This window comes from Pseudogemmobacter sp. W21_MBD1_M6, from assembly GCF_052119585.1.
Lineage (GTDB): Bacteria > Pseudomonadota > Alphaproteobacteria > Rhodobacterales > Rhodobacteraceae > JBGQOJ01.
On sequence record NZ_JBGQOJ010000015.1, the window covers coordinates 1 to 55,189 of the forward strand.

The 55,189-nt window shown below is 60.0% G+C and carries 60 protein-coding genes, 1 tRNA gene, 1 pseudogene and 1 riboswitch (1 of these 63 cut by a window edge); of the genes and pseudogenes, 29 read left to right on the plus strand and 33 right to left on the minus strand.

The window, feature by feature from the left end:
- The coding region (locus ACEN2R_RS14310; protein WP_442043354.1) for a c-type cytochrome at positions 1–227 on the plus strand (227 nt) is incomplete at its 5' end.
- Positions 228–381: 154 nt separating this feature from the next.
- On the opposite strand, the gene ACEN2R_RS14315 is transcribed toward ACEN2R_RS14310, so the two are convergent.
- Positions 382–567, minus strand: coding sequence for a hypothetical protein (locus ACEN2R_RS14315; RefSeq protein WP_442043356.1), 186 nt, complete (start codon positions 565–567; stop codon positions 382–384).
- Positions 564–968, minus strand: a complete 405-nt coding sequence (locus ACEN2R_RS14320) for a helix-turn-helix domain-containing protein (protein WP_442043358.1) — start codon at positions 966–968, stop codon at positions 564–566. The genes ACEN2R_RS14315 and ACEN2R_RS14320 overlap by 4 nt, the downstream gene beginning before the upstream one ends.
- Positions 969–1,716: 748 nt before the next feature.
- Here ACEN2R_RS14320 and ACEN2R_RS14325 point away from each other — a divergent pair.
- The 4 genes from ACEN2R_RS14325 (at position 1,717) to ACEN2R_RS14340 (ending at position 6,743) form a co-directional block, all read left to right on the plus strand.
- Positions 1,717–3,852 carry a hypothetical protein gene (locus ACEN2R_RS14325; RefSeq protein ID WP_442043359.1) on the plus strand — a complete coding sequence of 712 codons (2,136 nt, stop codon included), beginning with the start codon at positions 1,717–1,719 and terminating at the stop codon, positions 3,850–3,852.
- A 1-nt stretch (position 3,853) separates the two neighbouring features.
- On the plus strand, positions 3,854–4,681 hold the full coding sequence (locus tag ACEN2R_RS14330; protein ID WP_442043360.1) for a CsgG/HfaB family protein: 828 nt from the start codon (positions 3,854–3,856) through the stop codon (positions 4,679–4,681).
- Complete coding sequence (locus ACEN2R_RS14335) at positions 4,678–5,082, plus strand: curli assembly protein CsgF (RefSeq protein ID WP_442043361.1); 405 nt, start codon at positions 4,678–4,680, stop codon at positions 5,080–5,082. The genes ACEN2R_RS14330 and ACEN2R_RS14335 overlap by 4 nt, the downstream gene beginning before the upstream one ends.
- Positions 5,083–5,957: 875 nt before the next feature.
- Positions 5,958–6,743, plus strand: coding sequence for a hypothetical protein (locus tag ACEN2R_RS14340; protein WP_442043362.1), 786 nt, complete (start codon positions 5,958–5,960; stop codon positions 6,741–6,743).
- A 175-nt stretch (positions 6,744–6,918) separates the two neighbouring features.
- Here the strand turns inward: ACEN2R_RS14340 and ACEN2R_RS14345 are convergent, their stop codons facing one another.
- Positions 6,919–7,221 (minus strand): SH3 domain-containing protein, encoded by a 303-nt coding sequence (locus ACEN2R_RS14345; RefSeq protein WP_442043363.1) that lies wholly within the window; start codon positions 7,219–7,221, stop codon positions 6,919–6,921.
- A gap of 165 nt (positions 7,222–7,386) precedes the next feature.
- On the opposite strand from ACEN2R_RS14345, the gene ACEN2R_RS14350 reads away from it, so the two are divergent.
- Positions 7,387–7,572: a hypothetical protein gene (locus ACEN2R_RS14350; RefSeq protein WP_442043364.1), complete on the plus strand. Its 186-nt coding sequence runs from the start codon at positions 7,387–7,389 to the stop codon at positions 7,570–7,572.
- On the opposite strand, the gene ACEN2R_RS14355 is transcribed toward ACEN2R_RS14350, so the two are convergent.
- From ACEN2R_RS14355 to ychF, 3 genes are all read right to left on the minus strand, one after another.
- Positions 7,554–8,825: an integrase gene (locus ACEN2R_RS14355; RefSeq protein WP_442043365.1), complete on the minus strand. Its 1,272-nt coding sequence runs from the start codon at positions 8,823–8,825 to the stop codon at positions 7,554–7,556. The two genes, ACEN2R_RS14350 and ACEN2R_RS14355, sit on opposite strands and share 19 nt — an antisense overlap.
- Before the next feature lie 194 nt (positions 8,826–9,019).
- Positions 9,020–9,109 (minus strand) — tRNA-Ser (locus ACEN2R_RS14360).
- 202 nt (positions 9,110–9,311) lie between these two features.
- Positions 9,312–10,409: a redox-regulated ATPase YchF gene (gene ychF, locus ACEN2R_RS14365; RefSeq protein WP_442043366.1), complete on the minus strand. Its 1,098-nt coding sequence runs from the start codon at positions 10,407–10,409 to the stop codon at positions 9,312–9,314.
- A gap of 193 nt (positions 10,410–10,602) precedes the next feature.
- On the opposite strand from ychF, the gene trpA reads away from it, so the two are divergent.
- Both trpA and ACEN2R_RS14375 read left to right on the plus strand, forming a co-directional pair.
- A complete protein-coding gene (trpA, locus tag ACEN2R_RS14370) occupies positions 10,603–11,394 on the plus strand; it encodes a tryptophan synthase subunit alpha (protein WP_442043367.1) in 792 nt (263 codons plus the stop codon).
- 123 nt (positions 11,395–11,517) lie between these two features.
- Entirely contained in the window at positions 11,518–12,681 is a 1,164-nt protein-coding gene (locus ACEN2R_RS14375) for an alpha-hydroxy acid oxidase (protein WP_442043368.1), read from the plus strand.
- Here ACEN2R_RS14375 and ACEN2R_RS14380 read toward each other — a convergent pair.
- Complete coding sequence (locus tag ACEN2R_RS14380) at positions 12,678–13,823, minus strand: MFS transporter (protein ID WP_442043369.1); 1,146 nt, start codon at positions 13,821–13,823, stop codon at positions 12,678–12,680. The genes ACEN2R_RS14375 and ACEN2R_RS14380 overlap by 4 nt on opposite strands.
- A gap of 145 nt (positions 13,824–13,968) precedes the next feature.
- Between ACEN2R_RS14380 and ACEN2R_RS14385 the strand changes: the two genes are divergently transcribed.
- The 3 genes from ACEN2R_RS14385 to ACEN2R_RS14395 all read left to right on the plus strand — a co-directional run bounded on the left by ACEN2R_RS14385 (position 13,969) and on the right by ACEN2R_RS14395 (position 15,867).
- On the plus strand, positions 13,969–14,595 hold the full coding sequence (locus ACEN2R_RS14385) for a 50S ribosomal protein L25/general stress protein Ctc (protein WP_442043370.1): 627 nt from the start codon (positions 13,969–13,971) through the stop codon (positions 14,593–14,595).
- A 139-nt stretch (positions 14,596–14,734) separates the two neighbouring features.
- Complete coding sequence (gene pth, locus ACEN2R_RS14390) at positions 14,735–15,412, plus strand: aminoacyl-tRNA hydrolase (RefSeq protein ID WP_442043371.1); 678 nt, start codon at positions 14,735–14,737, stop codon at positions 15,410–15,412.
- Between the two features lie 62 nt (positions 15,413–15,474).
- Entirely contained in the window at positions 15,475–15,867 is a 393-nt protein-coding gene (locus ACEN2R_RS14395) for a DUF2237 family protein (protein ID WP_442043372.1), read from the plus strand.
- A 7-nt stretch (positions 15,868–15,874) separates the two neighbouring features.
- On the opposite strand, the gene ACEN2R_RS14400 is transcribed toward ACEN2R_RS14395, so the two are convergent.
- The 19 genes and pseudogenes from ACEN2R_RS14400 to miaB all read right to left on the minus strand — a co-directional run bounded on the left by ACEN2R_RS14400 (position 15,875) and on the right by miaB (position 33,215).
- Positions 15,875–16,303 (minus strand): helix-turn-helix transcriptional regulator, encoded by a 429-nt coding sequence (locus tag ACEN2R_RS14400; RefSeq protein ID WP_442043373.1) that lies wholly within the window; start codon positions 16,301–16,303, stop codon positions 15,875–15,877.
- 130 nt (positions 16,304–16,433) lie between these two features.
- Positions 16,434–16,847 carry a hypothetical protein gene (locus tag ACEN2R_RS14405; RefSeq protein WP_442043374.1) on the minus strand — a complete coding sequence of 138 codons (414 nt, stop codon included), beginning with the start codon at positions 16,845–16,847 and terminating at the stop codon, positions 16,434–16,436.
- 113 nt (positions 16,848–16,960) lie between these two features.
- Entirely contained in the window at positions 16,961–17,407 is a 447-nt protein-coding gene (locus ACEN2R_RS14410; protein WP_442043375.1) for a hypothetical protein, read from the minus strand.
- 280 nt (positions 17,408–17,687) lie between these two features.
- A complete protein-coding gene (gene trpB / locus ACEN2R_RS14415) occupies positions 17,688–18,917 on the minus strand; it encodes a tryptophan synthase subunit beta (protein WP_442043376.1) in 1,230 nt (409 codons plus the stop codon).
- A gap of 90 nt (positions 18,918–19,007) precedes the next feature.
- On the minus strand, positions 19,008–19,655 hold the full coding sequence (locus ACEN2R_RS14420) for a phosphoribosylanthranilate isomerase (protein ID WP_442043377.1): 648 nt from the start codon (positions 19,653–19,655) through the stop codon (positions 19,008–19,010).
- Between the two features lie 9 nt (positions 19,656–19,664).
- Positions 19,665–20,024: a LapA family protein gene (locus ACEN2R_RS14425; RefSeq protein ID WP_442043378.1), complete on the minus strand. Its 360-nt coding sequence runs from the start codon at positions 20,022–20,024 to the stop codon at positions 19,665–19,667.
- A 12-nt stretch (positions 20,025–20,036) separates the two neighbouring features.
- Positions 20,037–20,318 (minus strand): integration host factor subunit beta, encoded by a 282-nt coding sequence (gene ihfB / locus ACEN2R_RS14430; protein ID WP_442043379.1) that lies wholly within the window; start codon positions 20,316–20,318, stop codon positions 20,037–20,039.
- 297 nt (positions 20,319–20,615) lie between these two features.
- Positions 20,616–22,304 (minus strand): annotated as a pseudogene (gene rpsA / locus ACEN2R_RS14435) (30S ribosomal protein S1); the annotation flags it as partial.
- A gap of 200 nt (positions 22,305–22,504) precedes the next feature.
- A complete protein-coding gene (locus tag ACEN2R_RS14440; RefSeq protein ID WP_442043380.1) occupies positions 22,505–23,125 on the minus strand; it encodes a (d)CMP kinase in 621 nt (206 codons plus the stop codon).
- Positions 23,122–24,471, minus strand: a complete 1,350-nt coding sequence (gene aroA / locus ACEN2R_RS14445) for a 3-phosphoshikimate 1-carboxyvinyltransferase (RefSeq protein WP_442043381.1) — start codon at positions 24,469–24,471, stop codon at positions 23,122–23,124. Before aroA ends, ACEN2R_RS14440 begins: the two co-directional genes overlap by 4 nt.
- 105 nt (positions 24,472–24,576) lie before the next feature.
- Positions 24,577–25,305, minus strand: a complete 729-nt coding sequence (trmB, locus tag ACEN2R_RS14450; protein WP_442043382.1) for a tRNA (guanine(46)-N(7))-methyltransferase TrmB — start codon at positions 25,303–25,305, stop codon at positions 24,577–24,579.
- A 77-nt stretch (positions 25,306–25,382) separates the two neighbouring features.
- Positions 25,383–26,564, minus strand: coding sequence for a methionine adenosyltransferase (metK, locus tag ACEN2R_RS14455; RefSeq protein ID WP_442043383.1), 1,182 nt, complete (start codon positions 26,562–26,564; stop codon positions 25,383–25,385).
- 5 nt (positions 26,565–26,569) lie between these two features.
- Positions 26,570–26,617, minus strand: a riboswitch (SAM-SAH riboswitch).
- 33 nt (positions 26,618–26,650) lie between these two features.
- Complete coding sequence (lnt, locus tag ACEN2R_RS14460) at positions 26,651–28,171, minus strand: apolipoprotein N-acyltransferase (RefSeq protein WP_442043384.1); 1,521 nt, start codon at positions 28,169–28,171, stop codon at positions 26,651–26,653.
- The gene (locus ACEN2R_RS14465; protein ID WP_442043385.1) at positions 28,168–29,052 is read right to left on the minus strand and encodes a hemolysin family protein; all 885 of its coding nucleotides are present in this window, start codon (positions 29,050–29,052) and stop codon (positions 28,168–28,170) included. Before ACEN2R_RS14465 ends, lnt begins: the two co-directional genes overlap by 4 nt.
- Before the next feature lie 44 nt (positions 29,053–29,096).
- Positions 29,097–29,600 carry an rRNA maturation RNase YbeY gene (gene ybeY, locus ACEN2R_RS14470; RefSeq protein WP_442043386.1) on the minus strand — a complete coding sequence of 168 codons (504 nt, stop codon included), beginning with the start codon at positions 29,598–29,600 and terminating at the stop codon, positions 29,097–29,099.
- Positions 29,593–30,609 (minus strand): PhoH family protein, encoded by a 1,017-nt coding sequence (locus tag ACEN2R_RS14475; RefSeq protein WP_442043387.1) that lies wholly within the window; start codon positions 30,607–30,609, stop codon positions 29,593–29,595. Before ACEN2R_RS14475 ends, ybeY begins: the two co-directional genes overlap by 8 nt.
- A gap of 150 nt (positions 30,610–30,759) precedes the next feature.
- Entirely contained in the window at positions 30,760–31,077 is a 318-nt protein-coding gene (locus tag ACEN2R_RS14480; protein ID WP_442043388.1) for a hypothetical protein, read from the minus strand.
- Positions 31,078–31,089: 12 nt separating this feature from the next.
- Positions 31,090–31,626, minus strand: coding sequence for an OmpA family protein (locus tag ACEN2R_RS14485; protein WP_442043433.1), 537 nt, complete (start codon positions 31,624–31,626; stop codon positions 31,090–31,092).
- Between the two features lie 269 nt (positions 31,627–31,895).
- Complete coding sequence (miaB, locus tag ACEN2R_RS14490) at positions 31,896–33,215, minus strand: tRNA (N6-isopentenyl adenosine(37)-C2)-methylthiotransferase MiaB (RefSeq protein WP_442043389.1); 1,320 nt, start codon at positions 33,213–33,215, stop codon at positions 31,896–31,898.
- A 124-nt stretch (positions 33,216–33,339) separates the two neighbouring features.
- Between miaB and ACEN2R_RS14495 the strand changes: the two genes are divergently transcribed.
- Positions 33,340–34,203 carry a hypothetical protein gene (locus tag ACEN2R_RS14495; protein ID WP_442043390.1) on the plus strand — a complete coding sequence of 288 codons (864 nt, stop codon included), beginning with the start codon at positions 33,340–33,342 and terminating at the stop codon, positions 34,201–34,203.
- A gap of 145 nt (positions 34,204–34,348) precedes the next feature.
- Here ACEN2R_RS14495 and irrA read toward each other — a convergent pair whose 3' ends face one another.
- The gene (irrA, locus tag ACEN2R_RS14500; protein ID WP_442043434.1) at positions 34,349–34,765 is read right to left on the minus strand and encodes an iron response transcriptional regulator IrrA; all 417 of its coding nucleotides are present in this window, start codon (positions 34,763–34,765) and stop codon (positions 34,349–34,351) included.
- Positions 34,766–34,940: 175 nt separating this feature from the next.
- On the opposite strand from irrA, the gene fabA reads away from it, so the two are divergent.
- The 4 genes from fabA to ACEN2R_RS14520 all read left to right on the plus strand — a co-directional run bounded on the left by fabA (position 34,941) and on the right by ACEN2R_RS14520 (position 38,436).
- Positions 34,941–35,453: a bifunctional 3-hydroxydecanoyl-ACP dehydratase/trans-2-decenoyl-ACP isomerase gene (gene fabA, locus ACEN2R_RS14505; protein ID WP_442043391.1), complete on the plus strand. Its 513-nt coding sequence runs from the start codon at positions 34,941–34,943 to the stop codon at positions 35,451–35,453.
- A 34-nt stretch (positions 35,454–35,487) separates the two neighbouring features.
- Positions 35,488–36,714, plus strand: a complete 1,227-nt coding sequence (gene fabB, locus ACEN2R_RS14510) for a beta-ketoacyl-ACP synthase I (RefSeq protein WP_442043392.1) — start codon at positions 35,488–35,490, stop codon at positions 36,712–36,714.
- A complete protein-coding gene (locus tag ACEN2R_RS14515; RefSeq protein WP_442043393.1) occupies positions 36,707–37,498 on the plus strand; it encodes an enoyl-ACP reductase FabI in 792 nt (263 codons plus the stop codon). Before fabB ends, ACEN2R_RS14515 begins: the two co-directional genes overlap by 8 nt.
- Before the next feature lie 155 nt (positions 37,499–37,653).
- Positions 37,654–38,436 carry a metalloprotease gene (locus ACEN2R_RS14520; protein WP_442043394.1) on the plus strand — a complete coding sequence of 261 codons (783 nt, stop codon included), beginning with the start codon at positions 37,654–37,656 and terminating at the stop codon, positions 38,434–38,436.
- Here the strand turns inward: ACEN2R_RS14520 and ACEN2R_RS14525 are convergent.
- Both ACEN2R_RS14525 and ACEN2R_RS14530 read right to left on the minus strand, forming a co-directional pair.
- On the minus strand, positions 38,433–39,035 hold the full coding sequence (locus ACEN2R_RS14525) for a hypothetical protein (protein WP_442043395.1): 603 nt from the start codon (positions 39,033–39,035) through the stop codon (positions 38,433–38,435). The genes ACEN2R_RS14520 and ACEN2R_RS14525 overlap by 4 nt on opposite strands.
- Before the next feature lie 111 nt (positions 39,036–39,146).
- Complete coding sequence (locus ACEN2R_RS14530) at positions 39,147–39,575, minus strand: FKBP-type peptidyl-prolyl cis-trans isomerase (RefSeq protein WP_442043396.1); 429 nt, start codon at positions 39,573–39,575, stop codon at positions 39,147–39,149.
- A 206-nt stretch (positions 39,576–39,781) separates the two neighbouring features.
- Between ACEN2R_RS14530 and ACEN2R_RS14535 the strand changes: the two genes are divergently transcribed.
- From ACEN2R_RS14535 to ACEN2R_RS14595, 13 genes are all read left to right on the plus strand, one after another.
- Positions 39,782–40,468, plus strand: a complete 687-nt coding sequence (locus tag ACEN2R_RS14535; RefSeq protein WP_442043397.1) for a haloacid dehalogenase type II — start codon at positions 39,782–39,784, stop codon at positions 40,466–40,468.
- Positions 40,465–41,289 carry an alpha/beta fold hydrolase gene (locus tag ACEN2R_RS14540; RefSeq protein WP_442043398.1) on the plus strand — a complete coding sequence of 275 codons (825 nt, stop codon included), beginning with the start codon at positions 40,465–40,467 and terminating at the stop codon, positions 41,287–41,289. The genes ACEN2R_RS14535 and ACEN2R_RS14540 overlap by 4 nt, the downstream gene beginning before the upstream one ends.
- On the plus strand, positions 41,286–42,257 hold the full coding sequence (locus tag ACEN2R_RS14545; protein WP_442043399.1) for a threonine ammonia-lyase: 972 nt from the start codon (positions 41,286–41,288) through the stop codon (positions 42,255–42,257). The genes ACEN2R_RS14540 and ACEN2R_RS14545 overlap by 4 nt, the downstream gene beginning before the upstream one ends.
- 101 nt (positions 42,258–42,358) lie before the next feature.
- Positions 42,359–43,147 (plus strand): 3-oxoadipate enol-lactonase, encoded by a 789-nt coding sequence (pcaD, locus tag ACEN2R_RS14550; protein ID WP_442043435.1) that lies wholly within the window; start codon positions 42,359–42,361, stop codon positions 43,145–43,147.
- Positions 43,140–43,523: a 4-carboxymuconolactone decarboxylase gene (pcaC, locus tag ACEN2R_RS14555; RefSeq protein ID WP_442043400.1), complete on the plus strand. Its 384-nt coding sequence runs from the start codon at positions 43,140–43,142 to the stop codon at positions 43,521–43,523. The genes pcaD and pcaC overlap by 8 nt, the downstream gene beginning before the upstream one ends.
- Complete coding sequence (gene pcaH / locus ACEN2R_RS14560) at positions 43,516–44,244, plus strand: protocatechuate 3,4-dioxygenase subunit beta (RefSeq protein ID WP_442043401.1); 729 nt, start codon at positions 43,516–43,518, stop codon at positions 44,242–44,244. The genes pcaC and pcaH overlap by 8 nt, the downstream gene beginning before the upstream one ends.
- A 1-nt stretch (position 44,245) precedes the next feature.
- Positions 44,246–44,845: a protocatechuate 3,4-dioxygenase subunit alpha gene (gene pcaG / locus ACEN2R_RS14565; protein WP_442043402.1), complete on the plus strand. Its 600-nt coding sequence runs from the start codon at positions 44,246–44,248 to the stop codon at positions 44,843–44,845.
- A complete protein-coding gene (locus ACEN2R_RS14570) occupies positions 44,845–45,558 on the plus strand; it encodes an alpha/beta fold hydrolase (protein ID WP_442043403.1) in 714 nt (237 codons plus the stop codon). Before pcaG ends, ACEN2R_RS14570 begins: the two co-directional genes overlap by 1 nt.
- On the plus strand, positions 45,555–46,388 hold the full coding sequence (locus tag ACEN2R_RS14575) for a 3-keto-5-aminohexanoate cleavage protein (protein ID WP_442043404.1): 834 nt from the start codon (positions 45,555–45,557) through the stop codon (positions 46,386–46,388). Before ACEN2R_RS14570 ends, ACEN2R_RS14575 begins: the two co-directional genes overlap by 4 nt.
- A gap of 1 nt (position 46,389) precedes the next feature.
- Positions 46,390–47,718, plus strand: a complete 1,329-nt coding sequence (locus tag ACEN2R_RS14580; protein ID WP_442043405.1) for a class-II fumarase/aspartase family protein — start codon at positions 46,390–46,392, stop codon at positions 47,716–47,718.
- A 168-nt stretch (positions 47,719–47,886) separates the two neighbouring features.
- Entirely contained in the window at positions 47,887–48,972 is a 1,086-nt protein-coding gene (locus ACEN2R_RS14585; RefSeq protein WP_442043406.1) for a Zn-dependent alcohol dehydrogenase, read from the plus strand.
- Between the two features lie 18 nt (positions 48,973–48,990).
- Complete coding sequence (locus ACEN2R_RS14590; RefSeq protein WP_442043407.1) at positions 48,991–50,229, plus strand: mandelate racemase/muconate lactonizing enzyme family protein; 1,239 nt, start codon at positions 48,991–48,993, stop codon at positions 50,227–50,229.
- A gap of 104 nt (positions 50,230–50,333) precedes the next feature.
- Entirely contained in the window at positions 50,334–50,669 is a 336-nt protein-coding gene (locus tag ACEN2R_RS14595; protein ID WP_442043408.1) for an ArsR/SmtB family transcription factor, read from the plus strand.
- A 63-nt stretch (positions 50,670–50,732) separates the two neighbouring features.
- On the opposite strand, the gene ACEN2R_RS14600 is transcribed toward ACEN2R_RS14595, so the two are convergent.
- The 4 genes from ACEN2R_RS14600 to soxA all read right to left on the minus strand — a co-directional run.
- Positions 50,733–51,797 carry a c-type cytochrome gene (locus ACEN2R_RS14600; protein ID WP_442043409.1) on the minus strand — a complete coding sequence of 355 codons (1,065 nt, stop codon included), beginning with the start codon at positions 51,795–51,797 and terminating at the stop codon, positions 50,733–50,735.
- A complete protein-coding gene (gene soxC, locus ACEN2R_RS14605) occupies positions 51,781–53,046 on the minus strand; it encodes a sulfite dehydrogenase (RefSeq protein ID WP_442043410.1) in 1,266 nt (421 codons plus the stop codon). Before soxC ends, ACEN2R_RS14600 begins: the two co-directional genes overlap by 17 nt.
- Positions 53,047–53,115: 69 nt before the next feature.
- Positions 53,116–54,807 carry a thiosulfohydrolase SoxB gene (gene soxB / locus ACEN2R_RS14610; RefSeq protein WP_442043411.1) on the minus strand — a complete coding sequence of 564 codons (1,692 nt, stop codon included), beginning with the start codon at positions 54,805–54,807 and terminating at the stop codon, positions 53,116–53,118.
- A 129-nt stretch (positions 54,808–54,936) separates the two neighbouring features.
- Positions 54,937–55,189: the final stretch of a sulfur oxidation c-type cytochrome SoxA gene (gene soxA, locus ACEN2R_RS14615; protein WP_442043412.1), read on the minus strand. The gene runs 602 nt beyond the window's last position; the window shows 253 of its 855 coding nt (coding positions 603–855); its start codon lies off the right edge, out of view; it ends in the stop codon at positions 54,937–54,939.

Sequence of the window (55,189 nt, forward strand, 5' to 3'; positions counted from 1 at the left end):
GTTCGGTTTGTCATGGCAGGGACGGGATCAGCAAAGACCCCGAGGTCCCAAGCCTTGCCGGCCAGCCAGAACTTTACCTGCGAAAATCCATCGAGGATTTCCAAAAGGGAAACCGGGAGGATCGGCGTATGACCATGATGGCCAAGCCGCTCACCGCAGCCGAGATTGCCGATCTCGCCGCATGGTTTTCAGCCATCAAGATCACAGTTGAACTGCCAACTTTCTGAATCGCGACGGAACAAGTTGAGGCCAGCCGTCCCCAAGGTTTTCGCTACGGGGACGGCGTCAATCGCTGATCAGAACTAAGTGGAGGTGGGAGCCGTCGCGCCGGGGGATGTCGAGCCACCACACGTCTAGACGGCAAAGGTTGAGAAGAGTCGTTCACGCCGCTCGGCTTGAATCATCAAAGATACGTCGCAGCCCCTGAACGAGCGACAACGCAGGTCTGGGATCACTGTTGTTCGAGGCAAGCCGGATCAGGTCGATCCATGCCCGCTCGTTCTCAGTAAACGGCACCTCTGATGGCAGCCGAAATCCAACCGCTTTTTCTGTGTGATTGCCAGTCATTTCCCGAACACCCCGCGTAGCGCTGTCCGCCCTTTACTCGTCAGGCTAGGGTCAGAATGATTGGAGGCATCTCTCAGCTCCAACAGCCACGCGACCTCGTTCCGCGTGACAACCGTGCCGAATATTTCCTCCACAGACTGCGCCGTGGTATCGCCTCCCAGCTGCTCAAGGGCGAGCTTGAAGAGATAGGCTGCGTCACACTCCAACGCTTTCGCCAATCCTGCCACACGGTCAAGCGGCAGCTTGCTAGAGCCGTTCTTCAGCATGGCCAGCATGTTCGGATTGATGAACCCTGCATCCGTCGCAATTTCGATCTGCGATTTGCGAGGGCGCAGTTCGAGAATGCGTTTTTCAAGGAATTTTACCAGTCGCGTATCGGCATGTGGGCGGCTCTTAGACATCGGTTTGTTCGCTTTCAATTGAGAATGCAGCGTGTCGTTGCTGCTTGCTTCAATTATAGCGCTGCGCTGCTGGGGACCTGCGGGAGCAGCATGGGAAGATGTGTCGGCATAGGTTGCGGTTGATTTCACACGGAGAAGAGCTGACAGCGCTTTGGCGCAGTGTCGCCGACTTTGATGAACTGGGCGGAAAGTGTGAGTTCGCTGCACGTGCAAGGGCATCCTGCAAAAGACATGAAAGCGGCCATTCACGGCTCAGGTTCAATGCCCCCATGCTGCTCCAAGCACCAAGGTCAGCAACGTGCAGATAGCGCCATTTGCAAAGTTGCAAATTACGGTCTCCTTTCACGGCGCGACCGGCCCTGACCTGCCGTTCGCGGACAGTCTCCGCACTTCGGCGCAGCTTCCGTATTGCTGCCATTCGTGCGTCTCGCAGCATTTTCGCAGGATGAAGGACCGCAGTCCGGACTTTCCGGGTCTTAATCCCAAGGCCGCTTTCAGCTCAGGACAAAAACCGTCGTTTTTGTCCACGACTCCAACTCCCCGGGCCTACTGCGTTCGGTCCGCCAACATGGTCCATGCAAACCAGCAAACCAGGTAGATAGGCCGAGACTATAGCGCCATCGGGTTACAACTAGCGATCTGTGTATCTCATAAGATATTATATAAACACTAAATATAACAAGATTATAGATTGACTATGGGCCGCGCAGGACGCCTACAATTTAAAAGTATAAATGGAGCGCCGCGCATGTCCCCTAATTCTTTTTTCCTGACCTCCGGGTCCATGTTGGCCTTAGTGCTGGCTAGCAGCGTCCAGGCTGAGCCTGTCGTTGACCCCGCACAATGCGCCGTGGATGCCGTGGATTGCATCGTGATCACGCAAAGCGCAGATTCCGAGGCCGTAAGTGAGCCCGGCGTCGCGGCCAATACCGCCGATGTCACGCTGGATGGCACGCAGACAACCATTCTGGCCTATGAGGGTGTTGCCCAGTCGGGCAATGGCAATGCGGCCACATTCGACATTACTGGCGACCAGAACACTTTTCTTTTCGCGCAAACGGGTAATTCGCTGCTCGCGATCACCGTGAACGGCGGCGCAAACACTGTCGGGCTATTCGAACTGGGCGGCGTTGCCGACCGGCTGGCCAGCCTGACGCTGGATGTCGCAGGGGATGCGAACACAGTCGATATCTTGTCGCAGCGGGCCGCGATCGCGGCGGATTTGCTCGACATCGAAATTCTGGGCATGAACAACATTCTGGAAGTGAAATTCGAGGATTATGCCAAGATTCTGACCAGCATCATGGGCGATGGCAACACCGCCAAGATTGCCCAGAATACCCAGATTCTGGCCTCGGGCAGCAGTGCGGTCACGCTGATGATCCAAGGCGCGGAAAGCACCAATAACATTGTCAACATCTTGCAGAACGGCCTGCGCCAAACCGTTGATGCCAGCCTGAACGGGTCACAAAACACGCTTGATCTGGTCCAGGACGGGCCGGCAAGCATGGATAACAGGATCGATGTTTCGCTGTCCGGGATAGCCAATGCTGCCGTCATCGCCCAGACAGGGGCCGCACTCGAAACCTCGCTTGACCTGACGGGCGCCGAAAGCCGGAACAACATTGTCAACATCGGGCAAGGCGGCATGTCTTCCAGCGTCGCTGTCATCCTGAACGGGGCAGACAACAGGCTTGATCTGCTCCAAGCCTTCGACGTAGACTTCATCTTCGGCTTTGATAACAGGATGGATGTCAAGCTTTCGGGGATCGGCAACGATGCCTCGATCAGCCACATGGGGAGAGACAACGCCACCAGCCTCGACCTGGAAGGCGACGATAACACCCTGGACATCGCGCAGCGGCTTTTCACAAACGTCGGCGTGGTGCAGCGCGGCAGTTCCAACCTGATTACCCTTAATATCGATACTGAACAGAACGCGCTTTTCGATCTGCGCGGCGACAGGAACGACATTGATCTGCGGATCGGCAGGGGCAGGTTTGACTACTATTGGTCTGAACCCAGCCGGGTCATGACCATTGCTGGCAATGACAACCATGTCAGGCAGTTCGTTGACGGAATGGAAAGTGGCCGCAGCAAGGTTGTTATCGCCGGGGATGGAAACACCTATGATATGACGGAATTCGGCTTCGATCCGGGTTCAGACGATGGAAGCGGGGTGCTGCGGGAGACTGTTGACATTCTCGGGTCTGGAAACAACTTGTCGTTTCATAATTTCGATAGCTTTGGCGGCAACCTGGCGCTTGATGCGAGGGTGCGTGGCAATTTGAACAGCGTCGGCATGGATCAGTCGGTGGGGCTTTCTGTCGACGTCGAAGGGTTCGCGAACCAGATGCGTTTCGACCGGGTCCGGGCCGCTGATTATGGTTTCCGTGCCGTGGGCGACAATAACATCGTCGACATCAGGGATTCTGTCCTGAAAAATTCGGCGACATGGATCCTGGGCAATGACAACGTGCTGAATGCCTATGGCCTGGCCCCGCGCGAGTTTCACAACGAGATCGCCGGCGACAGCAATTGGATCACGTTCAACGATTTTGCCGGGATCAGCGAGATGTTCGCCTATCAGACGGTGATCGCAGGCTCGCAAAACGTTCTGACGGTTGGGTCGGCGCATGAGGGCACCTATGATCCTGCCGATTATGTCGGCACAGTCATGCTGCTGGGGGATCGCAACGCGGTGTCGGTGACCCATGGGCTGGCCTCGTTCGATGTGAACCTTGTCGGCAGCGACCACAAATTCGACGTATCCTATGACCCGGCGCTGAACGCCTATACCCATGCGGTTACGGCGGTGGGGTCGGGGTCGGCGGTGTTCACGTCCGAAAATGGCGTTGTCACGATCACACGCTCTGGTGCCTGACATGCAAAGACAAGGATACGGCCGGGCGCAGCGCCTGCGCCCGCTGCTGGCCGCACTCTGCCTTGTGGGGCTTGCAGGTTGTGCTGTGCCCCCCGATGCGGTCGTGCCGGTGCCACCGGCACTGGCCTTTGCGCCGATCGCGCCGCCGCTGGTGGTCGCGGTCATCGCAATCGAGGACAAGACCGGCAGCACCCGCCCCTCGGGCAGCCAGAATTATGCCGATCCGTCGCGCGCGGTCAGCCAGGGGGCTGTCGAAATTCTCAAGCATCTGCTGGGGCAGGCGCCGTTTGACCAAGCCTATGACCAGATGGACCGGCAGAACCTGGCCGAGTTGTTGACCGAACGGCGGATCGCCGAACAGTTTAACCTGAAACGCAAGGAAAGCGCGGGCCTGCCCCCCGCCGACACCGTGCTGGGCACACTGATGGCTCCCATGGTCGAGGGGTTGATCGCGATCAACGAATTGCGCCCGGTCGATTACCTGCTGTCGGGCGCGGTTGTGGGCTATGATCCCAATATCACCGATGACGGCTATGGACTGATGGTCAACGGCGTCGGCGTGACCGAACGTCGCCGCACCGACCGGATCAGCGTCGTGCTTTACATGACCGATGTGCAGTCGGGCCGTGTGGTGGCCAGCGCCCACAAGCAGACGACCGTCGGCGCCACGCTGCGCAAGCTTTCGGCCATGGGCTATCCGGTAACGGATCTGCTGATCGAGATCGAGGGCGGCCGCGCTGTCAATGATGCTGTCACAGACGAGCTGTTCGCGGCCTTCTATCTGGCGCTGGTCGATCTGACCGGGCAAATGCGCGAGATCCGGTCATGAGGGTCTGCGCCGCCGTCCTGATCGCCCTGCTGCCGGTTGCCGCTGGCGCCGGACAGCTGGAATTTTCCTTTGTAAATCCGTCTTTTGGTGGCAATCCCATGAACGGTGCGATGCTGATGTCGCGTGCCGATAAGTTCCGTCCCAGCAACCCGGTGGTAAAGGATATTAAGACCCAAGCCGATTATTTCATCGAGCAGTTGCAGCGGCGCACACTGTCGAGCCTTGCCACCGCGCTGTTGTCAGATCTGTCCGATCCCTCTGGGTCAGCCGAGGGGTCTTATGTCTTTGAGGATTTCACGCTCGATTATGTCCGCGAGAACGACATGATCCGCCTGCTGATCGACGACGGCCTGCAGATCCTTACGATCGAACTGCCCTCTTATGCCTTCGATGCCGAGTAGAATGCAGATTCATAATAGCTCATCCAGAGGCGTGATGAAGTGATGATCCGACCCTGTTAGCTTGGGTGCCAATACCGCATCGAAGGTCGCCTTTCCCGACGGAATCTGGGTCAGGCTACACCATCTTTCGCGGTTCGCGACAGTAAAACGAAATGCGAGCCAAGCGGCGTTGGCCGAGCTACTTTGGTGGCAGGATGTAGTCTGATCCTATCTGGGCCGATATCGGTCGTTTCTGTCCCTCGTTGGCCACTTCAGCGTCTTCGTCACGTTAGCACGGTCAGAACCCCCGAGCAAAACCCAACCCGTTTTGGAACGTTTGTGGCTGATCGCAGTAGCGCGCCGTTCACTGCGTCCCGGCAAATTTGCAAGGACGGCGTGCAGCCGACCTGCGACAACGCAGCGTAATGCCCGCGTTCGTCATGGGTTAAATGTCGGCTTTCTACCCCGATGCATATCCGATTCGCAGCTACGGCGAATGTCCGGAGTCCGCCCTTTCTTGCCGTTCCCTTCGGCTTTGTCTGGACCAAGTGTGATCTGCATGTTGGGCGGAAAAGAGACCTTCGCTGCGGCCGCAAGAGCAACCTTATCACCTGCTGCAAGCAGATATTCCTAATAGAACCCAGATTGGCACCCTTGGTAGGCACGACCGGCCTTCTTGCCAATTTGGTTAGGTGCAATAGCAGTGTGCAGATGCTCACCGCTTTGCTTCGTTGGTCCAAATGAACGGGTTTTCAGATACACGCGCACGGAGTAAAGATCCAAAGGCAACTTTAAGATCGATACGCTATGTCCTGAAGTTCAGAACCGTTGTTAGCAATCAGCGAAAAAAATAAGTTTTAGTGGAAATAACCTTTCTTGCAGTTGGAGTTTGAGCAGTGGGCGCGAAAGAAGACCTTGGCTACGGGGATGACATTATTTCCTCAATGGAGAATTGGGGTGAGAAGACGCTGGCGCCAGTATCAATTCTTATGGGGAAACACGCGGAGCAATGCGCTAAGAATCGGGAAAAATTCAAAGAAAATGATATTGTTCTGACCCAAGCGCACGCGTCGGCTTGCAGTGCATTTCTAAACTTTATCTCACGTTGTTGTGGAAAACAATTTGATGAGGTGACCGGTGATCCGGCGCAACAGCTTGATCTGATAACACACTTTATACACGGCATAAATCTTTGTGAAATAGCGATTGTTGAGGGACTCTACACCCAGGCTGCTACCCTTCTGAGACAGGAGCATGAGTTGATCTCAGCGGTGCAGGAACTTGGGATCTCGAAACGAAAAGACGGCAAGACGCCACATGCAACCGTCGGGCGGCTAAAAAACATGGGAAAGGTCTATGGTGAACTGAGCGGGGCAGCGCATGTTTCTCAATCCCACCTCATGCACGACATAATCGCGACGGAGATAGGCGACCGAAAAGGGCCGTCTGTAGTCCCACTATTTCATCGTGAACTTGCGCGGAACCTGTATGCTCTGCATGTGTCTTATATTTGCCAGATGACTTTAATCACAGACGATGTTCACGGCGCACTTGGAATTGGAAATCTTCTTGACGAGGAAAAATCCCTCCTCGTAGTCGCAACAAAGATTCTACACGACGAGGGCTTGATTGAAATTGAAGTGGATAAAGTTGGTGAGGCTTTTATGAAAGGAGTTTCCTAAAAGCTCCCGACGAATGTCCGCTTTGCGGGCTGCACGCGCAGCATTACGAATGGATGATGAACGGCAGCAAAGGGCCGCCTTGCCTACCCTGCGGCACAGAGTCGGACAGAAGAGGCCCTGTCCATCGACGTCTCAATCAAGCCTAGTCAAACTTGCGTTTTTCATGGTCGCTGCTTTACATTTTCCGAAGGTATGCCCAGGAGACATACCCCTTAAGCCCACGCGCCCGATCTAACGAAACGCTGCACCAGCGGGTGCCACCGGTCTGCTCGCAGCTCTGGACGCGCAACACCGTTCCGTTTGGAAGACCTACGATCACAATATAGCCGATTCCAGGCCCCGCGCGCATTTTCAGCATGTCATCGCCCTCGACGCCAAAGACCTCGTAGCGTCCGAGCGAGGCCGCCGTTGCAGGTTCAGCACCCAATACGGCTCCCAGCACAACGACCGCCAGCGCGACAAAGATGTCTCTGCGCATTGCTTTCTCCTGTTTTCTACGTCGGCTATACCACCTTAAAATCGGCATAGCACAATCAGGTTTTCCGGCTTCTGACAGATTTTTAAATTAATTTGCGTCAAAAACACGCATCCCTCGAAATTCTTGCTATAAGGAACTGTGTCAACAGAACAAGGCGGCACACCAATGGCGAAATCTGATCCGGAACGACTGCGAATTGCCATTGCCAAGGTCGCCAAGCTGGTGCTTGAAGATGAGCTCTACATGCCTGTTTTCATCAGGCTCGAGGCAGAAATAGCAGCAACAAAAACGATGGATGACGACTTGAGCCGTGCGCGCTCAATCGCGGCCCTTCACAACGCCAGGGCTTGAAACACCTCATGCAGATGCTGCAGGGACGCCCCCTTGCCATACCGCTCTCGCTGAAGGCTGTGGCCAAACACATCGCATCTGATCCGCTCATCAATCTTGGCCTCCAGCATCCGGTCCTCAAAACTGTGGCGTAACGAATAAAGGGTATGCGCTGGCGTCTCCATCAATCCGTTCTCGCGAAGGAATTTGTTCACCGTTGCCGACAGTCCTGCGGAATTGGTTGCATATCTAGAGAAGCCGTCAGGAAAGGCGACAAACGCCTCGAGACTAACCCCAACCAACGGAATTACCCGTCGAGCATTCGCGCTCTTGAGTTGGCGCCCAATTGGTTCGATTGAAATATGGGGCACGTTTGTGTCCAGCCGGATTTGCGCAGCTCGCAGCGCGGCCCCTTCACTCGGTCGATAACCGGTATTAATCATTCCGAGCAGGATACAGCGGGCCTCGGAATTGAGACCATCAAGCGCGCGGGGCGCCAGAAGCTTGTCCCTGATCCAATTCGTCGAAAACGGTGGTCTCTGCTTCGCTTCAGCTTCCTTAACCGAAAGTCCGGACAACGGAAGCATCAGGCCGAGGCGCTTCAAGTTGTTGACGGTTTTCAGAACAGTTCCGAGGTGGATCAGATCTTTGTTGGCCGAGTTGGGCGTGAGGCCTTCGACCTCCAGGCGCTCCAACCACCATTGTCTGAAATCAAGCATGTCGTCACCGCTGATCTCACCGATTGGTTTGTCGCCGATAACATTAACGAAATTATTGACTGCCTTGACGAACGGGTTCGTCCAACGGCGCACCTGGTCCGGAGATTTTCCGAGCGTCTTGTCGCCAGTCAGCGTCCAGAACAGATCAAGCGCCCGCGAAACCGTAATCACAGGCCGAGCAGCCCCTCCGAGAAGCGCTTTGGCTTCTTTCAGGTCGATGCTGCCATTGTTCATCGGAACCGCATCAGTGCGTTGCAGCAACTCCTCTAGAGGGAGCTTCGCAACGGCCGCAGCATCCAGATACCGAAAGCCGCGGATTTTCGCCAAATTGCGTGCCGCCTCAAAGCGAGTTTCCGCATCACTCGTATCGCCTGCAAGCTTGGCTTCCCAGCCCTCGATCATCTGCTCCCAAACCGCGTGTCCCTTGCTTTCGGCAAGCGCCGGGGAGTCCGTCTTCATGCTGACCCATACAAATTTTCGGTCTTCCACAGCCTCATAGCGTTTCGGAACACGCTTATAAAGGTAAAGGGTTTTGCCCCGTGGCTTTATCATCAAACTTTCTCGCTTCGCGCAATCGCTTCTCTAACGCCAAGACTTGCACGTATTCTCGTATCCACACAAGCGGCATGTAATGCAATTTGTATAGCAAAATGTAAAACAAAAAAGGAAAGCACCAAGGATCTCACTCCGCATGAAGTGGGAATATTGTTTATTATTAATGTATTAGATGATTCTTGATGCAGGGGTAGTGGCGGAGACGAAGGGATTCGAACCCTCGAGACCCTTTCGGGCCTGCGCCCTTAGCAGGGGCGTGCCTTCGACCACTCGGCCACATCTCCGCCGACGGGTTTATCCAGCACTTGGGGCGGGGACAAGAGCGGAAATTCACGAAATGCGATAAGGTGCAGAAATATCTGCGATCTTACCCCGGCCCGTGGCAGCAAAGCGCAGTGTTCGCGCGGCATTTCTTTTCCCCCGTGCGCAGTGGCGCGGGGGAAACATGCGGTCCGCAGGCGGCGTAATGCGCCACCGCGCGGCTGGTCAGGTGTTGAACAGGAAGTGCAGCACGTCGCCGTCTTTGACGATGTAGGTCTTCCCCTCGATCCGCATCTTGCCTGCGTCTTTTGCGCCCTGCTCGCCGCCCAGAGTGACAAAATCGTCAAAGGCGATGGTTTCGGACCGGATAAAACCGCGCTCGAAATCGCCATGGATCACACCAGCGGCCTGAGGGGCTGCCGTGCCGTGCCGGATCGTCCAGGCGCGGGCCTCTTTCGGGCCGACCGTGAAATAGGTCTCGAGGTGCAGCAGCGCATAACCTGCGCGGATCAGCCGGTCCAGACCGGCCTCTTCCAGGCCCATTTCCGACAGGAACATCTCTGCCTCGTCGGCCTCGAGCTGGCTGATCTCTTCCTCGATCTGGGCAGAGATCACGACATGGGCATTGCCCTCTGCCGCAGCCATCGCGGCGACCTTCGCGCTAAGCGCATTGCCGGTGGCGGCTGCGGATTCTTCGACGTTACACACATAAAGCACGGGCTTTGTCGTCAAAAGCTGCAGCATTTTCCATGCCTTGACGTCATCAGCATCAATCTGGACCGTGCGCGCGGGTTTGCCTGCCTCAAGCGCGCCCAACGCCGCCTTCAACAGGCGCTCCTGCTGGGCCGCCTCTTTGTCGCCGCTGCGCACCTTGCGCGAAAGGTTCTGCAATCGACGCTCGATCGACTCCATATCGGACAGCATCAGTTCGGTCTCGATGGTGCTTGCGTCTTCGACCGGATCAATGCGCCCTTCGACATGGGTCACATCGCCGTCCTCGAAACAGCGCAGCACATGGGCAATCGCATCGCACTCGCGGATGTTGGCCAGAAACTGGTTCCCCAGTCCCTCGCCCTTGCTGGCGCCTTTCACAAGGCCAGCAATATCGACAAAGGTCATGCGGGTCGGGATGATCTGCTTGGAACCGGCGATTTCGGCAAGTTTGTCCAGACGCGCGTCGGGCACGGCAACCTCGCCCACGTTGGGTTCGATCGTGCAGAACGGAAAGTTCGCCGCCTGCGCTGCGGCTGTCTTTGTCAGCGCGTTGAAAAGAGTGGATTTGCCAACGTTCGGCATCCCCACGATCCCCATTTTAAAGCCCATTTTCCGTCTCCTGCCGAGTGTCGAGCGCTTTTAGGCCGCACGGCCGCCGTTAGCAAGACGAAGGCTGTGCCGGGCGGGCAATCTGTGGCAGCCCAACCTTACGTGGATGATTGCGGCAGCGCCCGTGCTTGACGGCCATTGATTTTCCCTCGTGTTTCAAGCAAACCGCTTGGACGCCAGCAGAGGAACCGCAATGACCCGCATCGACGCAAAATTCGCCGCCCTGAAATCCGAAGGCAAGAAGGCCTTTGTTGCCTATGTGATGGCGGGTGACCCCAATTATGCGACCTCGCTTGAGATCATCAAGGGCTTGCCGGGCGCGGGCGTGGACATCATCGAGATGGGTTTGCCCTTTACCGATCCGATGGCCGATGGCCCGACGATCCAGCTGGCCGGTCAGCGCGCGCTGGAGGCAGGCCAAACCCTGCAAAAGACGCTGGATATGGCGGCAGAGTTCCGCAAGACAGACGACACCACCCCGATCGTGATGATGGGCTACTACAACCCGATCTATTCCCGCGGCGTCGAGAGATTTCTGGTGGATGCCAAGGCTGCCGGCATCGACGGGTTGATCGTCGTGGATCTGCCCCCCGAGGAAGACGACGAACTCTGCATCCCCGCGCAAAAGGCGGGCCTTAACTTTATCCGGCTGGCGACGCCCACGACCGATGACAAACGCCTGCCCAAGGTGCTGCAAAACACATCGGGCTTTGTCTATTATGTCTCGATCACCGGGATCACCGGCGCCGCAGCCCCGCAGGCCAGTGATGTCGCCCCCGAAGTGGCGCGCATCAAGTCGCAGACAGCCCTGCCCGTCATCGTGGGCTTTGGCGTGCGCACCCCCGAGGCCGCGCAGTCGATTGCGGCCATTGCCGACGGCACGGTTGTCGGATCTGCCATCGTCAGCCTGATCGAGCAGAAAAAGCCGGTGGCAGAGGTTCTGGCCTTTGTCAAAGGTCTGGCCGATGGTGCGCATCGCGCCTGAGGCGCGTTTAAAGGGATCAAGCCTGAGGCGCGCTTAATGGCTGCGCCTGAGGCGCGTAAATGATTGCCAGTCTTTCGCGCTATTGGTAAACGGAAATAACCAATAGCGCCGAAAGGACTGCCCATGCCCGTCATAACCACAATCGAGGACCTGCGCCGCATCTACAAACGCCGCGCCCCCAAGATGTTCTATGACTATGCCGAAAGCGGCAGTTGGACAGAGCAGACCTTCCGCGAGAACTCTTCGGATTTCGACCAGATCCGCCTGCGCCAGCGGATCGCGGTGGACATGACCAACCGCACCACGAAATCGCAGATGATCGGGCAGGACGTGGCAATGCCCGTGGCCCTTGCGCCTGTCGGGCTGACCGGCATGCAATGCGCCGACGGCGAGATCAAGGCGGCACGGGCGGCGGCCAAATTCGGTGTGCCCTTCACCCTGTCCACCATGTCGATCTGTTCAATCGAGGACGTGGCCGAGAATACCGATAAGCCCTTCTGGTTTCAGGTCTACACCCTGAAGGACGACGATTTCATGCGCCGCCTGATCGACCGCGCAAAGGCGGCCAATTGTTCGGCCCTTGTCATTACGGTTGACCTGCAAATTCTGGGGCAGCGCCACAAGGACCTGAAAAACGGCCTGTCCGCCCCGCCCAAACTAACCGTCGGGTCCATCGCGGACATGATGACCAAAGTGCACTGGGGTCTTGGGATGCTGGGCACGAAACGCCGCTTTTTCGGCAATATCGTGGGTCACGCCAAGGGCGTCTCTGACCCGTCATCGCTGTCGTCCTGGACGGCAGAGGCATTCGATCACTCGCTGGATTGGGCGCGCATAGCGGAGCTGCGCAAGATGTGGGACGGCAAGGTGATCCTGAAGGGCATTCTGGATGTCGAGGATGCCAGAATGGCCGCCAATGTGGGCGCCGATGCGATCATCGTGTCGAACCACGGCGGGCGACAGCTGGACGGCGCGTTGTCGTCGATCCGCATGCTGGAACAGATCATCGAGGCCGTCGGCGACAAGATCGAGGTGCATCTGGACAGCGGCATCCGCAGCGGTCAGGACGTGCTGAAGGCATTGGCGATGGGGGCCAAGGGCACCTACATCGGTCGCGCATTTGTCTACGGGCTGGGCGCGATGGGCGAGGCCGGTGTGACCAAGGCGCTAGAGGTGATCCACAAGGAACTGGATGTCACGATGGCCCTGTGCGGCAAGCGCGACGTCAAAGACCTGAACCGTGATGTTCTGCTGGTGCCGAAAGGGTTCAGTGGCGACTGGTCCTAAACCTTTTTTTCCTGCCAACGCAGGGCGATGACCAGAACCGGCACAACCGCCATAAGAGCAGCAACAAACCCGAAGGCTGCGCGCAGACCGTAGCCTTCGGAGATGAAGCCCATGACTGGCGGGCCGATAAAGAACCCCAGAAAGCCGATGACGGCCGTCCGGGAAATTGCCTTTGTGCGGGCATGTGCCGGAACGCGCCGCCCGACCAGTGCCAACGCCATCGGCGCAATGACCGACACACCCAGCCCCAGCACCCCGAAGCCCACATAGGCCACCATCGGCACCGCCGCCAACGCGGCGATGACCGCGCCGCAGGCTGACACCAGCGAGGCCCACAGGATCACCCGCGCCTCGGCCAGACGCTCTGCCACGATCTGACCGGAAAACCGGCCGATCCCCATTGTCAGCCCCAGCATCGCCGGTCCCAACGCACCCTCGGCTGCACCACCGCCCAAGGTCCGTTCAACATGCAGCGCCGACCAGCCCTCTGTCGCGTTTTCGGACATGAACGCAACCAGCGTGATCAACCCGCCCCAAAGCACCACGCGCACGGGAAAGGGGGCATCAGTCGCTGCCGTCTGGGGCAGGTCCGCGTCTTCTTTTCCCTGCATCGCGACGCAAAGCAACAGTGTGACCGGCAACAACAGCGCAAACACCGTTGACGCCGGGAACCCTGCCTCGCGCATCAGGCCCGTGGCAAGGGCCGCCCCCGCATAGGCAAAGGAAAACATCGCGTGGTTCAGGTTCATCAATGACCGGCCCGATCGCGCCTCTATCCGGCTGACGCGGGCATTCATCACAACATCCGTCAGACCGGACCCCATCCCGACACCTAGCATCGCCAGTGAAAACGCAACCAATCCGGCCACCTGCCCCGGCACCAGAAAGGCCAACCCCAACACCAGTGCCGCAGCAGGCATCGCAAAGCGCCCAAGGCGTTCGTCGATCAGGGGCGCCAGCCACATCGCCGTAACCAGCCCGACAGCAGAGCATAAAAGCGCCGCGCCAAAGGCGGCATCCCCGGCGCCAAGGCCCGCCTTTATCTGCGGCACAAGGGCGGCAAAGGCACCCCAATAGATCCCGACGACCGCAAAGGCGGCAATCGGGGCACGTGATAGAACAAAGGCGCTTTTTATGGACATGTCGCTGCTTGCCACGCCCCCTTTGGACAGACAAGGAATATCGGGGAAATCGCCTCTTCCCTTGATATGGATTCTGCCCTATACGCGCGACTTCACGCGGGCACTACACCCTTGGAGGAGACCCGCATAACCTAGGAGAACTAACATGGCTGGTGAGATCCCTGATCTACACGCTATGGTACGTACGGGGACAGGCAAGGGGGCCGCTCGTAAATCTCGCCGTGAAGGCAACGTACCAGGTATCGTATACGGTGGCGGTTCCGACCCCGTTTCGATCGACGTCCCATTCAACGCATTGTACAAGCGCCTGCGGCAGGGACGTTTCATGTCCACGCTGTTCAACCTGAAGGTTGAAGGCCACGACGACGTGCGCGTTATCTGCCGCAATGTCCAGCGTCACACGGTCAAAGACCTGCCGACACACTTGGACCTGATGCGCCTCAAGCGCACCTCGAAGGTCAGCCTGTTCATCCACGTTGACTTCATCAACGAGGATAAGGCACCCGGTCTGAAAAAGGGCGGCGTTCTGAACGCAGTCCGTCCAGAGGTGGAACTGTCCGTAACCGCAGGCGATATTCCGGAAAGCATCATTGTTGACCTGACTGGCCTGAATATCGGCGACAACATCACGATTTCCAGCGTGACGCTGCCTGCTGGCGCCAAGGCGACCATCGACCGCGATTTCGTTATCGCAACGATCCAGGCCCCATCGGGTCTGCGTTCGGCTGGCGTTGACGAAGACGAAGCCGAAGAAGACGCAACCGAGGAGTAATCCTCGTCTGCTTTACGCCATTGAAACGCGGGGTCGGCATGTTCGCATGCATGCCCCGCGTTTTTTTGTCTGGCCACCGCATTGCGGCCCGCGCCCTGCCCCGTTACCCTGCCTTTGACCCTGGAACGGAGCACGAAACATGCGCCTGATCGTCGGCCTTGGAAATCCGGGCGCGAAATACGCCCGCAACCGCCACAATATTGGATTCATGGCGGTGGACCGGATCGCTGAAGACCACGGATTCTCTCCCTGGAAGTCAAAGTTCCAGGGCCAGTTGTCCGAGGGCAATCTGGGCGGAGAGAAAGTGATCCTGCTCAAACCCGAAACCTTTATGAACCTCAGCGGTCAATCCGTCGGCGAGGCGATGCGATTCTACAAACTGAGCCCCGCCGATCTGATCGTGTTCCACGACGAGCTTGACCTTGCCCCCGGCAAATTGAAGGCGAAACAGGGCGGCGGCCATGCGGGCCACAACGGGCTTCGCTCGATCCATGCCCATGTCGGTGACACTTACGCCCGCGTCCGGTTGGGCATCGGGCATCCGGGCCACAAGGACAAGGTGGCAGCCTATGTGTTGAACGATTTCGCCAAGGCCGATCAGGACTGGCTGGACGACATCCTGCGCGGCATCAGCGACGGCGCGCCCGCGCTGGCCAAGGGGGACATCGCCAAATTCACCAATGCCGTGGCCCTGCGGATGGCCCCGCCGAAGCCTGCCAAACCCCTGCGCCCCACGCCTGAACCCGCGCCGCAAAAGCAGGCGCCAGCGGAAGACGACCGCAGCACGATGCAGCGCCTAATGGACAGGTTCAAGTAATCGGCGATTGTGATACCTGCGATTGGCGGTAGGATAAGTGGCGTCACCTGAAAGGATGCCCGATGTCCGAAACCCCGATCATCGCCCAGAAAAGCCCCTCTGTTAACGTCCTTGGCACAGTCCTTCAGCCCTGCTCGATTGATCCGGTCACCGGTTTTTTCCGCAACGGATGCTGTGATACAGGCCCGATGGATCATGGCAGCCATACGGTTTGCGTGGTGATGACGGATGAGTTTCTGGCCTATTCCAAATATCTTGGCAACGACCTGTCAACGCCGATGCCGCAGTACCGGTTTCCGGGCCTGAAAGCGGGCGATCGATGGTGCCTTTGCGCCGCGCGGTTCATGCAGGCCCATGACGAAGGCGTGGCACCACACGTCCAGCTTGCCGCGACGCACCAAGGCGCGTTGGCGATTGTGCCGCTGGAGATCCTGAAGCGTTACGCCACCGGGTGACTGATGTTCAGGCCGCCGGTTCCTGCACAGGCCGCCTGTGATCCATAAGATCGTCAATGAACAGGCTTAACAGTTGGGGCCGTCCAGAAACGCCGGCCTTTCTATAGATCGCATTGGTCTGCGCCTTGATCGTGCCCTCGCTGGTGGATCGCATCACAGCAATCTCTGACGTCGACAGGCCCTTTATCGCAAACAGCGCCACATCGCGCTCGGCGGGGGTCAGCCCCCAGTCGGCAAAGTTTTCTTCCAGCATATCCATAAACGCGCCGGATGCGGCACGCAGCTTTGCCTCGACCTGCCGCGTCTTTCTTAGCGTGCGGCGCAGCGCAACGGCCCCAAGACACACGCCCAGGATCAGACCAAGCGCGGCACCTATCTCCAACAGCTCTTTTGACTGCCAGCTGATGGGCGCCGCCCGCACATCAAAGATGGACATCACAATATCGGACACAAAGAAAACCGCACAGACGGCCTGCACAAAAAAAACGGCAAGGACTAGGTATCGATCTCTCAATGTACCCTCGGACTATTGTTCGAACGCGCGGACGCGGGATGCGACAAGGCCATCAATCATCGTCATCGCCATCGCCATCGTTACTTTCGCTATCGCTGTCATTATCGCTGTCACTGTCACTGTCGCTACTGCTGCCAGCGTCACTTTGATCGTTGCTGCCATTATCGCTTCTGCCGCCATCTGGATCGAACAGTCTATCCGAAACGATGGTTGATGCCGCGCCAATTTTTGATGAAAAGTCGCGCAGGATTTCGCCGGTGCGGGGATTATAGATGATCTCGCGGTTGTGGGTTTTGCTTTGTGCCGTGATCCTGGCTCTGCCCAACCATGTGCGCGAGAATTGCAAGTTCCTGAATCCCTGTGCCCGCAGTTGTGCACCGAAATTCTCCTGTAGGCTGGCAGCCTCCGCGGTGCCGGCGCACAACGACGCTGCCGCGACCAGGCCAAGGAAATGTCTCCGGTTCATAATGGTCCTGCTATGGATGCACGCAAAGGCGCTTGCCGCTATTATCAAGAAGCGAAGCGCCAAAGCAAGGGTGGGTGGGCTCGCCTTGGCGAACCCTCGCCGTTGTTCGGGAATTAGTCGTCGTCGCCGCCATCATCGTCGCCACCACCGTGATCGTCGCCGCCATCATCGTCGCCGCCATCGTGATCATCGCCGCCATCATCGTCGCCGCCATCGTGATCATCGCCGTGATCGTCATCATCGCCGTCATGATCATCCGAACCATTGCGGTCATCATCGTCGTCTTCATCCGAACGACGGGCCCCGCTCGGCATGGTTCCGCCATTGCCCGACGGACCTGTGTCAGAACTGATCAACTGCCCATCGGCGCCATAGACCGCATTAATGGTATCCGTGCCGTTCGATGCGGTCGCCTTGATCTGCGATCCTTTTACCCGAAGTTCGATGTTGTTCGTAAAACCCTGGGACTGAAGATCGGCGATAACATCGTCGGTCACTGCCGCATTTGCCAGCGCGCCGACAAGCATGAGGGATGCGGTGAGGGTAACAAGCGTTTTCATTGTCATGGTCCTTTTTAAAGATGTGTCGTCCGTGAGTGGTGACTCGTGAGTGGTGGTCGCCCGGTAAAATCAACCGAACGTAGGGACAGGATGACCACAGTTTTCGACACGATCTATTGCTCTGAGGTTTATAGGCAGCCCCATAAACCCCGGTTGCAGGCGCCTAAACCTCAGTTTAGGGCCGGCACACGCTGGGCAAGGCGCATGAAAAAGGCCGGCCCAGCGATGCACTGGTCCGGCCTTGTCTGTTTTCGCAACATCGTAAACCAGAGTTTACGGATCAGCCCGTCATTTCAGTGCCAAGCGCCTTGGCAACAGTAAAGATATCCTTGTCGCCGCGACCACACATATTCATCACGATAATATGGTCGGCAGGCAGAGACGGCGCGATTTTGGTCACATGGGCAAGCGCGTGGCTGGGTTCCAGTGCGGGAATGATCCCCTCCAACCGGCACGACAACTGGAACGCCTCCAGCGCCTCGACGTCGGTGATGCTGACGTATTGCGCGCGGCCGATGTCGTGCAGCCATGCGTGTTCCGGCCCGATGCCCGGATAGTCCAGACCGGCGCTGATCGAGAACCCTTCAAGGATCTGCCCGTCGTCATCCTGCAACAGATAGGTGCGATTGCCGTGCAGCACGCCGGGGCGCCCGCCTGTCAGCGACGCGCAATGCTCCATCTTGGCGTTCACGCCCTTACCGCCGGCCTCGACACCGATGATGTTCACGGATTTGTCGTCAAGGAACGGAAAGAAAAGCCCCATGGCGTTCGATCCACCGCCGATCGCTGCGATCAGCGTGTCCGGCAAACGGCCCTCGCCCTCTTGCTCTTCCAGCTGCCAGCGGACTTCTTTCCCGATGATCGACTGGAAATCGCGGACCATGGCGGGATAGGGGTGCGGCCCCGCGACCGTGCCGATGCAATAGAACGTGTCGCGCACATTGGTCACCCAATCGCGAAGCGCGTCGTTCATCGCGTCTTTCAGGGTGCCCCGACCGCTGGTCACAGGAATGACTTCGGCCCCCAACAGCTTCATCCGGAACACGTTGGGTGCCTGACGCTCGACATCATGCGCGCCCATGTAGACGATGCATTTCAACCCGAACTTGGCACAGACAGTGGCCGTCGCAACGCCGTGCTGGCCCGCACCGGTTTCCGCAATGATCCGCGTTTTCCCCATGCGGCGGGCCAGAATGATCTGGCCCAGAACATTGTTGATCTTATGTGCGCCGGTGTGGTTCAACTCGTCCCGCTTCAGGTAGATCTTGGCGCCGCCAAGATGCTTGGTCAGGCGGTCGGCGTAATACAACGGGCTGGGGCGTCCGACGTAATGCTTCCAGAGGTCTTCCATTTCCGCCCAGAATGTCGGGTCGGTCTTGGCAAATTCATACTGCTCTTCCAGCTCCAGGATCAGCGGCATCAGCGTTTCGGAAACGAACCGCCCGCCGAAATCGCCAAAGCGGCCATTCTCGTCGGGGCCGGTCATAAAGCTGTTGAATAGATCGTTCATAACGTCGCTCCCTATCAGGTCAGATCGCGTTTAAGGCCAATATGCGAAGGCGTAAAGCCACGCCTTTCATAGAATGCACGCGCACCATCATCATCCGGGCTGCGCCGCGCGGATGAAGTCGGCGATCATCGCCGCATCTTTGACGCCGGGCGCTGTTTCCACCCCCGACGACACGTCGATCTGTCGCGCGCCGGTCAGGCGGATCGCCTCTGCCACATTGGCTGCGGTCAGCCCGCCGGCCAGCATCCATGGCGTGGGCCAGCGCCGCCCGGCAATCAACCGCCAGTCAAAGGCAAGCCCGTTTCCGCCCGGCAAATCGGCCCCGCGCGGCGGTTTTGCATCAACCAGAATCTGGTCCGCAACGCGCATGTATTCGTCAAGCTGCGCCAGATCACCTTCATCCGCCACGCCCACCGCCTTCATCACCGGCAGGCCGAAACGGGCGCGCACCTGCGACACGCGCTCTGGCGACTCGTGGCCGTGCAGTTGCAACATATCCAGCGGAACGTTGTTCACGATCATGTCCAGCTCCGCGTCGCTGGCATCCACAGTCAGCGCGACCTTGGCCAGCCCCGCAGGCGTGTCGACCGCAAGCGCCCGCGCCTGCTGGATACTGACATTGCGGGGCGATTTTGCGAAGAACACAAAGCCGACATAGGCGGCACCGGAACTTGCGGCGGCAGTCACCGCCGCAGCGGTGCTCAATCCACAAATCTTAACTTTGATTACAGATGTCATAAAGAGCGTTTACCGCGCCCTTGCGCCATCCTCAAGCAGCGCGAGCACCTCATCTTTGCCCTCGGCCTTCTTGTCGCGCAGACGCGTCACTTCACGTTCCAGCCTGGCGACCTGCGCCTTGCCCTGCGTCGCCGCCGACCGGTGCTTGTACTCGCGTGCATATTCCCAGAAGAAACCGATCAGCAGACCGGCCGCGATGCCCGCAAAGATCACCAGAAACAACGGAACCTGCAACGTGAAATCACCGCCGACAACATCGGCCATTTCCTTCGGCAACAGGCCGACCGTCACCGGAACCCGGTTTGCAAGCGCCACAGTGATCAGACAAATCGCCAAGGCGAGCAGAAAAACGTAGCGGAAATAGCGCATCTAAAGTCCTACTTATTTGCCGTTAAGGCGGTCGCGCAACAACTTGCCCGTTTTAAAGAACGGCACATGCTTTTGCTCTACCTCGACCGACTCTCCGGTTCGGGGGTTGCGGCCTGTGCGTGCATCACGCTGCTTGACCGAAAAGGCCCCGAAGCCGCGCAACTCGACACGGTCACTATTCGCCATGGCGTCAATAATCTGTTCAAAGATAGTGTTCACGATACGCTCGACATCGCGCTGGTAAAGATGCGGATTTTCATCTGCGATCTTCTGAATCAATTCGGAACGGATCATCCAGAGCTTCTCCCATGTCATCTTTTGGTCGACTGACGACCTCATGTTTATCATAGGACTATAGGCGAGAACTTGGAGACGAGAAACAATATCACGCGCGTCTAAGCCAAAAATTGCACGCTAAAGCGCTGATCTGAGGCGATAATACGGCTTGCGCCCACCGGACAACATTTGCAGCCGCAGAAAATGCCGCAAGCAACCGCAGCAAGGAATGTCGTGAAAAACATTGATTCGGGCATGAAAAAACGGCCCCGTCGCTAAACGGGGCCGTCTGATTTCAGCTATCGCAGGTTGCGATTACTTGTCGCCCTTCAGAGCCGCGCCAAGGATATCACCCAAGGACGCACCGGAATCGGACGAGCCATACTGCTCGACGGCTTCCTTCTCTTCTGCGATCTCGCGTGCCTTGATCGACAGACCAAGACGGCGGGTTTTCGCATCGACGTTGGTCACGCGCGCGTCGACCTTGTCGCCTACGCCGAAACGCTCCGGGCGCTGCTCGGCACGGTCACGGGACAGATCGGAACGACGAATGAAGGATTTCATGCCCTCATACTCGACCTCGACGCCGCCCTCTTCGATCGCCGTCACGGTGACGGTGACGATGGAACCGCGCTTGACGCCATCAGTGGCACCCGCGAACGGATCGTCGCCCAGTGCTTTGACGGACAGGCTGATACGCTCTTTCTCGACGTCCACTTCGGTTACCACGGCGCGAACCATGTTGCCCTTGTGGTAATCGCCGATCACGTCCTCGCCACGGCCTTCCCATGTCAGATCCGACAGGTGAACCATGCCGTCGATGTCGGAATCGAGACCAATGAACAGACCGAATTCGGTGATGTTCTTGACTTCGCCTTCGACTTCGGTGCCGACGGGGTGTGTTTCTGCAAACACTTCCCATGGGTTGCGCATGGTCTGCTTGAGACCAAGGGAAACGCGACGCTTGGACGGATCGATTTCCAGAACCATGACTTCGACTTCCTGGCTTGTCGAAACGATCTTGCCGGGATGCACGTTCTTTTTGGTCCAGGACATTTCGGAAACGTGAACCAGACCTTCGACACCGGGCTCCAACTCGACGAATGCGCCGTAGTCGGTGATGTTCGTGACACGGCCTTTGTGCACCGATTCCAGCGGGAATTTCGCCTCAACGGCATCCCATGGATCGGACTGCAACTGCTTCATGCCAAGGCTGATGCGGTGCGTCTCTTTGTTGATCTTGATCACCTGAACCTTGATCGTCTCGCCGATCGTCAGGATCTCGGAGGGGTGGTTCACGCGACGCCATGCCATGTCGGTGACGTGCAGCAGGCCGTCAACGCCGCCCAGATCGACGAATGCGCCGTACTCGGTGATGTTCTTGACGACGCCATCAACGGTCTGACCTTCGGTCAGATTGCCGATGACTTCTGCACGCTGCTCGGCACGCGATTCTTCAAGGATCGCACGACGCGAAACAACGATGTTGCCACGACGACGGTCCATTTTCAGAATCTGGAACGGCTGCTTCAGACCCATAAGCGGGCCCGCGTCGCGCACGGGCCGCACATCGACCTGAGAGCCGGGAAGGAACGCAACAGCGCCGCCCAGATCAACGGTAAAGCCGCCTTTGACACGACCAAAGATTGCGCCGTCGACGCGGATCTCTTGCTCGTAAGCTTTTTCCAGACGGTCCCAGGCCTCTTCACGGCGCGCTTTGTCGCGGCTGATAGAGGCTTCGCCGCGGGAGTTCTCGACACGGTCAAGGAACACCTCGACCTCGTCGCCCACTTTGAGTTCCGCTTCTTCGCCTGGATTAGCGAATTCTTTCAGATCAACGCGGCCTTCCATTTTGTAGCCGACGTCGATGATGGCCTGACCCGCTTCAATCGCGATGACGCGGCCTTTGACAACAGAACCCTCTTCGGGTGTGTCAATCTCAAAGCTTTCCTTAAGAAGAGCTTCAAATTCGTCCATAGATGCTAGTGCCATGTGGTCTTGATTTCCTTTTCGTTCGTTATTTTTCTGGCCATGCGGTTGTCTCCGCCGGTCTTGGGATTCGGTTGGTCAAAGCGACGCCAGAAAAACAAACAGAAGGGCCGGTGGAAACCGACCCTGCTCTGATGCTCTGGTTCGTGGCTGTCACCGCCACTTCAACAGTCGCGCGTATAGGGCAATTCCTGCAAAGGATCAAGAGTGGAGAGTCATTCGGGGTCTGGTCCCCGCACCCGCTCGACCTCTGCGATCGCGGCCGCCACCGCCGCTGCGATGCCCATCCCCGAGGTATCCAGAACCACGGCATCCTCTGCGGGCTTCAACGGGGCTGTCGCCCGCTCGCTGTCGCGCGCGTCGCGTTCACGCAGATCGGCCAGCACACCCTCACGCGTCACATCGGCGCCATTGCCGGACAGTTCCAGAAAGCGCCGCTCTGCCCGCACCGCATCATTGGCGGTCACATAAAGCTTTACGTCGGCATCGGGGCAAATCACCGTTCCGATGTCGCGCCCGTCCAGCACCGCGCCGCCCATCCGGGCCGCAAACGCGTGCTGGAAATCGACCAAAGCCGCCCGTACCTCTGGTATCGCGGCCACCTTGCTGGCGGCCTGTGCCACCGCAGCTGTCCGCAGGTCATCACGCTGCAAATCCTCCGCCGTCAGCGTCCGGGCCGCATCCAAAGGGGCCTCGCCCTCCAGAACCCGCCGCCCGGTGGCGCGATACAGCAGGCCCGTGTCCAGATGGGCAAACCCGAAATGGGCCGCGACAGCCTTGGAAATCGTGCCTTTGCCCGCCGCCGCCGGCCCGTCTATCGCAACGGTGAACCTCACGCGCCCACGCGCTCCAGCCTGGCACCAAGCCGCGTCATCAGCGGCTCGAAGATCGGGAATGAGGTCACGATCGGCCCCGCGTCATCAACCGAGACCGGCGCGACCGACGCCATTCCCAGACACATGAAAGACATCGCGATCCGGTGATCTAGGAAGGTCGCCGCCACACCGCCGCCGGGCACATCGCGCCCCATGCCATGCACGGTCATTGTGTCCTCGGTCTCGTCCACGGTGACGCCATTGGCGCGCAGGCCTTTGACCATCGCGTCGATCCGGTCACATTCCTTCACACGCAATTCCTTGACGCCCAGCATCACGGTTTTGCCCGAGGCAAAGCTGGCAACAACCGACAGGATCGGGAATTCGTCGATCATCGATGCCGCCCGCTCCGGCGGCACCTCTACCCCGTGCAACCCAGCCGAAAACCGCGCCCGAAGGTCGGCCATAGGCTCGCCCCCCTCGATGCGCTCGTTCTCGTAGGTCAGGTCGGCCCCCATCTCGCGCAGCGTGGTGAACAGGCCCGCGCGGGTCGGGTTCAGGCCGATATTCGGGATCAGCACATCCGACCCCTCGACAATGATCGCGGCGCAAACCGGAAACGCCGCCGACGACGGATCACGCGGCACGGTGATCACCTGCGGCTGCAACTCGGGCTGGCCGGTCAGGGTAATCACGCGACCCTCGTCCGTTTGCTCTACCGTCACTTCGGCGCCAAAGCCCGCCAGCATCCGCTCTGTGTGGTCGCGCGTTGCCTCTTTCTCGATCACCACCGTTTTTCCCGGCGCATTCAGCCCTGCCAGCAAAACCGCCGATTTCACCTGCGCCGATGGCACCGGCACGACATAGCGCACAGGAACAGGCTGCGCCGCGCCGACGATGGTCATCGGCAGGCGTCCACCCTTGCGCCCGACGGCAACCGCACCGAACAGCGCAAGCGGGTCGGTCACCCGGCCCATCGGCCGCTTGCGCAGGCTTGCATCGCCGGTAAATGTCGCGGTGATCGGCGATGTCGCCATCGCCCCCATGATCAGCCGCACGCCGGTGCCGGCATTGCCGCAATCAATCACATTCTCCGGCTCTGCAAATCCACCGACACCGACCCCGCGCACGGCCCATTCGCCCGCCCCCAGATGGTCCACCTCGGCCCCGAAGGCCTGCATGGCTTTGGCTGTATCCAGAACATCCTGACCTTCCAGCAGCCCCGAAATCCGCGTTTCGCCCATGGCCATCGCGCCAAGGATCAACGACCGATGAGAGATCGACTTGTCCCCCGGCACATCCGCCACGCCGGTCAGCGGGCCGCATTTGCGGGACGTCATGGGAATAGGGGTGCCGTGGCCAGACATGGTAAATCCTCGATTCAGGGTCAGACGCGTGATACCGGATGCGCCCCGCCCGGTCCATCGCAGAAACAGGCCCTACTTTGTTCTAAAAATACTCGAAACCCGCGATCACAGCCGCCGGAACGTCAGATAATGCGGCACACGGTCCTCACGCAGGGCTTTTTGCTCGTATCGGGTGGAATACCAGTCTGCCCAAGGCTTGCGCCAATCCTCGGGGCCTTCGGCCAGCCACTCGAAATCATCGCGCGGGATCATTTCCTGCATCGTCTGGCGCACATAGTCCGGTATATCTGTCGCCACCCGGAAAATCGCGCCCGGCTTCAGCACGCGCGCCAACGGGTCCAGATATTCTCTGGTTACAAAGCGTCGGCGGTGGTGGCGTTTTTTGGGCCAGGGATCGGGATAGAGCAGAAACGCGCGGCCTATGCTGGCGTCCGGCAGCACGTCGAACAGATCCCGCACATCGCCCGGATGCACCAGCAGGTTATCCCCGCCTGCCTCGCGCACTTTTCCCAGCAGCATGGCGACCCCGTTGATGAACGGTTCCGCCCCGATAAAGCCGACATCGGGATTGCGCCCGGCCTGATGCACCAGATGCTCGCCGCCACCAAATCCGATCTCGACCCAGACATCGCGATCACCGAACAAGTGCCGCAGGTCCAGCGGGTTGCGCTCGGGGTTCTCTTCCCAGGTCACGCCGCCCAGCGTCAGCTCTTCCAGATCCTCTGCCAGAAACTCTTTCTGGCTGTCGCGCAGGGTCTTGCCCGCCAAGCGACCATAGAAATTGCGCCATGGCGCACCAGAGGCATGCTGTTTTCGGTTTGGTTTGTCAGACATGAAACGCAAAAGCCCCGCAAGATCGTTGCGGGGCTTCTGGATCAAGTCAGGGTGCAGGGTCAACCCCTGGAGGGGCCTTAGACGGCTTTCTTCAGCGCCTCGGCCAGATCGGTGCGTTCCCAACTGAAACCGCCATCGGCCTCTGGCGCGCGGCCAAAGTGGCCATAGGCAGAGGTCCGGCTGTAGATCGGGCGGTTCAGACCCAGATGCGTGCGGATACCCCGCGGGGTCAGGTCCATCACCTGGGCGACGGCGCGTTCGATATCTTCCTCGCGCACTTCGCCGGTGCCATGGGTGTCGGCATAGATCGACAGCGGCTTGGCCACGCCGATCGCATAGGACAGCTGGATCGTGCAGCGCGTCGCCATACCCGATGCCACCACATTCTTCGCCAGATAGCGCGCAGCATAGGCGGCAGAGCGGTCGACCTTTGTCGGATCTTTACCCGAGAACGCGCCGCCACCATGCGGGGCGGCGCCGCCGTAGGTGTCGACGATGATCTTGCGGCCCGTCAGACCCGCATCGCCATCCGGCCCGCCGATCACGAAAGTGCCGGTAGGGTTCACCCACCATTCGGTGTCTTCGGAAATCCAGCCCTCTGGCAGAACCTCGCGGATATAAGGCTCGACGATGGCGCGGATATCGGCGCTTGTCTGGCTTTCCAGCGCATGCTGCGTGGACAGCACGATCGAGGTCACGCCGACAGGCTTGCCGTTTTCATAGCGCAGCGACAGTTGCGACTTCGCATCGGGCCGCAGGGTCGGTTCCTGACCGGATTTGCGCACCTCTGCCAGACGCTTCAGGATCGCGTGGGAATACAGGATCGGGGCCGGCATCAGTTCCGCCGTTTCATCCACGGCATAGCCGAACATGATGCCCTGATCGCCTGCGCCCTCGTCCTTGCCCGACGCCGCATCCACGCCCTGCGCGATATGCGCGGACTGCGGGTGCAGATAGTTCGACACCTCGACCGTGTTCCAGTGAAAGGCGTCCTGCTCGTATCCGATGTCCTTGATGCAATCGCGGGCGATCTGTTCGACCTTGCCCAGATACTCCGTCAATTTGGTCTTGTCCGACAAACCGACTTCGCCGCCGATGACGACGCGGTTGGTGGTGGCGAAGGTCTCGCAGGCAACCCGCGCTTCTGGCTCTTCGGTTAGAAAAGCGTCCAGAACCGCATCGGAAATGCGGTCGCACAACTTATCGGGGTGCCCTTCGGAAACGGATTCCGAAGTGAAAATATAGTTCTGTCGTGACATGAAAGTGCTCCAATGTGTAAATCCGCCACGTCAGGAAGCCGTTGTGGCGGGTGCAGTCACGCGGATAGGGTCCGCAGCCCCCGGGGTCAATCGTTAAATCGGAACCGGACGCCCAACAAACCAAGTGCGCCCAGAATAAGCAACAGGATCAAGGGCGCATCGCCCGTCCGGCTGTAATATGTCGCAGGCAGCGCGGGCGGCAAGGGGCGGTCCAGCTTTCCCGCCACGTTCAGCGCCAGACTGCCCGTGACCCGCCCGCGGGCGTCGATCATCGCGGACACTCCGGTATTCGCGACACGCACCATCGGCAGGCCCTGCTCGATCGCCCGCATCCGGGCCTGTGCCAGATGCTGAAACGGGCCAGCAAGCCTGCCGAACCACGCATCGTTGGTCACCTGCAGCATCCAGTCGGGGCGTGCGGGGGCGGCATTGACGTCTTGCGGAAAGATCGCCTCGTAGCAGATCAGCGGCAGCACCCTGCCAAGCGTCCCCAGATCCAGCAATTCGGCGCCGGGGCCGGCTGAAAACCCGTATCCTTCGGCCTGCGCAAAGCTGCCGATGCCCAGACGCGACAGGATCGCGCCCTGCGGGATATATTCGCCGAACGGCACCAGATGGTATTTGTCGTATAGCTGCGTCACCGCCCCCGCCGGGTCGATCACGGCCAGACTGTTGTAGGCCAGCACACCCTCCTCGCGCAGAACGCCGAAGGCCACGGGGGCACCCTGCGCCGCCGATCCGATAACCGCCAGCGCATCCCCCGCATTGCCCAACCAATAGGGGATTGCGGTTTCAGGCCAGACCACCAGATCGGGGCGCGGGCCGTCCACAGCCGAGGTCAGGTCAAGCTGACGACGAAAGAACTCCGGCGCCAGATCGCGGTTCCATTTGTCGCGCTGCGGAACATTGGGCTGGACCATGCGGATCACCGGCGCACCCGGCGCGATCGCAGGGCTGACCAATGACGCGCCCCAAAGGCCAAACGCGACCAGAACCGGCACAGGCGCAAGGGCCCAAACCGGACCGCGCCGCAGCAGGACGGTTGAACAGGCAACCGCCAGCAGGGTCATGAACGTGATCCCGTGCGGCCCGATCACCGCGCCAAGCTGCGCTTGCGGGCTTTGCGTCCAGATGTAGCCGATCAAGGCCCAGGGGAAGCCGGTGAACGCATAAGACCGCAGCACCTCTGCCGCCGTCAGCAAAACCACAACGGCGGCAGCGCGGCTGACAACGCCGCGACCCAGCCAGTGCGACAGGCCAAAGGCCAGCCCCCAGAACAGCGCCAGACCGATCGACAAAAGCACCAAAGCAAAGGGCGCCATCCAGCCATGGCGGGCAATATCGACCAGAAACGGTTCGACGATCCAATGCAGCGAGACCGCGAAATATCCGGTGCCGCCAAGCCATCCGGTCACTGCAGCCTGGCGCGGGTTATCCGCCCGCAGCATCAGGGCAAACAACCCCGCAAACGCAAAAAGCGCCAGCCACGGCAGCGAAACAGGAACCTGCCCCGCAGCCGCAACGCCACCCGAAGCAACCGCCAGGCCCAGAACCTGCCAACGGGACCGCGCGGCGATCCATTCATCGGCCCGCCGCGCAAGGCTCACTCTGCCGCCTGCCCCGGCAACCTGACGCGCAACCGCTTGATCCGGCGCGGGTCCGCCTCGACAACCTCGAATTCCGGCCCGTCAGGATGCTGCACGATCTCGCCCCGCGCCGGAACGCGGCCCGACAGCATAAAGACAAGACCACCCAGCGTGTCGATCTCTTCTTCGTCAATCTCGTCGTGGGCCGTCAGGTTCATGCCGATCTCGGCCTCGAAATCCTCCAGCGGGGCGCGCGCCTGCGCCAGATAGACACCGGGCTTTTCGCGGGTCCAATAGCGGCCCTCGGCGATGTCGTGTTCGTCCTCGATCTCTCCTAGAACCTGTTCGATCAGATCCTCTAGCGTCACAAGGCCGTCCACCCCACCGTATTCGTCGATCACCAAAGCCATGTGAATACGCTCTGCCTGCATCTTTTGCAGCAAGATCCCGATGGGCATAGAGGGGGGGGCGAACAAAAGCGGGCGCACCATCTTGCGCAGGTTATACCGGCCACCGGTCGCGTCGAACCCGTGCTTCAGCGCCAGATCTTTCAGGTGGACAAGGCCGATCGGTGTGTCCAGCGTCCCGCTGTAAACCGGCAACCGCGTCAGCCCGCTTTCGCGGAACACATTGACCAGATCGTCTTTTTTGATGTCCACGGGAACAGAGACGATCTCGACCTTCGGAATCGCCACATCCTCGACCCGCATGCGGCGCAGGTTGACCATGCCAAGCAAAAACGGCGTCGACGACACATAGGCCGCGTCACCGTTTCCACTCTCGTCATCACTGTTATTGGGACTCAAGGCATCGAAAATGCGGCCTAGAAAACCGCGCTGCCTACTCTCGGTCGGGTCCTGCGCGCTAAGCGCTGCATTAGACCCCTCTTCAGAATCGCCCATCTTTCCTTTCCAGATCTCAAAAAACGGCCGTAAATGGCCCTGTGTCAATATGGGTCGGGCACCCCGAGAGTTGCAAGTATCGCAACCTCTGTTCCCTCCATCAATGTCGCATCTTTTTCGTCAATGTGATCATAACCCAACAAATGCAACACACCATGACACAAAAGATGCAGAACATGATGTCGCATCGGCCGCCCCGCATCGGCGGCTTCACGCGCGCAAGTCTCGTAGGCGATGGCAATATCGCCCAGTTCGACCAGCATGCCGCTTTTGTCCGGCGCGGGCAACTCGGGCGCTTCGCCTGCGTCCTCGGCTGCGCGTTCCTCTGATGGCCAGGACAGCACGTTGGTCGGAACCGGCTTTCCCCGGAATTCGGTGTTCAGAACCGCGATCCGCGCATCGTCGCATCCCAGAAGGCTGATCTCGAACGCCTCGGGGTCCATGCCAAGATGGGTCAGGGTGGCCGCAGCGGCAAGATCGGCCAGCTCTTCCAGGCTGGCCTTTTCCCACTGATCGGCCTCGATCAGCGTATCAACAAGATCAGACATCTTCGGTTTCGTATGCCTCGATGATCCTGGCGACAAGGGAATGCCGCACGACGTCTTTCGACGTGAAGTAATTGAATGCGATCCGGTCGATACTGCCCAGCAACCGTTCGGCATCGGCCAGCCCGCTGGACACCCCGCGCGGCAGGTCAACCTGCGTGCGGTCCCCCGTGATAACCATGCGGCTTCCCTCTCCCAGACGGGTCAGGAACATCTTCATCTGCATAGAGGTCGCGTTCTGCGCCTCGTCCAGAACAACAAAGGCGTTGGACAGGGTGCGGCCGCGCATGAAGGCCAGCGGCGCAATCTCGATCTGCTTTTCCTCGATCAGCTTTTGCACCTGCTTGCTTGGCAGAAAGTCGTTCAGCGCATCGTAAAGCGGCTGCATATAGGGGTCGACTTTTTCCTTCATGTCGCCAGGCAGAAAGCCCAGACGCTCTCCGGCCTCGACGGCGGGACGCGACAGGATAATCTTGTCGACATGCCCGCCAATGAACATCGACACCCCTACGGCAACGGCCAGATAGGTCTTGCCTGTGCCCGCAGGCCCGATCCCGAAGGCAAGCTCGTTGGAAAACAGCGACTGGACATAGGCCTTTTGCGCGTCGGTGCGCGGTTCGACCAACTTCTTACGGGTCTTGATTTCGACCTTGTCCGCATCCGCCTTGAACAATTCGATCTGATCACCGTCACGAATGCCGGTTCCTCTGGCCGAATCGCCCATGCGAATAACGCCGTCGATATCACCGCTGTCGAATCCGCGCCCGGCCTCCAGCCTTTGATACAGTTGTTCCAGCACTCCGCAGGCACGAGACCTTGAATCCTCTTCGCCGATCACGACCAGAACATTACCGCGTCTGATAATCTGAACGGCCAGCTTCTGCTCGATCTGCGCCAAATTGCGGTCAAACTCGCCGCAGAGGTCGATCAGCAACCTGTTGTCGGGAAATTCCAGAAGCGTTTCGATAACGTCCTGGGGCGAAGGGAACGGCGTCAGCGGGCTGGTAACCAATGAAATCTCCCTTGGAAAAGATCTGTATTCCCAATCGTGGCCCACCCGTGGTTCCACTACAAGGGGCGAACCGGAATTGTCATGGATTAGATACAAAAATGGCCGCAAGGGGGTCCCTCGCGGCCACATTTTCAGGCGATATAATAGCCGTTAGATCGGGTCGGCAATCGTCGAGCCCTCTTTGAACGGGCCGACCGCCGTGCTGGCCGGACCCGCACCAGAGCAGACCGGCTTGCCGTAGGGGTCAAGCCGTGCCGACAGATAGCCTTCGACGCCATCGTCGATGATCCAGTGATCGCAACCCTCGGGGTCGATCCAGACACCGGCGACAAGCTGGCTCAGGTGTTTCTTGTCGGTGCCGCCATCGACGGTCTTGTCGGTCCCACGCGGGTCTTCGACAAAGTCACCACCACAGGCAGACACCATGACAACCGCTGCAAGCGCACCAAGGAATTTTACATGTTTCATTGTTCAGGTCCTTTAGCGGATGCAGATAATTTCGACACGACGGTTCTGGGCCATTCCGGCCTTCGTTCCGTTGGTCGCACGCGGCTGACGTTCGCCATAGCCCTGCACAGAAATCAGATTGGCGCCAAGCCCCTTGGCAACACGGGCAACGGCCTCTGCGCGATTGCGCGACAGGCGCATGTTGTATTCGTCACTGGCGCGGCTGTCGGTGTGGCCGATAACGGTATAGGCCCGTGCGTTCGCCTGACGGAAAAAGCTTTCGAGCCGCGCGCGGCCGCTTGCCGAAATCGCGTATTTGTCGGTCGCGAAGAGCTGGTCTGTCGGCATCACGCCGCATACCTGCCCGCGGTGGCAGATCGGGTTTCCATTCCGGTCAAGACGGATATCCATGAAGCCTTCGGCGCCATCATCCATCACCCAATGCTCGCATCCATCCGGGTCGATCCAGATGGTCGGAACATAGGCTTCGTCCGTGTTTTTCTTGGGCTTGGCTGCGGCCTCGCCCCCCGAAATCGCAAGAGCCACAACTGCGGCGGACACGCCAACCATTGCGACCCGAAATGCTTTGGATATCTGTGTCACCACCGCGTCCGTCCTCTTCAAAATTACTAAAATGCGCTTGGTTTGGTGCTATACCAGCGCCCACGCCCTACATGTGTTGGACTTTAACAAAGTCCGCCGGCAAGTGAAGCAACATTTACCACATATTGTATCCAAACGCGAAACATTCGACGAAAGAAGGTATCACTGTTCCCTGGGCGACCTAATTTTGACACAATTCCCGAACCGGCACCGGGCATAAATTTCCCGCATTCGACCTAAAGCAGCACCCCACCAAGCGAATTGCGCTCGGTTCCGGTGATTCTTACGCGCCGGACATCGCCCACCTTGGCGTCGCCCCGCGCCACATGGACCGCATGCAGGTAATCCGACTTGCCCACCAGCTGCCCCTCCAGTCGCCCCTCTTTCTCGAACAGGACATTCACGTCACGGCCGATCATACCGCGCTGGATCTCGTGCTGCTGGCTGGTCAAAAGCGCCTGCACCCGCTGCAACCGCTCGTCCATCACGGCCTCGTCCACCGGCGCGCGTTCTGCTGCGGGGGTGCCGGGGCGCGACGAGTATTTGAACGAATAGGCCTGCCCATAGCGGACCTCCTCGATCAGCGCCAATGTCGCCTCGAAATCGGCATCGGTCTCGCCGGGGAACCCGACGATAAAGTCGCTGGATAAAAGAATATCGGGCCGCGCAGCGCGGAAACGCTCGATCAGCCGCAGATAATCGTCTGCGGTGTGTTTGCGGTTCATCCCCTTCAGGATCTTGTCCGACCCGGATTGCACCGGCAAATGCAAATAGGGCATCAGCTTGGCGCAGGTTCCATGCGCCTCGATCAGCGCCTCGTCCATGTCGTTGGGGTGGCTGGTGGTAAAGCGGATTCGCTCCAGCCGGTCGATGTCATTCAGCGCCCAGATCAGTCGCGCCAGGCTCCAGCCGTCGCCATCCGTTCCGCCGTGGTAGGCATTGACGTTCTGCCCCAGCAACGTGATCTCGCGCACGCCACGCTCCACCAACTCCTGTGCTTCGCGCAGAATACGGTCCGCCGGGCGGCTTACCTCTGCCCCGCGCGTATAGGGCACGACGCAGAAGGCGCAAAACTTGTCGCAGCCTTCCTGCACCGTCAGAAACGCCGACGGACCGCGGGCCAGCTTTACCCGCTTCGGCAACAGCTCGAACTTGTCCTCTTCGGGGAAGTCCGTGTCCAGCGCGGTCTCGCCCAGGCGCAGGCGCGCCTCCATTGCGGGCAGGCGGTGATAGCTTTGCGGGCCAACAACCAGATCAACCATCGGCTGGCGGCGCATGATCTCTTCGCCCTCGGCCTGCGCAACACAGCCCGCGACCGCAATCTTCAGATCGGGCTTTGCATCATGCAGCGGCTTCAGCCGCCCCAATTCGGAATAGACCTTTTCAGCCGCCTTTTCGCGGATGTGGCAGGTGTTCAGCAGGATCATATCCGCCTCGGCCATATCGGTGGTGGTTTCATACCCGGACGGGCCCAGCGCCTCTGCCATGCGCTCGGAATCGTATACATTCATCTGGCACCCGTAGGTCTTGATGAAGAGTTTCTTTGCATCTGCCATGATATAGACCCCGCCGTGGAATAAGCGCCGCGTTCTACATCCTCCGCCGCTCGCGTGCAACGCTTGCAATGCAGCCCGATTTGACCGAGTTTGCCCGAAAGCCGACAAAGGACCTGTTCTTCTTATGCGTTACAGTAGCTTGACCGATTTCCTCTCGAAGGGCGCTGTCGCATTGGCCAAAGGCCCTGTCGCGCTGATTTTCATCGAGGATGCGGTCGAGGTCGACACAACAATCCGCCACCACCAGCAGGCAGGGTTTACCGAGGTTCTGGTCTTCGTCCATGACCAGATCGAAATCCCCCAGCCGCTGGAAGACACGGTGCACCGCATCACCTGCCAAACCCATGCCGACGGGGCTGTGACCGACGCGGTCAATGCCATCATCAACGCAGCCCCCGGCCTCTGGCTTTATTACTGTTTCAACACGGAATACCTGTTCTACCCGTTTTGCGAGACCCGCAGCATCGCAGAGATGCTGGCCTTCCACACAGAAGAGCGCCGCGACGCCATGCTGACCTATGTGGTCGACCTTTATGCGCCCGATCTGTGGGAAACCCCGAATGCCGTCAGCCTGGAAAGCGCGCTGATGGACCGATCGGGCTATTATGCACTGGCGCGAAATGACGCGAGGGGGAACCCGAAGGAGCGGCAGTTGAACTTCTACGGCGGCCTGCGCTGGCGGTTCGAGGAACATATCCCGCAAGCGCGGCGCAAGATCGACCGCATCGGACTGTTCCGCGCGAAAAAAGGCCTCACGCTTTTGCCGAACCACGTCTTCAACGACGAGGAGTATAATACCTACGCCTGCCCCTGGCACAACAACATCACCGCCGCGATCTGTTCGTTCCGCACCGCCAAAGCCCTGAAATCCAACGCGGGTTCGATGTTCGAAATCGAAACATTCCAGTGGCACAACTCGACGCCCTTCGAATGGACCTCGCAACAGCTTCTGGATCTCGGCCTGATGGAACCCGGCCAGTGGTTCTGATCTGGCGGAACGCAGAGGTGTCAGAACGTCCGTCAGCCCGGAACAGCGCGGATCTTGCCCGTCTTCTCGGAAAAAATACTCTCGCGCGAAGCGCATGATCGCACGAAGTGCTGATAGGAATGGCGCAGAATGCGCCTCTGCCGGATCAAACGCGCTTCAGCCGGATAACCACATCCACCTTGGCGATTTCGGTTCCGTCCGGTGCCTTGGGCAGACGTGAGATTTCCAGCTGATCCGCAGGGGCGTCGGTCAATTCCGCAGTATCTTCCCAATAGAAATGCGGGTGATCGTCCATTCGGGTGTCAAAATAGGACTTTGTGCCGTCAACGGTCACTTCCTGCATCAGGCCCGCGTCGCAAAAGGCCCGCAGGGTATTATAGACGGTCGCAAGGGAAACAGCCTCTGCCGTGTCCAGGGACGCGGCATGCAGACTTTCGGCGGTCACATGCCGGTTCTGCCCGTCCCCTACCAGCAACGTCGCCAAAGACAGACGCTGGCGCGTCGGGCGCAGTCCTGCCTCTGCCAGCCATCGGGTTCCACGGGTGATTGCGTCGGACGTCATGGTCATCGTTGTTTTCCCTACTCTGTGACTAATATAGGGTGCCTATGGCCCATGTTTCAAATGAAAATAGGTCGCGACTGCGATGCCCCTATGGAACGCGGCCCACTTGCCACCTGTCGGACCACGGTGTTACACGATAAAAAAGCAGTACAGTAACGGCAAAGGGGCAGGCACAATGGCGAATTTTCCAACGAGCTTTGGCAAGGAAGACCTTCTGAAGTGCGCACGGGGCGAACTTTTCGGCGCGGGCAACGCGCAGTTGCCGCTTCCCCCGATGTTGATGATGGACCGGATCACCGACATCAGCGCGGACGGTGGCGAACACGGCAAAGGCCATGTGGTCGCCGAATTCGACATCACGCCGGACCTGTGGTTCTTCGAATGCCATTTCCCCGGCAACCCCGTGATGCCCGGCTGTCTGGGGCTTGACGGCCTGTGGCAGTTGACCGGGTTCAATCTGGGCTGGCGCGGCTGGCAGGGTCAGGGATTTGCCCTGGGCGTGGGCGAGGTGAAGCTGACCGGCATGGTCACCCCCGCCCGCAAGATGATCACCTACTACGTCGATTTCACCCGCGTGATCGACCGCCGCCTGAAGATGGGCGTGGCAGACGGACGGGTAGAAGCGGACGGTGAAGTCATTTACCAAGTCAAAGACATGAAAGTCGGCCTTGCCGCAGCCGAGGCCTGATTTCTTCGAATTTCTACCAACTGGGAGACCGCCTATGCGTCGCGTTGTCATTACAGGGTTGGGCATCGTCTCTTCGATCGGCAATTCCGCCGACGAGGTGACGGCCTCGCTGAAAGCCGGAAAATCCGGCATTCGTCATTCCGCCGATATGGCCGAACACGGGTTCCGCAGCCAGATCAGCGGACAGCCCGATATCGACGTGGCCGAGCATATCGAAAAGCGCACGTTGCGCTTCATGGGACCGGGAGCCGCCTATGCGCATATTGCGATGCAGCAGGCGATTGCCGACAGCCGGCTGGAAGAGTCCGACATCTCGAACCCGCGCACCGGCCTGATTGCCGGTTCTGGCGGACCGTCCACATCGAACCTGTTCGCGGCGCATCAGATCGTCCTGAAAACCGGCAGCCCGAAACGCATCGGCCCGCTTATGGTGCCGCGCGGCATGTCCTCGACGGTATCGGCGAACCTGTCGACCGCGTTCAAGATAAAGGGCCTGAATTACTCGATCACCAGCGCCTGTTCGACCTCGCTGCATTGCATCGGGTCTGCGGCAGAGCAGATCCAGTTCGGCAAGCAGGACGTGATGTTCGCGGGCGGCGGCGAAGAACTGGACTGGACCCTGTCCTGCCTGTTCGACGCGATGGGCGCGATGTCCTCGAAATTCAACGACACACCGGAAAAAGCATCCCGCGCCTTTGACGCGAACCGCGACGGTTTTGTCATCGCGGGCGGCGGCGGCATCGTCGTTCTGGAGGAACTGGAACACGCAAAGGCCCGCGGCGCCAAGATCTACGCCGAGGTGACGGGATACGCTGCGACCTCTGACGGGCACGACATGGTTGCCCCCTCGGGCGAGGGCGGCGAACGCGCGATGCGTCTGGCACTGGACACCCTGAAGGACCGCAAGGTCGGCTATATCAACGCCCACGGCACCTCGACCCCTGTCGGCGATGTCGGCGAGGTTCAGGCGGTGCGCCGTGTCTTTGGCGAAGGGTCCACCCCGCCGATCAGTTCGACCAAGTCGATGACCGGCCACTCTCAGGGGGCCACCGGTGCCCAGGAGGCGATCTATTGCCTGCTGATGCTGAAGAACGACTTCATCGCGCCGTCGATCAATGTCGAAACCCTTGACCCCAATCTGGCCCCTGCCGAAATCGCCATCAGGCGGGTGGACAATGCAGGGCTTGATACGGTGATGACCAACAGCTTCGGCTTTGGCGGCACCAACGGGTCCATGTTGATGAGTAAATACCATGGGTGATCAGTTGCAGGGCAAACGCGGCCTTATCATGGGCGTCGCGAACGAGCGGTCCATCGCATGGGGCATCGCCAAGGCAATGGCCGAGGCCGGCGCAGAGCTGGCGTTCACCTATCAGGGCGAGGCCTTCGGCTCTCGGCTTGCGCCACTGGCCGCGACCGTCGGGTCGGATTTCATGGTTGATGTCGACGTCACCGACGACGCCTCGCTTGATGCGGCGTTCGAACAGTTGGGCGCGCGCTGGCCCACGATCGACTTTGTCGTCCATGCCATCGCCTTTTCCGACAAGACCGAGTTGACGGGGCGGTTCCTGAACACCAGCCGTGCCAATTTTAAGCAAACAATGGATATTTCAGCCTATTCTCTGGTCGAGGTGGCGCGTCGCGCGCATCCGCTGATGGTCGAGAACGGCGGCACGATCCTGACCCTGACCTATCAGGGCTCAAACCGCGTCACGCCGTTCTACAACGTCATGGGTGTGGCCAAGGCGGCGCTGGAATCCACCGTGCGGTATCTGGCGAATGATCTGGGACCAGAGGGCATTCGCGTGAACGCCATTTCCCCCGGCCCTATGAAAACGCTGGCCGGGGCGGCGATCGGCGGCGCGCGCAAAACGTATAAGCACACCGACATGAACGCGCCGTTGCGCAGCAATGCCACGCTAGAGGCCGTCGGCGGCACGGCGGTTTATCTTGCCTCTAACGCGGGCGCCTGCACCACAGGCGAGATCATCCGCGTCGATGGCGGCTATCATGTGCTGGGTATGCCCCAAAGCGAGAACCTGTAAACCCCGCCCCGGGCCGCGGCGCGATTGTCGCTGCGGCCCGCCGGTTTCGCCCCTTGTCGCGGAAGCCGCTGATAAAATCACCTTACCTGCGCCCCATTGCCGCCCCAAACGAGTGTAATTCTGCGGCCGATGACACACGGCTCGGGCATATCGTTATGATCGCATTCTTCAGCTCGGCTGCTTTGCTGACCTATACAATCTACAGTTTCCGGGCCGGTTTTCCGCGTCTGGGGCGCCCCGATATTGTCGGTCTTGATGTCGAGGGGATCTTGTTGGCGCTGGTCGCGATTGTCGCGGCCTGTGCTGTGTTCGGGCCGATGCTGGGCGTCGCTCTGGCGCTTGCCGTGGCGCTGCACGAACTGGGTCATGTCGTTGCCTACCGCCTGATCGGCCATACCGATGCGCGCTTTCGCCTGATCCCGCTGATAGGCGGGGTGACGATTTCCAAACGATCCCCCGACACCCAGGCCGGGGATTTTTTCGTCAGCCTGATGGGGCCGGGCTTCTGCCTTGCGCCCATGGCACTGGCCTATGCGTTGTCGGATATGACCTATGACATGGCGCCTGGGATGTCAGATATGCTGCTGACCTTCGCCGTCGCCACCGGAGCACTGAATTTTCTGAACCTTTTGCCGTTCTGGCCGCTGGATGGCGGGCATTGCGTGCGCCTGCTGATGGACACCTTCGCGCCGCGACTGGCGCCCGCGTCCACAATCGCGATGAGCGCCGCTTTCGCGGTCGGGGCGCTCTGGATCAAATCCCTTATGTTGTTCCTATTCGCGCTGATCGGCGCGAAAAGCATCATCAGGGCGAATGAAACCGCAAGCAGTCGGCACCCCATGTCGCTGCGCTGCGCCCTTCTGGCAGGCGGCGCCTATCTTGCAACCGGCATGGCGCATCTTTTCGCGGGCTCCTGGCTGCTGCTGCAATTGCTCTAGTTGCCCTTGCCCAGAGTTTCCGCCTTCAGTTTGTTGCGCAGATCTTGCTGACCCTTCTGGAATCCCTCTGCATCACCGAAATCCAGAAACGAGGCATAGCGACCATGCACCCCCGCCACGCGCGAGGCGTGCTTGATCGGGCACCAGTATTGCTCTGTTCGCGCTGCGATTTCGGTGACAAAGGCCAGCACCCCGTTGCCATAGCCGCAATAGGCGCAGTTCAGCTTTTGCAGCGTGTTGAGGTAGGCAAGGCTGCCGCGGTCCAGAAAGATATAGTCCTTTCGCCGGACCTTGCCGATCCCGTAGACCGGAAAACACACGAATTGATAGACCGACGCAACCAGATCCAACAGCACAAGCGGCACGATGACGCCGTAGATGAAAGGAGCGGTCAGAAGCGTCAGAAACCGGGTCTCTTTCAGGAATGCGCCAAGCCCGACCTTGAACTGCTTTTGCCGTAGACGAACGTCGGCCTCGAACACCACCTTTCGCTTTTCGATGGTATATCGGAACTCTTTGCGCTTTTCTTCCAGTTCGGATTCCACCGCATTTTGCAGGGCTTTCATCCGCTCCATCAGGTCGCGCAGGCTGTCTGGCATGTCCTTATCCTTTGTTCACGGACCGAGGACATCGTGGCACAGGCCGATGATGGCTCGGACAGGGTTTTCCCCAACCTACACCAAAACCGGCCCGTGTGCGTTGATATGCGCCTAGTTGATCGCAATCATCTCGATGTCAAAGGTCAACGTCTTGCCCGCCAGCGGGTGGTTGGCATCCAGCGTGATCTCGTCCTCGTTTACCGCAGAAATCATCACCGCCATCTGCTGCCCCGTTGGGGTCTGCACCTGAAGCGCAGTTCCGACTTCCAAAGGAATATCGTCTGGAAATTGATCGCGCGGAACAGCCTGCATGCCTTCTTCGTGGCGCGGGCCATAGGCATCTTCCGGGGCGATGGTTACGGTTTTCTTGTCGCCCACGGCCATACCGGGGATTACGACATCAAGGCCGGGAATAACCTGGCCGGAACCGACGGTAAATTCCAACGGGTCAAGCCCGGCGGAACTGTCAAAGGTGGACCCGTCGATCAGGGTTCCAGTGTAATGCAAGCGAACAGTATCTCCGGGCTTTGCCTGAGTCATTAGTGTCTCTCCGAGGTGGGGAATGGGTGGATCGAGGCCGCACTCTGCGGGTGCTCGGGGTTCATGCCCCAGCGTGTCAAATGTCGGCGGCGATGTAAACAGCCCTGCGCTCCTTCTGTCGCTGCGCGTCCGGGGCCACTCTTGTCATTTCAACTCTTTTCCCCGCCCCCCTCTCCGTGCAACTCTGCACCCAACCGGAGGACCCAATGCCCATCACCACCTGCATTTTCGACGCCTATGGAACGCTGTTCGATGTCAGCTCTGCCGCAAGACGCGCCGCCGGGGAACCGGGGCGCGATGCCCTTGCCGGGGTCTGGCAGAAACTTGCGGGTGACTGGCGCCTGAAGCAACTGCAATACACATGGCTGCGCACAATCACCCAGGAGCACACCGATTTCTGGGTGGTCACCCAGGATGCGCTGGACTGGGCGATGGAGGCCGCAGGGCTGGACGACCCCGAACTGCGCGAGCGGCTTCTGGCGCTTTACTGGGAGCTGGCCGCCTATCCCGAAGCACCCGCGATGCTGGCCCGCCTGAAAGCCGCCGGCATGACCTGCGCGATCCTGTCCAACGGCGCACCCGCGATGCTGGAAGGCGCCGTCGACAGCGCGGGGCTTGAGATCTATCTGGACGGTGTTCTGTCGGTGGAACGTGTCGGACTATTCAAGCCGCATAAATCCGTCTACGACCTTGTCGGGGCAGAATTTCACTGCACACCGGATCAGGTTCTGTTTGTGTCGTCCAATGGCTGGGACGCCGCCGGATCGGCAGGATACGGGTTCAACACGGTCTGGGTGAACCGCGCAGGTGATCCGGTGGACCGGCTGGCGCACAGGCCGCAGCATATCCTGCCCGATCTGACAACACTTCCTGAACTGGCGGCGTCTTTATGAACTCGACCTTTACCACATCCGACGGCATCACCCTGAACTACTCGGACGAGGGGCAGGGCAAACCGGTTCTGTGCCTTGCGGGCCTGACACGGACGGGGCAGGATTTCGATTATGTCGCGCCGCACCTGAAGGGCATCCGCCTGATCTGCATGGATTATCGCGGTCGCGGGGCGTCGGGTTGGGCCGATCCGTCTACCTACACCATCCCGGTCGAGGCGCGGGACGCACTGGAACTGCTTGACCATGTCGGGCTGGCGAAAACCGCCATTCTGGGCACATCCCGTGGCGGATTAATCGCCATGTTGCTGGCCGCAATCGCGCCGGACCGTCTGACGGGCATCGCCCTGAACGACATCGGCCCCGAGCTCGCGCCAGAGGGGCTGGCGGTTATCACAGACTACATCGGTCGCCGCCCGAGCCAGCACTCCTATGCCGAAGCGACAGAGGCCCGCCCGGCCCAGATGACGGGCTTTGCCAATGTGCCCGTGTCCCGCTGGGAAGACGAGGTGCGCCTGCATTTCCGGCAAGAGGCCGACGGCCTGCACCTGACCTATGACCCCAAGCTGCGCGATGCGGTGCTGGACGCGGGCGCGCAACCGGCCCCCGATCTGTGGCCGCTGTTCGACGCGATGGCGGGTCTGCCGCTGGCGCTGATCCACGGGGAAAACTCTGACCTTCTGGTTGATAGCACCGTGCAGGAGATGCAGCGCCGCCGCCCCGATCTGATCTATGCCCGCGTCCCCGACCGCGCCCATATTCCGTTTCTGGACGAACCCGAAAGCCTTGCCGCGCTGCATAAATGGCTGGATGCCCTCGCATGAACATCGCCATGATCGAGGCCGCCGCCCTGCGCCTGAAGGATCGCGCGCGCCGCACGCCGCTGCTGTCCTCGCCCTTTCTGGACGAGATCGCGGGGCGCCGCGTTTTCGTGAAGCCAGAGTGCTTGCAACACACCGGATCGTTCAAGTTTCGCGGCGGCTGGTCTGCGGTCAGCGCCCTGCCCGATGACATCCGGCGGAACGGCGTCATCGCGTTCTCGTCGGGCAACCACGCGCAGGGCATCGCCCTTGCGGCCCGCGAACACGGCATTCCCGCCGTAATCATCATGCCCGCAGATGCGCCGCGCACCAAAATCGACAACACCCGCGCGCTGGGGGCCGAGGTGGTGCTATACGACCGCGCCACCGAGGACCGCGACGCGATCGGCGCGACCCTGTCCGCCGCGCGGAACCTGACATTGATAAGGCCCTACGACGACGGCCAGGTGATTGCCGGACAGGGAACAATCGGGCTGGAAATCGCCGAACAGGCCACAGAACTGGGGATCAGCGGCGCTGATGTGCTGGTGTGTTGCGGTGGCGGCGGCCTGACATCTGGCATCGCACTGGCGCTGGAGGCCCGCGCGCCGCACCTGCGCGCCCGCCCGGCAGAGCCAGAGGGCTTCGACGATGCCGCACGGTCGCTGGCCATGGGGACGATCCAGCGCAACACACGCCTCTCGGGGTCGTTGTGCGACGCGATTGTCACCCCGCAACCCGGCGATCTGACCTTTCCGATCATGAAACGCCTGTGCGGGCCGGGCTTGGTGGTGTCGGACGATGAATGCCTGCGTGCCATGGCATTGGCCTTTGACCGGCTGAAGATCGTCATTGAGCCGGGTGGTGCCGTGGCGCTGGCAGCGGCGCTGTTCCGTGCCGACCAGATCGAGGGTGAGGCGGTGATCGCCGTGGCCAGCGGCGGCAACGTCGACGCGGATGTGTTCCAAAGGGCCCTGACCTTGTATGCCTGACAGAAATTTAGTTGACATTGCCAACTAAATTGAACCATAAACCCGTTCAGGGAGGATTCTATGCGCGCACATTCCACCACAGCCGCCTTCGGGGTGATGCATTGAGGGTCGCCGATCTGGGCGATGTCCGCCTGAACTACCGCATCGACGGCGATACCGATGGCGCGCCTGTGGTATTCGCCAATTCGCTGGGCACCGATCTGCGCCTGTGGGACGACGTTGTGCCGTTGCTGCCAAAGGGCCTGCGGATCATCCGGTTCGACAAGCGCGGGCATGGTCTGTCGTCCTGTCCCGATGCGCCCTACACCATGGGGGCGCTGATACGTGATACGGAGCACCTGCTTGACCATTTGAACGTGCGCGACTGCGTTTTTGTCGGCCTGTCCGTCGGCGGCATGATCGCGCAGGGGCTGGCCGTGAAACGGTTGGACCAGATCCGCGCCTTGGTGCTGTCGAATACCGCCGCGAAAATGGGCACAAAAGAGATGTGGCAAAGCCGCATTGATGCCGTGAACGCGGGCGGGATCGAACCGATTGCCGATGCGGTGATGCAGCGCTGGTTCTCGAAATCCTTCCTGACTGACCCAAGCCTGACCGCCTGGCGCAACATGCTGACCCGCACGCCCGCCACCGGATACGCCGGTTGCTGCGCCGCGATCGCGAACACCGATTTCTATACACCCACGTCGGGGCTGACCCTGCCCACCCTTGGCATCGCCGGATCGGAAGACGGGGCAAGCCCGCCCGATCTGGTGCGCGAAACTGTCGACCTGATCAAAGGCTCTCGGTTTCATCTGATGCGCGGCGTGGGCCACCTGCCCTGCGTCGAAAACCCGGTTGAATATGCCGAAGTGCTGACCAGATTTCTAAAGGAGATCGGACATGTCTGACCGTTTCAACGACGGCATGAAAACCCGCCGCACAGTTCTGGGCGACGCCCATGTCAACCGCGCCGAGGCCGCCAAGACCCCGTTTGACGCGCCGTTCCAGACGCTGATCACCGAAGGCGCGTGGGGAACGGTCTGGACCTCTGACAAGATCACCCTGCGCGAACGATCCATGCTGACGCTGGCCCTGCTGGCCGCGACCGGCAATTTCGAGGAAATCGCCATGCACATCCGCGCCACCGCGAACACCGGTGCCAGCAAGGATGACGTGATGGAGGCGATGATGCATGTCGCCATCTATGCGGGTGTGCCGAAAGCCAACCATGCGATCAAGATCGCAAAAGCAACCTATGCCGAAATGGAGGCCGCCAATGACTGACCTTGGCTCATTGATCCCGCGCAACCGCGAGATGCACCCCCCCGCCTATGACACCGAATACAAGACATCCATCGTCCGCTCGCCCAACTTGCCGCTTTTGTCGATGGACAGCACCATGACAGAGGAAACCGGCCCGCGTTTCGGCCATAACCTGTTGGGCGCGCTGGACAACAACCTGATCCTGAACTGGACCAAGGGCGCCGCCCCCGCCATTGGTGAACGCATCCTGATGCATGGCCGCGTTCTGGACGAAAACGCACGCCCCGTGCCGCACACGCTGGTTGAAATCTGGCAGGCCAACGCCGGCGGGCGCTATCGCCACGTCAAAGACGGCTATCTGGCACCTTTGGACCCCAACTTTGGCGGGTGCGGCCGCACGATCACCGACGAGAACGGGTACTACGAATTTCTGACGATCCGCCCCGGTGCCTACCCCTGGCCGAACCGTGGCAACGACTGGCGCCCGATGCATATCCACATCTCGATCTTCGGCACCGGGTTCGGCCAACGCCTGATCAGCCAGATGTATTTCGAAGGCGACCCCCTGATTGCCCGCTGCCCGATCGCCGCGACGATCAAGGACCGCAGCCAGTTGGACCGCCTTGTGGCCCCCCTGGACATGAGCAAATCAAAGCCGCTGGATTTTCTGGCCTACAAGTTCGACATCGTCCTGCGCGGTCGCCGCCAGACCATGTTCGAGAACAAGAAAGAGGGGATGTAGCATGGTGCAATCACTTGGAACCCTGAACGAGACGCCCTCGCAGACCGGCGGCCCCTATGTGCACATCGGCTGCATCCCAACCTTTGCCGGCCTAAAGGGCGTCTACCCCGAAGATCTGGGCACCCGCGCGATTGAAGACGGCGCAAAGGGCCCGTTGATCGCGATCACCGGTTCTGTCTATGACGGCACCGGCTGGGCGCTGCGCGACGCGATGATCGAAAGCTGGCAACCGGATGCCGCCGGCCTGTTCGCGGGGCAGACGGGCGCCGACCCTGCGGTCAACGGCTTTGCCCGTTTCGCCGCCGATGGCACAAGCGGAGAGTTCACGTTGAACACCGTGAAGCCGGGCAAAGTGGCCTTGCGCGGCGGAGGGTTTCAGGCCCCCCATATCGCGCTGTGGATCGTTGCGCGCGGCATCAACATCGGGTTGCAAACCCGGATCTATTTCGAGGACGAGGATAACACATCTGACCCCTTGCTGAACCGGATCGAACAGCGCCCCCGCGTAGACACACTGATCGCGAAGAAAACCGGCGAAGGTCTTTACCGGTTCGACATCCGCCTTCAGGGTGCGAATGAAACCGTGTTTCTGGATATGTAATGGCCGAATTTCTGCTGATCCACGGATCCTGCCACGGCGCGTGGTGCTGGCGCGATGTGCTGCCTCTGCTGAACGGCGGCGGCCATTCCGCACGCGCCATCGACCTGCCCTCGCACGGGGATGACCACACCCCGGTCAAGGACGTGACGCTGGACCTTTACGCCGACGCGATCCTGTCGGCGATTGACCGACCCGTCATTCTGGTCGGGCATTCGATGGCCGGTTACCCGATTTCCGCCGCCGCCGAAAAAGCGCCGGACAAGATCGCGCAACTTGCCTATGTCTGCGCCTATGCGCCCCTGTCGGGCCTGTCGTTGGCCGATATGCGCCGGGCGGCCCCGCGCCAGCCCTTGCTGGATGCCATTCAGGTGTCAGATGACAGGCTGTCCTTCACCATCGACCCTGCCAAGACCGGGGCCAAATTCTACCATGATTGCCCGGACGGCACGGTCGCGTTTGCCAACGCCCGCCTTTGCCCGCAGGCGATCCTGCCGCAGTCCACTCCGATCACATTGACGGGCCGCTATGCCGCCGTCGCCAAATCCTATATCCTGTGCGAGAACGACCAGACGATCCCGCCCGAGTATCAGGCGACGATGACGGCGACCTGGCCCAAGGACCGCGTTCACCGGATGGAAACGTCGCATTCGCCCTTCTTCGCCGACCCCGCAAGACTTGCCCAACTTCTGATTAAAATTGCCGAGGCCCCATGACCAAACCCTGCATCATCTGCGTCGCTATCACCGGTTCCCTTCCGCGTAAGGAAAACAATCCAGCGGTGCCGATCACCATTTCGGAACAGATTGAATCAACGCAAGCTGCATTCGAGGCCGGCGCCACGATCGCCCATTGCCACGTCCGCAAAGACGACCAGACGCCCACATCCGACCCCGCGAAATTCGCGCTGCTTCTGGAAGGGCTGAAAAAGCACTGCCCGGGCATGATCGTTCAACTGTCGACTGGCGGACGGTCCGGTGCCGGGCAAGACCGCGGCGCGATGCTGTCCCTGCGCCCCGACATGGCCTCGCTTTCTGTCGGGTCCAACAACTTTCCAACGCGGGTTTATGAAAACCAGCCCGATCTGGTGGACTGGCTGGCCGCCGAGATGCTGAAATATGATGTCAAGCCGGAGATCGAGGCCTTCGATCTGTCCCACATTGTGCAAGCCACACGCATGGCTGCGGATGGGCGCCTGAAATCGCCGCTTTATGTGCAATTCGTCATGGGGGTCAAAAACTCGATGCCCGCCGACAAGCCGATCTTTGACTTCTACATCGAAACCCTGAAGCGCCTTGCCCCTGATGCGGAATGGTGTGCGGCGGGTATCGGTTCCAACCAGATCGTTCTGAACGAATGGGCGATTGCCGCAGGCGGACACACCCGCACCGGCATGGAGGACAACGTGCGTCTGGACAAAGACCGCCTTGCCCCGTCAAACGCCGCCCTTGTGCAGCGCGCCGTTGACCTGTGTGAGAAATACGAACGCCCTGTCGCCACATGGCAAGAGGCCCGCAAGATCCTGAACCTGCCACTGGCCTCCTGATATGGCGATCTCTGCATTCGACAGCGCGATGTACCGCGACCTGTTCCATGACCGCGAGATCGGCGCCCTGTTCACCGACAGCGCCGAGGTCCGCGCGATGATGATCGTCGAAGGGGCGCTGGCCAAGGCGCAGGGCAAGCTGGGTGTCATTCCCGAATTGTCCGCCGCCGCGATCCAGCGTGCGTCGATGGAATTGCAAATTGATCCGGCGGGGCTGGCCGCCGAAACGGGCCAAAGTGCTGTTGTCGTCCCCGCGCTGGTCAAGGCGTTCCGCAACGGCATGAACGCCCCCGAACACGCCGCATACCTGCATTGGGGCGCGACCAGTCAGGACATCATGGATACCGGCCTGATCCTGCGATTGCGTCAGGTTCTGACGATTTTCGACGCGCGATTGGTCACGATCATCAAGGCGTTGGGGGTGCAGGCCAAGACCCACCGCGCCCTGCCGATGGCGGCGCGGACCTATGCACAGGTCGCGTCACCGACAAGCTTTGGCGCGGTCTGCGCAAGCTGGGGCACCCCGCTGATCCGGCACCGCACCCGACTGGCAGAGCTGAAGCCGCGCCTGCTGAACGTCAGCCTGTCGGGTGCCGCTGGCACCCTGTCGATGATGCAGGGGCGCGGCGCAGAGGTTCGCGCGGCGCTGGCCGAAGGGCTGGGGCTGAGCGATCCGCAGGACAGCTGGCATTCGACCCGCGACACGATCGCGGAATTATGTGGCTGGATGACGATTGTTGCGGGATCACTGGGAAAAATAGGTGAGGACTTGATCCTTATGACCCAAAGCGGCGTGAACGAGATCAGCCTTGCCACCGGCGGCGGATCATCGACCATGCCGCAAAAATCCAACCCCGTTCAACCCTCGCTGCTGGTGGCTTTGGGCCGGCAGATGGTGGCGCTGAACAGTGCCATGCAAGGCGCCACACTGCACCGCCAACAACGCGACGGTGCCGCGTGGTTTGTCGAATGGATGACCCTGCCACAGATGGTCATGGCCACCGCCCGCGCGCTGGACGTGGCAAGCGAACTGGCCGGATCGGTTACCCCAGACGCGGACCGCATGGCGGCAGGCATCGACGATGGCCTTGGCCTGATCTACGCCGAGGCGTTATCCTTCGCACTGGCCGGTCACATGTCGCGGCCAGCGGCGCAGGCGGCGGTCAAGGCGCTGTGCAAAGAGACGCAAACCGGCCGCATCTCTCTTGGTGACCTTGCCACCGCCAAATGGCCCGATGCCGACTTTGCCACGCTGTTCTCTCCCGCCGCACAACTGGGCGACGCCCCGTCGGACGCGGACAGGTTCGCAAAAGCCGCAAAGGCGATCTAAGCATCCGGGAAGGGTGCAGGGCGGTTTGGCCCTGTTGGCGCAAGCCTTGCAGGTCTTGCGGCCCGACCACTACAAATTGCGCCGCAAACAGACCATGGTTTGACGGAAATCGCTTGCAGCCCGCGTTATGCAAGGGCCACCCTGTGGTAAAGCATCAGGGAGCGAACCATGCAGACCATCAAAGCCGCCGTATGCCGCGAATTCGGCAAGCCACTGGTGATAGAGGATATCCGCCTGCGCGCGCCCGAGTCCGGCGAGGTCGAGGTTACGCTGGAGGCCTGCGCAATCTGCCATTCAGATATCGTTTTCGCCGAGGGCGGTTGGGGCGGCACCCTGCCTGCGGTTTACGGACACGAGGCGGCAGGACGTATAAGCGCCATCGGCGCGGGCGTGAAAGGCTATGCCGTTGGCGACACCGTTATTGCCACCCTGATCCGCGCCTGTGGCACCTGCCCCAGTTGCGCGTCCGGCGCGCCGGTGATTTGCGACACGCCCTATGACCGCGACAATGGCCCGATCGCCGCCGCCGATGGCAGCGTGATGCAGCATGGTATGGCAATCGGGGCGTTCGCGGAAAAGATCGTCGTGGATCAAAGCCAGATTGCTAAAATACCCGAAGGCATCCCGATGGACGCGGCCTCTTTGCTGTCGTGCGGGGTGATTACCGGCATTGGCGCCGTGGTGAACGCGGCGGGCATCCGGGCCGGGCAATCGGTTGTGGTGATCGGTGCGGGCGGCGTTGGTCTGAACGCCATTCAGGGGGCGCGGATCGCCGGTGCGGCGCGGATCATCGCGGTTGACATGACCGAGGAGAAGCTGGCCATCGCCAGAGAATTCGGCGCGACTGACGGCATTCTTGCCACATCGGACAAACCCTGGGCGCAGGTCAAAACCATCACAGGGCGCGGCGCGGATGCGGTGTTTGTCACCGTCGGCGCCATTCCGGCCTATGACGCCGCCCCGAAATATCTGGCGCAGGGGGGCCGGGTGATCATGGTCGGCATGCCGCATTCCGGCGCGATGTCGACCTATGAGCCGGTGATGATCGCGGCCACCGGCCAAGGCATGATCGGGTCAAAGATGGGGGATGTGGTTCTGGCGCGGGATATTCCGTGGCTTGTGGATCTTTACCAGCAGGGCCGCCTGAAACTGGATGAGCTGATCTCGAACCGCTACCCCCTGGACCAGATCAACGAGGCCATCGCCAGCACCAAATCCGGTGCCGCGCGGCGCAACGTGATCCTGTTCAAGTAACACGCAAAGGGGCTGACCATGAAACTGAAAGACCTTGAGGTTTTCGTCGTCGCCCCGCCGGCGCCCGGTTGGGGCGGGCGGTACTGGATATTCACCAAGCTGACGACGGACGACGGCATTACGGGATACGGTGAATGCTATGCCTCGTCGGTCGGGCCAAAGGCGATGACGGCGGTTATCGAGGACGTGTTCAACCGCCACATGGCGGGGACCAACCCCGAGAATATCGAAATGATGTTCCGGCGCGCCTATTCCAGCGGCTTTACCCAACGCCCCGACCTGACGGTGATGGGGGCGTTCTCGGGGCTGGAGATCGCCTGTTGGGACATCATCGGCAAGGCCCGCAATCGCCCCGTCTGGGCCATGCTGGGCGGCATGATGAACGAGCGCATCCGGTCCTACACCTATCTTTATCCGCTGCCCGGTCAGGACATGACAGAGTTCTGGATCAACCCCGACATGGCGGCAGACTCTGCCGCCGAGATGGTCCGTCTGGGGTTCACGGCGGTGAAATTCGATCCCGCCGGCCCCTATACCCTGCGCGGTGGCCATATGCCCGCCCAGTCAGACATCTCCCGATCTGTGGCGTTTTGCGACAAGATCCGGCAGGCGGTCGGCGACAAGGCCGATTTGCTGTTCGGAACACATGGCCAATTCAGCACCGGCGGCGCGATCCGACTGGGGCAGGCGCTTGAACCCTACAGCCCCTTGTGGTTCGAGGAACCGATACCGCCGGACAACGTGAACGAGATGGCAAAGGTCGCGCGCGCCGTCCGCATCCCCATTGCCACGGGCGAACGCCTGACCACCAAGGCAGAGTTCGCAACCGTCCTGCGCAGCGGTGCCGCCACAATTTTGCAGCCCGCGCTTGGCCGGTCCGGCGGCATCTGGGAAACCAAGAAGATCGCCGCCTTGGCAGAGGTCTATAACGCGCAAATGGCGCCGCATCTTTACGCAGGGCCAGTGGAATGGGCGGCAAACATACATCTGGCTGCCTCGATTCCGAACCTGTTGCTGGCCGAGACGATTCAGACCGGCGGCGACTTTCATATGAAACTTATAAAGAATTCAATAACTTGGGAGAATGGCGATATCATCCCCCCAACTGGTCCCGGTCTGGGGATCGAGTTTGACGAAGATGTCGCCCGCGCGCATCCCTTTACCGGCGCAGGGCTACATCTGGAGATGCAGGAAGCCCCCTGCAACTACGCCAAGGGCAATGCATTCGAGGGCGGGGCACCATCGGTGAAGCGGTAAACCGGTCACACCCGCGTTATGCAGGTGCGGCATCATCTGTTGTTTGCCAATTCTCTATGCTATGCACGTGATTGAATTTGAATGCAGAGAATACGAGCACACCGATGCAAACCGCAGATATCCTGACTGCCGATGCCCCCGATCCAGCCGAGATGGTCCGGAGCGCGGAAATCGCGTCGAACTTTCTAAAGGCGCTCTCGCATGAGGGCCGCTTGATGATCCTGTGCCATTTGTCGTCGGGTGAAAAGTCTGTGACAGAGCTGGAACAACTGCTGGCTTCGCGTCAGGCGGCTGTCAGCCAGCAACTGGCGCGGCTTCGGATCGAGGGTTTGGTGAACTGCCGTCGCGACGGAAAGGCAATGTATTACAGCCTGTCCGACAGCCGTGCGCGCAAGATGATAGATCTGGTCTATGAGATGTTCTGCGGTGCCGGGAAATAAGAAAAATGCCCCGTGCATCGGATGCACAGGGCATTCATATCCGATGCACGGGATCAGCAGGTTCTACTGGCTGAACGACTTCAGATAGGCGATGACCGCGGTGCGATCCTCTGCTTTCTTCAGGCCGGCAAACGACATTTTGGTTTTCTCGACATAGCCCTTGGGGTTTTCCAGAAACGCCGCCAGAGATGCCTCGTCCCAGACCAATCCGCCGGCACCCATTTCGGACAGGGTGTTCGAATACTTGAACCCCTCGGCCTGCGCTGCGGCGTGTCCGACAATGCCGTTCAATGCAGGTCCGACGCGGTTCTTGGCGCCTTCGCCAACCTGATGGCAGGCCTTGCATTTCTTGAACACGTTTTCGCCTTCGGCGACAAGCGCGGGATCAAGTGTTGCGACCTCTGCCGGAGTGTCAGCCGGTGCTTCAACTGCGGGGGCCGCCTCAGCAGGGGCCGCTTCTGTCGTCACAACCTCTGTTGCTGCCCCTTCGGCCGCGTTCGCCGCTGTTTCCTCGGGCGTTACATCGACCACTTCGGCACGGGCAGTGATTTCAACCGTGTCCTTGCAGTTTTCCATGCAGGCCTCGCCGCTGAACAATGCGGTCTCGACCTCGGCCCGGTCATCCATGTAAAAGGCGTCCGCATTCGGCATCTGAACGGCGGTAAAGTTGTCGCTGCTGAGCTCGAAGTCGTCCTCGACGATGTCGTTGAGATACAACAGATATGCGGTGATCGCGTAAACCTGATCCGGTTCCAGCGACTGCGCGTTGCCGAACGGCATGGCGCGGTGAACGTAGTCGAACACGGTCGACAGATAGGGCCAATACGACCCGATCGTCTTGTTCGGGCGGTCGCGTTTCAACGAGCCCTGCCCGCCCGCCAGAACCGGCCAGCGGTCAACCGCCTCGCCGAATTCGCCATGGCAAACGGCGCAGTTTTCAGAAAAGATCACTTCGCCATCCGCGACGTTGCCACGCCCTTCGGGCAGGCCCTGCCCATCGGGGCGCACGTCGATGTTCCATGCTGCGACTTCCTCTGGCAGGGCGTCGCGGCCCAAGCCCAGAGGGGCCGCATAAAGCGGCGATGACATCAATGTTGCGGCGATTGCTGCCTTAAGAAATTTCGACATTTTCGGCCTCGCCTTTCTCGTTCACATACCAGGTCTGAATTCCGTTGTTGTGGTAGATGGAATTCAGGCCGCGGATCTTGCGCAGTTCGTTCTTGGTCGGCTGGACATAGCCGGTGCTGTCATGCGCACGGCTTTGCAGCAGCAACGCGCTGCCGTCCCAATCGAATTCAAAGTAGAAACGGTGCATCGACTTATCCAGACTTGGCCCGGATATCCGGGCCTCGTGCCAGTTCTTGCCGCCGTCGATCGTAACGTCCACACGCGGGATCGTGCCGTGACCGGACCATGCGACACCCGTCAAAACGGTCGGGCCTTTGGTATGGGTGATCGGCGCTTGCGGGCTTGGGTTGGTGATGACCGATTTCGCATCCATCGCCCAGGTGAACTTGCGCGCGCGGCCATCGGGCATCAGATCGGTATATTTGCTGGTTTCCTCGCGCTGTTCCCATGGCTGATCGCCAACCTCGAAGCGGCGCAACCACTTGATCCACATGTTGCCTTCCCAACCGGGGACAACCAGACGCAGCGGATAACCTTGTTCAGGGCGCAGGGCCTCGCCGTTCATCTTGAACGCGACAAGGCAATCGTCGAGCGCCTTTTCCATCGGGATGGAGCGGGTCATGCCAGAGGCATCGGCCCCTTCGGCCAACAACCATGTGCCTGCGGGTTTCACGCCCGCCTCTTCCAGCAGCAGCCGCAAGGGCACGCCGGTATACATCACGTTGTGGATCATGCCGTGGGTGAACTGACAGCCGTTCAACTGCGCGCCGCGCCATTCCATGCCAGAGTTCGCAGCACATTCCAGGAAATAGACGTGATTTTCACGCGGGAACCGCATCAGGTCTTCCATAGTAAAGACCAGTTCACGGTCAACCAGACCGTTGATCATCAACCGGTGTTTGGCCGGGTCCACCGCAGCAACACCACCGTGGTGACGCTCAAAGCACAGACCGTTCGGGGTGATGATCCCGTCCATTTCATGCAGCGGCGTAAAGTTGATGGAAGAGATCGGATCAGCCGTCAGCCACGGCACCGTGCGGCGCTTTACGTTGGCCTCAAAGGGGCTGGGCATGCCATAGGGCGCGGCATCGACGCCTTCGCCCAGCTGCTGCATCCACGGCTGCAATTCAGTGATCGCGGGATCACCGGCGGCACGCGCCACGCCCGCCGTGGCGATCGCGCCACCAGCGGCCAGACCGGCCCTGATAAATCCGCGACGCGATGTCTTGATACCTGAGGTGTCCACCATGGCCTCCTCCTCCTTTTTGAAGTTGGCTTCAGTTATATTCAAGATTGTGAATTTGTCTAGCCCGAAGTCTTATGCCCCGCTGACTTTCACAGATGTATTCGGGTCGATCTGGATCGTCCCTTTGCGTTTGATATAGGTCTCGACCACGTCCCAGATCGCCGGGCCTTCTGTGCCTTCGTTCACAGAGGCCCAGCCGGACACGACATAGGTTTTGGCGGGGTCAACCGCCTCGCCGGTTTTCAGAACGGTCATATTGGTGATCCGGTCGCCCTGCGGTTTCGACACGTCGATGTGGTAACCCATGCCGCCGACGCGAACCATGTCGCCGCCCTGCTGGTAATAGGGGTCGGGGTTGAACAGGTTGTCGGCAACGTCCTCTAGGATCACATGCAGCGTTTCGCCGGTCATTTCAGAGCGGTAGGCGGCCGGATAGGACATGCCCGTGGCGTTGAACAGATCCTCGCGGGTGATGTCCTGACCGGGAAGCAGGGACGGCCCCCAACGGAAGCCGGGCGACAGGGCGATATCGGCTTCGCGCTCTTCGATCAGGGCGTTGCAGATCAGGTCATCCCATGTGCCGTTGAAATTGCCGCGGCGATACAGCAGGCTGTCGGTTGTGCCCAGCACCTCGTCCAGCTGCGTCTGATAGGGCGCGCGTTCCGCGTCGATCAGCGCCGCCATGTCCTTGTCGGGTTCGATCACATCCGAGAAGATCGGGATCAGCTTGTGCTTGAACCCCATCAGCATCCCGTCGCGCACGTCCAGATCAAGGCGCGTGATGAATTTTCCGTTAGAGCCGGACGCGATCAGCAGCGTCTTGCCCACCATCACGGGTTCGGGCAGCGCGTCATGGGTATGGCCGGTCAGGATCACGTCGATCCCCTCGACCTGCGCTGCCATCTTGCGGTCCACATCAAAGCCGTTGTGCGACAGTAGAACGACCAGATCGGCGCCCGCATCGCGGACCTCTTGCACGACCTCGCGCATCCGCTCTTCGCGGACGCCAAAGGACAGGCCGGGGAACATCCAGCCGGGGTTGGCGATCGGCATATAGGGGAAGGCCTGACCGATCACGGCAATATTCGCGCCGCCGCGCTCGAACATCTTGTAGGGGTCGTAGGCGGGTTCGTCCCATTCGGTGTCAAAGATGTTGGCGCCAAGAAAGGGGAAGTCCAGCGTATCGACAATTTCGGTGACGCGGTCGATGCCAAGGGTGAATTCCCAATGGCTGGTCATCGCGTCGGGCTTCAGCGCGTTCATGGCGTTGACCATGTCCTGACCATTGGTCATCTGCGCGGTATAAGACCCCTGCCACGTATCGCCGCCATCCAGCAACAGCGCGTCGGGGCGTTCGGCGCGGATCGCGTTGACAACCGTCGCCACACGGTCAAGCCCGCCCATCTTGCCATAGGTTTTGGCAAGGGCGGTAAAGTCCAGATAGCTAAGCGCATAGGCTTCGGGGGTGCCCGGTGTCAGGTTGAACAGTTTCAGGAAATCGGCGCCCGTGACATGCGGTGGCAAGCCGTTGACGGCCCCGACGCCAAGGTTGATTTCGGGCTCGCGGAAGAACACCGGCTTCAACTGGGCATGGATGTCGGTGATGTGGATCAGCGTCACATTGCCCATCGTGTCGAACTGCAACAGCTGTTCCTGCGTCAGGGCCTGTTGCGCCGCCAGACGCGACCAGTTCCCTACGCCAGATGCGCCGTAAACTGCGCTGGCGGCGACGGTGGCTTGCAGAAAATCGCGACGTGAGATCATGTGACCCGCTCCTTGGGACTTGGGAATAGAGTATCGTTCGAAGCCCAATATAGGCTTCGTCGGTGTGTCATCGGTAAATGGACTAACGAATAGGGGGGTCGCGCCCCGCAAGGGACGCGACAGATCGTTTTAGTTGCGAACCGTTGGCCCCTCGACCGACAAACCGTTGCCGCGTGACGCGACATACAGTTCAAGCGCCAGAAACTCTGGCGAGCCTTCTTTGAAGGTCTCTGCGCGCGTGTCGCGGATACAGCCCTTGAAACGGTTGTGGGCCGAATTCAGCTGGGCGTTTTTCAGACGATATGCCGGAAAGCCGTTGATCTGGCCCTGGGACAGGTGATCTGCGCGGATCATGTTGCCGTAGTTTTGTTCGTGGCAATTC

Bases quoted from the DNA above. Each gene is read 5' to 3' on its own strand.
- ACEN2R_RS14525 (WP_442043395.1), bottom strand. From the start codon at position 39,035: ATGCCAGACAGCCTGCGCGACCTGATGGAGCGGATGAAAGCCCTGCAA.
- ACEN2R_RS14385 (WP_442043370.1), top strand. From the start codon at position 13,969: ATGGCTGGTGAGATCCCTGATCTACACGCTATGGTACGTACGGGGACA.
- irrA (WP_442043434.1), bottom strand. From the start codon at position 34,765: ATGACGTCCGACGCAATCACCCGTGGAACCCGATGGCTGGCAGAGGCA.
- ACEN2R_RS14345 (WP_442043363.1), bottom strand. From the start codon at position 7,221: ATGCGCAGAGACATCTTTGTCGCGCTGGCGGTCGTTGTGCTGGGAGCC.
- ACEN2R_RS14325 (WP_442043359.1), top strand. From the start codon at position 1,717: ATGTCCCCTAATTCTTTTTTCCTGACCTCCGGGTCCATGTTGGCCTTA.
- ACEN2R_RS14515 (WP_442043393.1), top strand. From the start codon at position 36,707: ATGGGTGATCAGTTGCAGGGCAAACGCGGCCTTATCATGGGCGTCGCG.
- ACEN2R_RS14535 (WP_442043397.1), top strand. From the start codon at position 39,782: ATGCCCATCACCACCTGCATTTTCGACGCCTATGGAACGCTGTTCGAT.
- ACEN2R_RS14465 (WP_442043385.1), bottom strand. From the start codon at position 29,052: ATGGGCGATTCTGAAGAGGGGTCTAATGCAGCGCTTAGCGCGCAGGAC.
- ACEN2R_RS14410 (WP_442043375.1), bottom strand. From the start codon at position 17,407: ATGAAAACGCTTGTTACCCTCACCGCATCCCTCATGCTTGTCGGCGCG.
- ACEN2R_RS14375 (WP_442043368.1), top strand. From the start codon at position 11,518: ATGCCCGTCATAACCACAATCGAGGACCTGCGCCGCATCTACAAACGC.
- ACEN2R_RS14335 (WP_442043361.1), top strand. From the start codon at position 4,678: ATGAGGGTCTGCGCCGCCGTCCTGATCGCCCTGCTGCCGGTTGCCGCT.
- fabA (WP_442043391.1), top strand. From the start codon at position 34,941: ATGGCGAATTTTCCAACGAGCTTTGGCAAGGAAGACCTTCTGAAGTGC.
- fabB (WP_442043392.1), top strand. From the start codon at position 35,488: ATGCGTCGCGTTGTCATTACAGGGTTGGGCATCGTCTCTTCGATCGGC.
- ychF (WP_442043366.1), bottom strand. From the start codon at position 10,409: ATGGGCTTTAAAATGGGGATCGTGGGGATGCCGAACGTTGGCAAATCC.
- ACEN2R_RS14485 (WP_442043433.1), bottom strand. From the start codon at position 31,626: ATGGTTGGCGTGTCCGCCGCAGTTGTGGCTCTTGCGATTTCGGGGGGC.
- ACEN2R_RS14520 (WP_442043394.1), top strand. From the start codon at position 37,654: ATGATCGCATTCTTCAGCTCGGCTGCTTTGCTGACCTATACAATCTAC.
- ACEN2R_RS14580 (WP_442043405.1), top strand. From the start codon at position 46,390: ATGGCGATCTCTGCATTCGACAGCGCGATGTACCGCGACCTGTTCCAT.
- ihfB (WP_442043379.1), bottom strand. From the start codon at position 20,318: ATGATCCGTTCCGAATTGATTCAGAAGATCGCAGATGAAAATCCGCAT.
- pth (WP_442043371.1), top strand. From the start codon at position 14,735: ATGCGCCTGATCGTCGGCCTTGGAAATCCGGGCGCGAAATACGCCCGC.
- pcaG (WP_442043402.1), top strand. From the start codon at position 44,246: ATGGTGCAATCACTTGGAACCCTGAACGAGACGCCCTCGCAGACCGGC.
- miaB (WP_442043389.1), bottom strand. From the start codon at position 33,215: ATGGCAGATGCAAAGAAACTCTTCATCAAGACCTACGGGTGCCAGATG.
- metK (WP_442043383.1), bottom strand. From the start codon at position 26,564: ATGTCACGACAGAACTATATTTTCACTTCGGAATCCGTTTCCGAAGGG.
- pcaC (WP_442043400.1), top strand. From the start codon at position 43,140: ATGTCTGACCGTTTCAACGACGGCATGAAAACCCGCCGCACAGTTCTG.
- aroA (WP_442043381.1), bottom strand. From the start codon at position 24,471: ATGTCTGGCCACGGCACCCCTATTCCCATGACGTCCCGCAAATGCGGC.
- ACEN2R_RS14575 (WP_442043404.1), top strand. From the start codon at position 45,555: ATGACCAAACCCTGCATCATCTGCGTCGCTATCACCGGTTCCCTTCCG.
- ACEN2R_RS14595 (WP_442043408.1), top strand. From the start codon at position 50,334: ATGCAAACCGCAGATATCCTGACTGCCGATGCCCCCGATCCAGCCGAG.
- soxB (WP_442043411.1), bottom strand. From the start codon at position 54,807: ATGATCTCACGTCGCGATTTTCTGCAAGCCACCGTCGCCGCCAGCGCA.
- trpA (WP_442043367.1), top strand. From the start codon at position 10,603: ATGACCCGCATCGACGCAAAATTCGCCGCCCTGAAATCCGAAGGCAAG.
- ACEN2R_RS14570 (WP_442043403.1), top strand. From the start codon at position 44,845: ATGGCCGAATTTCTGCTGATCCACGGATCCTGCCACGGCGCGTGGTGC.
- trmB (WP_442043382.1), bottom strand. From the start codon at position 25,305: ATGTCTGACAAACCAAACCGAAAACAGCATGCCTCTGGTGCGCCATGG.
- ybeY (WP_442043386.1), bottom strand. From the start codon at position 29,600: ATGTCTGATCTTGTTGATACGCTGATCGAGGCCGATCAGTGGGAAAAG.
- ACEN2R_RS14530 (WP_442043396.1), bottom strand. From the start codon at position 39,575: ATGACTCAGGCAAAGCCCGGAGATACTGTTCGCTTGCATTACACTGGA.
- ACEN2R_RS14420 (WP_442043377.1), bottom strand. From the start codon at position 19,655: ATGACATCTGTAATCAAAGTTAAGATTTGTGGATTGAGCACCGCTGCG.
- soxC (WP_442043410.1), bottom strand. From the start codon at position 53,046: ATGGTGGACACCTCAGGTATCAAGACATCGCGTCGCGGATTTATCAGG.
- ACEN2R_RS14400 (WP_442043373.1), bottom strand. From the start codon at position 16,303: ATGTCCATCTTTGATGTGCGGGCGGCGCCCATCAGCTGGCAGTCAAAA.
- ACEN2R_RS14425 (WP_442043378.1), bottom strand. From the start codon at position 20,024: ATGCGCTATTTCCGCTACGTTTTTCTGCTCGCCTTGGCGATTTGTCTG.
- ACEN2R_RS14480 (WP_442043388.1), bottom strand. From the start codon at position 31,077: ATGAAACATGTAAAATTCCTTGGTGCGCTTGCAGCGGTTGTCATGGTG.
- trpB (WP_442043376.1), bottom strand. From the start codon at position 18,917: ATGAACGATCTATTCAACAGCTTTATGACCGGCCCCGACGAGAATGGC.
- ACEN2R_RS14600 (WP_442043409.1), bottom strand. From the start codon at position 51,797: ATGTCGAAATTTCTTAAGGCAGCAATCGCCGCAACATTGATGTCATCG.
- ACEN2R_RS14330 (WP_442043360.1), top strand. From the start codon at position 3,854: ATGCAAAGACAAGGATACGGCCGGGCGCAGCGCCTGCGCCCGCTGCTG.
- ACEN2R_RS14540 (WP_442043398.1), top strand. From the start codon at position 40,465: ATGAACTCGACCTTTACCACATCCGACGGCATCACCCTGAACTACTCG.
- ACEN2R_RS14585 (WP_442043406.1), top strand. From the start codon at position 47,887: ATGCAGACCATCAAAGCCGCCGTATGCCGCGAATTCGGCAAGCCACTG.
- ACEN2R_RS14405 (WP_442043374.1), bottom strand. From the start codon at position 16,847: ATGAACCGGAGACATTTCCTTGGCCTGGTCGCGGCAGCGTCGTTGTGC.
- ACEN2R_RS14495 (WP_442043390.1), top strand. From the start codon at position 33,340: ATGCGTTACAGTAGCTTGACCGATTTCCTCTCGAAGGGCGCTGTCGCA.
- ACEN2R_RS14395 (WP_442043372.1), top strand. From the start codon at position 15,475: ATGTCCGAAACCCCGATCATCGCCCAGAAAAGCCCCTCTGTTAACGTC.
- ACEN2R_RS14320 (WP_442043358.1), bottom strand. From the start codon at position 968: ATGTCTAAGAGCCGCCCACATGCCGATACGCGACTGGTAAAATTCCTT.
- ACEN2R_RS14545 (WP_442043399.1), top strand. From the start codon at position 41,286: ATGAACATCGCCATGATCGAGGCCGCCGCCCTGCGCCTGAAGGATCGC.
- pcaH (WP_442043401.1), top strand. From the start codon at position 43,516: ATGACTGACCTTGGCTCATTGATCCCGCGCAACCGCGAGATGCACCCC.
- ACEN2R_RS14315 (WP_442043356.1), bottom strand. From the start codon at position 567: ATGACTGGCAATCACACAGAAAAAGCGGTTGGATTTCGGCTGCCATCA.
- ACEN2R_RS14380 (WP_442043369.1), bottom strand. From the start codon at position 13,823: ATGTCCATAAAAAGCGCCTTTGTTCTATCACGTGCCCCGATTGCCGCC.
- ACEN2R_RS14590 (WP_442043407.1), top strand. From the start codon at position 48,991: ATGAAACTGAAAGACCTTGAGGTTTTCGTCGTCGCCCCGCCGGCGCCC.
- ACEN2R_RS14350 (WP_442043364.1), top strand. From the start codon at position 7,387: ATGGCGAAATCTGATCCGGAACGACTGCGAATTGCCATTGCCAAGGTC.